This window comes from Cupriavidus sp. GW821-FHT02F09 (genome assembly GCF_059421605.1).
On sequence record NZ_JBWKVH010000048.1, the window covers coordinates 1 to 54,385 of the forward strand.

Below are 54,385 nucleotides of genomic sequence, written 5' to 3' on the forward strand. Positions count from 1 at the left end.
ACCACCCCTGCCAACCCCGCAACCCTTGTCCCGTCTGCTTTGCAGCGGTGTTTCGTGTTGCGAGGGGGCGAATCATATGCGCCTCCCCGGACCTTGGCAATCGTTTTGTCACATGAGTATGCGATGCATGCCGAAGGCGCGGGAATAACCCATTGATCTATAAAGAAAATACAGCCCGCTTAACCCGTACCGGAAGGTGAATACCCGATGAAGTTACTCGGGTATTCACCTATCAAGTTTTAGCGATGCTTGAAATCGGGCGCCCTCTTCTCCACAAAAGCCGCCATCCCTTCCTTCTGGTCTTCCGTCGCAAAGGTGGAATGGAACAAACGGCGCTCCAGGTGCACGCCCTCGGAAAGGCTGGTCTCGTAAGCCGCGTTGATCGACTCCTTGATCATCATCACCACCGGCAGCGAGAAGCCGGCAATGGTCTCGGCGGCGGCCAGCGCATCGTCGAGCAGCTTGTCGGCGGCAACCACGCGCGACACGAGGCCGGCGCGTTCAGCTTCCGCCGCATCCATCATGCGCGAAGTCAGGCACAGGTCCATGGCTTTGGCCTTGGAGACCGCGCGCGGCAGGCGTTGGGTGCCGCCGGCGCCGGGCATCGTGCCCAGCTTGACTTCGGGCTGGCCGAAGCGGGCGGTATCGGCGGCAATGATGATGTCGCACATCATCGCCAGTTCGCAGCCGCCGCCGAGCGCGTAGCCCGCCACGGCCGCGATCACCGGCTTGCGGATGCGGCGAATCGTTTCCCAGTTGCGCGTAATGTAGTCGCCCTTGTACACATCCATATAGGAGTACTTAGCCATCATGCCGATATCGGCGCCTGCGGCAAAAGCGCGGTCGCTGCCGGTGATCACGATGCTGCCGATGGCTTCATCGGCGTCGAACGCGAGCAGCGCCGCGCCCAGCTCATCCATCAGCGCATCGTTGAGCGCGTTCAGGGCCTTGGGGCGATTCAGCGTCACCAGGCCAACGCGCCCGCGCGTTTCGACCAGAATGTTCTCGTACGGCATGTGTTCTCCTCTTGGAATGGGAAGTCGGAAAGCGGAAAGTGGATCGATTCGTTACCCTGCGAGACGATACTCGCGTGTGGAAATTAGTGCTACCATTTGCCGACCGACTGGTCGGTTAATTTAAGCGGCGATCCGGATCCCCTTATATATAGGAGTGACCGCGTGCCACCGGACATAGCCTCCACTGACATGGCAGGAGACGAAAGATGCCAGATACGCCCCCGCAAGCCAGCCTGACTTCCGGCCCGATACTGCTCGCCTGGCATGGCCAGGTTGCGGTCATCACGCTGAACCGCCCCGACAAGCTCAATAGCTTTACCCGCGAAATGCACGCCGTGCTGCAGCAGGCACTCGACCATGTGGAGGCCGGCGGCGCCCGCGCCCTGCTGCTGACCGGTGCCGGGCGCGGCTTCTGCGCGGGGCAGGACCTGGCCGACCTGGATTTCACGCCCGGCGCCATGACCGACCTGGGTGAGTTGATCGATGTGTGGTTCAACCGGCTGGTCCGGCGCCTGCAAAAGCTGCCGCTGCCGGTGATTGCCGCCGTCAACGGCACGGCGGCCGGCGCGGGAGCCAACCTGGCGCTGGCTTGCGACATGGTGCTGGCGGCGCGCTCGGCCAGCTTTATCCAGGCCTTCGTCAAGATCGGGCTGGTGCCGGATTCTGGCGGCACTTGGCTGCTGCCCAAGCGCATCGGCATGGCCCGCGCCATGGGCTTGGCCATGACGGGCGACAAGCTCAGCGCCGACGAGGCCGAGAAGTGGGGGCTGATCTGGGAGGCAATGGACGATCCGCTGTTGCCCGAGCAGGCGCTGGCGCTGGCCACGCACCTGGCGGCCCAGCCGACGCGCGCCCTGGCCGCCATCAAGCAAGCCATGTACGTCGGCGCGAGCCAGGGGCTCGATGCCCAGCTCGACCTGGAACGCGACCTGCAGCGTGAGCTGGGCGCGTCGCACGACTATGCCGAGGGCGTGAACGCCTTCCTGGAAAAACGCGCACCGCGCTTCACCGGGCGATAGGATCGCCAATACCGCAGCGCGGCGCAGCCAACAGCCCGAACAGGAGACCAGCTTGACCCACAATCCCCAGGCCCTCGCGGAAAGCGCCGCCGCCAGCATGTACGAAGCCGACACCTGCAGCCGCTGGCTGGGCATCATCGTCGAGGCCGTGCGGCCCGGCTACGCGCGCTTGTCCATGCCGGTGCGCCGGGAGTTCCTCAACGGCCACGGCATCTGCCACGGCGGCCTGATGTTCACGCTGGCCGACTCGGCCTTTGCCTTCGCCTGCAACAGCCACAATATCAATACGGTGGCGGCAGGCTGCAGCATCGAGTTCCTCAAACCCGTGCAAGGCGGCGACGTGCTGACGGCAGAAGCCACGGAGCAGGTCCTGTCGGGCCGGCATGGCATCTACGATATCCGGGTGACCAACCGCGCCGGCGAGCCGGTGGCGATGTTCCGCGGCAAGTCCGCGCAGATCAAAGGGCATGTGGTCACCCCGCCGGACGCGGCGCAGTGATGCCTGGCCCGGACACATACAAATACAAGCAAACATAAGCCCCGCGCAGGAGACACCATGACGCGCCTGACAGATCTGCCGCTCGAGCCGATCGAGACCGCCAGCCGCGACGCATTGCAGGCGTTGCAACTGGAACGCCTGCAATGGTCGCTCAACCACGCCTATCAGAACTCGCCGGTCTACCGTCGCAAGTTCGATGCCGCCGGCGTTCACCCGAACCAGATCCGCACGCTGGCCGACCTCACCCGCTTCCCGTTCACCACCAAGCAGGACTTGCGCGATAGCTACCCATTCGGGATGTTCGCCGTGCCGCAGGACCGCGTGGCACGCATCCATGCCTCGTCGGGCACAACCGGCAAGCCCACGGTGGTGGGCTACACCTTGAAGGACATCGACACCTGGGCCACGGTGGTGGCGCGCTCGATCCGCGCGGCCGGCGCGCGGCGCGGCGACAAGGTGCATATCAGCTACGGCTACGGGCTCTTTACAGGCGGACTGGGCGCGCACTATGGCGTGGAAAAGGCAGGGCTCACCGCGATCCCGTTCGGTGGCGGCCAGACGGAGCGGCAAGTGCAGCTGATCCAGGACTTCAAGCCGGAAGTGATCATGGTCACGCCCAGCTACATGCTGGCCATCGCCGACGAGTTCGAGCGCCAGGGCATCGACCCGACCTCCAGTTCCCTCAAGGTCGGCATCTTCGGCGCGGAACCGTGGACGCCCGAGATGCGCCTGGCCATCGAGAAGCGCATGGGCATCTCGGCGGTGGATATCTACGGGCTGTCGGAGGTCATGGGGCCGGGCGTGGCCAGCGAGTGCGCGGAGACCAAGGATGGCCCGACCATCTGGGAGGATCATTTCTACCCGGAGGTGATCGATCCCGTCACCGGCGAGGTGCTGCCCGACGGCGAATTCGGCGAGCTGGTCTTTACGTCGCTGTCCAAGGAGGCCCTGCCGATCGTCCGTTACCGGACCCGGGATCTCACCCGGCTGCTGCCCGGCAGCGCCCGCGGCGCCTTCCGCCGCATGGAGAAGGTGACCGGCCGCACCGACGACATGATGATCATCCGGGGCGTCAACGTGTTCCCCTCGCAGATCGAGGAGTTGATCCTCAAGCACGCCGAACTGGCGCCGCATTACCAGTGCGTGCTGACCAAGGATGGCCATCTCGATGTGCTGACCGTGCGTGTGGAATGCGCACATGGCGTAGACCCGGCGGCCACGCATCAGGCCAGTGCCCAGCTGACCTACGACATCAAGGCCTTTATCGGCGTGACCGTTGGCATCGAGATCCTGCCTAGCGGCGGCGTGGAGCGTTCGGTGGGCAAGGCGCGGCGCATCGTCGACCAGCGCCCGCGCTGAAGCTTTGAAGTAGAGAGGTAGCAGCAAGGGCCGGCCAAGAAATGGCCGGCCCTTGCTTTCATGCCCTAGCTACGCGGCATCAGCACCCACATGCGCCCGCCCTGCTTCATCCGTCCGGCGGTCTCGCCAGCTGCATCGCCAGCCCCCCAGAAGAAGTCAGCCCGCACCCCGCCCTTGATGGCGGAGCCCGTATCCTGCGCAAACATCAGGCGCTGGATCGGCTCGGACGACAGCGGCCGCGTGGTCGAGAGGAAGACCGGCACGCCCAGCGGGATGGTGGCGGGATCGACCGCGATGGAGCGCTCGGCTGTCAGCGGCACGCCCAGCGCGCCGACCGGGCCATCGTTATTAGGCGGCAGCTCGCGGAAGAACACGAAGCGCGGGTTCACGTTGAGCATTTCATCCACGCGCCCCGGGTTGGCCCGCGCCCAGGCCTTGATGCCTTGCATGGTGGCCTGCGCCGGCGTGATCTCGCCGCGGTCGAGCAGCCACTTGCCAAAGGAACGGAACGGCTGGTCGTTGGTGCCGCCGAAGCCCACCCGCATGACGCTGCCGTCCTGCAGGCGGATCCGGCCAGAGCCCTGGATCTGCAGGAACGCGGCTTCCACGGGATCATCCACCCAGACCAGTTCCTGGCCGCGCAGGGCCGGGTTCTGCAGCAGTTCGCCGCGCGCCGGCAGCGCCCGGTTGCCCCATTGGGGCGGCTTGCGATACAGCGGGACCTGGTACTGTCCCTGGCGCGTGCGTGCGCCGTGCAGGATCGGCTCGTAGTAGCCGGTGATCAGCCCGCTATCGGTGCCATCGCCGTTGACCACGCGAAAGGGCTGGAAGTTGGACTCGAAGTAGGCGCGCATCGCGCCCAGGTCGCCGGCGTCGACCATCAGGCCGAGCGCGCAGACGCGGTTCCACTCGGCGCGCTTCTTCAGGGCCTGGCAACTGGCCTGCAGCGCCGGCCAGGCGGCGCGCATGTCGTCCTGGCTCCAGCCGCCGATCTCGCCCCAGCTGGCGGCTTGCAGCACGCCCTTCTGGGTGGAACCGGTCGGCGGCGCCACGGGCCGGGTGCCCGGGCCTTCGATGCGCGGCGGCGGGCCGCTCATGCAGCCGGCCAGCAGCGTGGCGGCGGCCGCAAGCCCGAGCCAGCCGAGCCGGCGGCTGCGGGCAGCGGTATCTGCCTGTCCCGACGAGATGCGGGGACACGAAAAAGGAAGTCGGAAAAGGGAATGCAGGGAATGCAGGTATGCCATCTTGATTGGGTGAAAACTCAGCGTATCGCGGCCGGACGCATCTGCCGATGGCCTACAATGCCCACCGTCGCCTCCACGTAGCCCTGTCATGAGCAAGTTCTTTGAAGCCCATCCCATGCTGCTCTTCGCCCTCGAGGCCGGACTGGCGCTCTTCCTGCTGATCTTCATCGTGGTCTGGACCATGGGCACGGCCAAGAAGAACCCGCGCCCCAGCCGCGCGCCGGACGATCATCCGTCGCGTGCGGGCCATGGAGGAAATGCGGGACAAGGCACGGCGCGTACCCAACAGGATCAGGACAGCGCTTCGGGCCAATAGGTTCCGCCGCGTTCAGTACAACGTCTCAGTGCAACATGCGCGGCAGGACCAGCGCAAACTCGGGGATCGGCACCTCGAAGCGATGGCCATCCTCGGCCACGCAGAAATACTCTCCCTTCATCGAGCCCACCGGGGTCGAGATGGTGGCCCAGCTGGTGTACTCGAAATGCTCGCCCGGCTTGAGCAGGGGCTGGTGCCCGACCACGCCAAGGCCAGCCACTTCCTGGGTGCCGTTGTCGCTATCGGTGATGACCCAGTGCCGGGAGATCAGCTGCGCAGCCACCTCGCCGGTATTGTGGATCGTGATGGTGTAGGCGAAGGCATGGCGCCCGCGCTCAGGGTCGGACTGGTCGGCCAGGTACTGGGTACGTACGGCCACGGAAAACGCGTATTCGCTCATTGTCGACACATAAGAGGCGGGATCAGGGTAGCCGCATTGTGCGGCATGGCTCCGGGGGCGGCAAGCTAAGCCGCCGCAAGCTGCCTGTCCGGTGGCAGCGGCGCCCCGCGCGGGGAGGGTAAAATACCGGCTTCCCCCTTGAAGCACCCTCCTTTCGAGCCCCGCCATGAGCACGCCCACCTACCGCATCGCCCCGTCCATCCTGTCCGCCGACTTTGCCCGCCTGGGCGAGGAAGTGCGGCGCGTGACCGCGGACGGCGCCGACTGGATCCATTTCGACGTGATGGACAACCATTACGTGCCGAACCTGACCGTGGGCCCGCTGGTGTGCGAGGCGATCCGCCCCCACGTGAGCGCCCCGATCGACGTGCACCTGATGGTGCGCCCGGTGGACCGCATCATTCCGGATTTCGCCAAGGCAGGCGCCAATATCATCACCTTCCACCCGGAAGCCAGCGAGCATATCGACCGCTCCCTGGCGCTGATCCGCGAACACGGCTGCCAGGCCGGCCTGGTGTTCAACCCGGCCACGCCGCTGCACCACCTGGACCACGTGATGGACCGCATCGACGTGATCCTGCTGATGTCGGTCAACCCCGGCTTCGGCGGCCAGTCCTTCATTCCCGAGACGCTCAACAAGCTGCGCGCAGCCCGCAAGCGCATCGACGCGTACGCCGAGCGCACCGGACGCCGCATCCTGCTGGAAGTGGACGGCGGCGTGAAGATCGACAACATCGCCGAGATCGCCGCGGCGGGAGCCGACACCTTTGTCGCCGGTTCCGCCGTGTTCAGCAAGCCGGACGCCGACGGCGGCTACAAGGGCGTGCTGTCGGCCATGCGCAGCGAGCTGGCCAAGGTCGGCAAGGCAGGCCAATGAGCTCGGTGCAGATGAAGCGCACCGACTGGCGCGGCATCCGCGGCGTCATCGTGGACCTGGACGGCACCATGGTGGACACCGCCGGCGACTTCCACGCGGCGGTCAATGCCATGCTGAAGGCGCTGGTCCACCTGCATCCGCAGCTTGGCAACGCCGCGCCGATGAGCAAGGAAGAGATCGTCAGCTTCGTCGGCAAGGGCTCGGAGAACCTGATCCGGCGCGTGCTGGATGCGCGCTTCTCGCCAGCCCACGCCAACGGCATGTTTGCCGATGCGCTGGCGCTGTACGACCGGGAATACCTGCGCATCAACGGTCAGTTCTCGCAGGTCTACCCCGGCGTCGCCGAAGGCCTGGCGGCCCTGAAGGCAGCTGGCCTTCGGATGGCCTGCGTGACCAACAAGCCACACAACTTCACCGAGCCGCTGCTGGCCAAGACCGGCCTGGGCCGGTTCTTCGAGCTGGTCTACGGCGGTGACGCCTTCGCCCTGCGCAAGCCGGATCCCCTGCCTCTCCTCAAGGTCGCCGAGGCATTCCGCCTGGAGCCGGCCGCAATGGCCGCGATCGGCGACTCGGAAAACGATGCGCAGGCGGCGCGCGCGGCGGGCATGGGAGTGCTGCTTGTGCCCTACGGCTACAACCACGGCAATCCTGTACAAGGCGTTGACGCCGATGGTATAGTCGATTCCATTGTTCGCGTTGCCGAGCTGTTGGCGGCACACCGGGCATGACCCCGGCGGCCGCAAGGCCGCCGAAGCCAAAGCACCACCCAACATCCAAACCATAAATCGCTGAACACGATTTCATGTTTCTGAACCGCAAACGCATCTCTTCTGGCAGTGATCGGCAGGCCTGGCCCTGGCGTCGCTGGCGCGCCTCCCAACAGGCGTAAAGTGCGTTCGCGAGTCTCCTGACCGCCCCTTTCCCGCATCCCCGCGATGCATTTGCACCAGGATGGGGCTGGCCAGACCGGCAGGTTGCCGGACCTTCTCTGATTTTCCAGCCGCCCGACATCCAGCCCTTGTGCCGGTGTCATCCGAACGCGCTGCACGCCCACCCCGGCCGTGCGTGGACACTCGTCCGCGCCATGGTCTCTCCGGGGCGGGTCTGACGACCTTCCAGCCCCAAGTTGCCGACATCGCGACGTGCGCCATACTGCAATGACAGGCGCCGCTGCACAAGAGGATCGACATGACCGAACTGGAATTCAAATCGCTGGCCGAGCAGGGCTACAACCGTATCCCCCTGATCGCCGAAGCCTTCGCCGACCTGGAAACGCCGCTGTCGTTGTACCTGAAGCTGGCGCAATCGCAAACGCGCGGGGTCAACACCTTCTTGCTGGAATCCGTGGTGGGCGGCGAGCGCTTTGGACGCTACTCGTTCATCGGCCTGCACGCCCGTACGCTGCTGCGCGCCTCGGGCATGCGCACCGAAGTGGTCACGGATGGCCGCGTGGTGGAAACCCACGAAGGCAACCCGCTCGACTTCATCGCCGACTTCGAGAAGCGCTTCAAGGTGGCGCTGCGCCCCGGCCTGCCGCGCTTTTGCGGCGGCCTGGCCGGCTACTTCGGCTACGACGCGGTGCGTTATATCGAGAAGAAGCTCGCCAACACGCAAAAGCCGGACGACCTGAACCTGCCCGACATCCAGCTGCTGCTGTGCGAAGAACTGGCCGTGATCGACAACCTGTCCGGCAAGCTCTACCTGATCGTCTACGCTGACCCGACCACGCCGGAAGCTTACGCCCGCGCCCGCCAGCGCCTGCGCGAGCTGCGCATGAAGCTGCGCCAGCCGGTGGACGTGCCCATCACCAGCCCCTCGGTGCAAACCGACGTCTACCGCGAATTCGACAAGGCCGACTACCTCGCCGCCGTGCACAAGGCCAAGGAATACATCATGGCTGGCGACATGATGCAGGTGCAGATCGGCCAGCGCCTGGTCAAGCCGTACCGCGACTCCCCGCTGACGCTGTACCGCGCGCTGCGCTCGCTGAACCCGTCGCCTTACATGTACTTCTACAACTTCGGCGACTTCCAGATCGTGGGCGCCTCGCCCGAGATCCTGGTGCGCCAGGAAACCCGCCGCGTGGGCAACAACGGCGACCAGCGCGAGGATCACATTGTCACCATCCGCCCGCTGGCCGGTACCCGTCCGCGCGGCAACACGCCGGAGAAGGACGCGCAACTGGCCACCGAGCTGCTCAACGACCCCAAGGAAATCGCCGAGCACGTGATGCTGATCGACCTGGCGCGCAACGACATCGGCCGCATCGCCGAGATCGGCTCGGTCAAGGTCACCGACCAGATGGTGATCGAGAAATACTCCCACGTGCAGCACATCGTCAGCTCGGTGGAAGGCACGCTCAAGCCCGGCATGAGCAACCTCGACGTGCTGCGCGCCACCTTCCCGGCCGGCACGCTGTCGGGCGCGCCCAAGGTGCACGCGATGGAGATCATCGACGAGCTGGAGCCGCGCAAGCGCGGCATCTACGGCGGCGCGGTGGGCTACCTGTCCTTCGGCGGCGAGATGGACCTGGCCATTGCGATCCGTACCGGCATCGTCAAGGACGGCAATCTCTATGTGCAGGCCGCCGCCGGCATCGTTGCGGACTCGGACCCCGAAGCCGAATGGAGGGAAACCGAAGCCAAGGCGCGTGCCGTGATCCGCGCCGCCGAGCAGGTCCAGGACGGCCTGGACTCGGATATCTAAGGTAAAGGGAACAGGGGAACCGCCATGCTGCTGATGATCGACAACTACGATTCGTTTACCTACAACATCGTGCAATATTTCGGCGAACTCGGCGCCGACGTGCGCACCTATCGCAACGACGAAATCACGCTGGAAGAGATCGAGGCGCTCAAGCCCGACCATATCTGCGTCTCGCCCGGCCCGTGCAGCCCGCGTGAAGCCGGCATTTCCGTGGCAGTGCTGCAGCACTTTGCCGGCCGCATCCCGATGCTGGGCGTGTGCCTGGGCCACCAGGCCATCGGCGAAGCCTTCGGCGGCAAGGTGATCCGCGCCAAACAGGTCATGCACGGCAAGGTCAGCCGCATCGAGACCACGCAGGAAGGCGTGTTCGCCGGCCTGCCCAAGCACTTCGACGTGACGCGCTATCATTCCCTGGCGATCGAGCGCGAGACCTTGCCGGATTGCCTGGAAGTGACGGCCTGGACACCGGATGGCGAAATCATGGGCGTGCGCCACAAGACGCTCGCCATCGAGGGGGTACAGTTCCACCCCGAGTCCATCCTGTCCGAGCATGGCCATGCCCTGCTGGCCAACTTCGTCAAGGCGCCCCGATGAGACTGCTCGATACGCCTGACGCGCCCGTCCCTGGCGCGGCCCACACCAACGCAAAGACCGAGACCGCCATGTCCATCACGCCCCAGGAAGCCCTCACCCGCTGCATCGAACACCGCGAGATCTTCCATGACGAGATGCTGCACCTGATGCGGCAGATCATGCAGGGCCAGATGTCGCCGGTGATGGCCGCGGCCATCCTGACCGGCCTGCGGGTCAAGAAGGAGACCATCGGCGAGATCTCGGCGGCGGCGCAGGTGATGCGCGAGTTCGCCAACAAGGTGCCCGTCAAGGACCGCGAGAACTTCGTCGACATCGTCGGCACCGGTGGCGACGGCTCGCACACTTTCAACATTTCCACCGCGTCGATGTTCGTGGCGTCCGCTGCCGGCGCGCGTATTGCCAAGCACGGCAACCGTGGCGTGAGCTCCAAGTCGGGTAGCGCCGACGTGCTGGAGGCGCTGGGCGTGAACATCATGCTGACACCGGAGCAGGTCGGGCACTGCATCGAGCAGACCGGCATCGGCTTCATGTTCGCCCCTACCCATCACCCGGCCATGAAGAACGTCGCCCCGATCCGCAAGGAAATGGGCGTGCGCACCATCTTCAATATCCTGGGCCCGCTGACCAACCCGGCCGACGCGCCCAATATCCTGATGGGCGTGTTCCACCCCGACCTGGTCGGCATCCAGGTACGCGTGATGCAGCGCCTGGGCGCGCGCCATGCGCTGGTGGTCTACGGCAAGGACGGCATGGATGAGGTCTCGCTGGGCGCCGCCACGCTGGTGGGCGAACTCAAGGACGGCGAAGTGCGCGAGTACGAAGTCCACCCCGAGGATTTCGGCCTGCAGATGATCTCTAACCGCGGCTTGAAGGTGGCCGATGCCACCGAGTCCAAGGAAATGCTGCTGGAAGCGCTCACCGATGTGCCCGGCACCCCGCGCGAAATCGTCACGCTCAACGCCGGCACGGCGCTGTACGCGGCCAATGTGGCCAGCTCGATCGAGGACGGTATCCAGCGCGCGCGCGAGGCCATCGCCAGCGGCGCGGCGCGCGAGAAGCTCGACCAGTTCGTGCGCGCCACGCAGCAGTTCAAGTAAGCCAGAGCCATCCAGCCCCGCGAGAGAATTACCGTATGTCCGATATCCTGCAGAAAATCCTGGCCGTGAAGGCCGATGAAGTGAACGCGGCGCGCAAGAAGCGCGACCTGCCCAGCCTGCGTGCCGAGGCCGAGAGCCTGCGCGCCGAGCCGGGCCTGGCGCCGCGTGGCTTCGAACGCGCGCTGCGCGAGAAGATCGCCGCCGGCAACGCCGGGGTGATCGCCGAGGTGAAGAAGGCCTCGCCCTCCAAGGGCGTGCTGCGCGCGAACTTCGTGCCGGAGGCCATTGCCGAGAGCTACGCCACGCATGGCGCGGCCTGCCTTTCCGTCCTGACGGACGTGAACTTCTTCCAGGGCCACGCCGAATTCCTCAAGCGCGCCCGCGGCGCCTGCCCGTTGCCGGCCTTGCGCAAGGACTTCATGATCGACCTGTACCAGGTCTATGAAGCGCGCTGCTGGGGCGCTGACGCCATCCTGCTGATCGTGTCCGCGCTGGACCCGGGCCTGATGGCCGAACTGGAAGCCTGCGCGCATGAGCTGGGCATGGACGTGCTGGTGGAAGTGCACGGCGGCGAAGAGCTCGACGCCGCGCTGCGCCTGAAAACGCCGCTGCTGGGTGTGAACAACCGCAACCTGCGGACCTTCGAGGTGTCGCTCGACAACACGCTGGACCTGCTGCCGCGCATTCCCGAGGACCGCCTGGTGGTGACCGAATCCGGCATCATCGGCCCTGACGACGTGCTCCGCATGCGTGACGCCAATGTGCACGCCTTCCTGGTGGGCGAGGCCTTCATGCGCGCGCCCGACCCGGGTGTCGAGCTGGCCCGCCTGTTCGCCTGAACGGAAACATAAAATCACAATGGCCCAGGAAATCGAACTCAAGCTGGCGGTGCCAGATGGTGCCATGCCGGCGCTGGCGGCCTGGCTGGATGCACAAGGACAGGCGCGCGGCGAGCATACGCTGCTCAACGTCTACCTTGACACGCCCGCGCGCGACCTCGCCAGCGCCCGTGCCGCCCTGCGGCTGCGCCGCCGCGGCGAGCAATGGCTGCAGACGCTGAAAACCGCCGGCAAGAGCGAAGCCGGGCTGGCCGCCCGCCACGAATGGGAAACCAAGGTGGCGGCAGAAGCCATCGAGCTGGACGCCTTCCCGCCCGAGGCCCGTGCCCTGCTGGCGCCACTGGCCGCCACCCTGGCGCCGGTGTTCCGCACCGATTTCTCCCGGCGCACCTGGCTGGTAGAACAAGACGGGGTGCGCATCGAGGCCGCGCTCGACGTCGGGACGATTTCAGCGCCGGGAAGCTCCGCACGCGAGGCGATCCAGGAACTGGAACTCGAGTGGCTGCCTGGCGCCGCCGGCCATCCCACGCAAACACAGGCGGAAGCCGCACTGCGTGCGCTGGCGCTGCGCCTGCAGCACGTTGCGCCCCTCAAGCCGTCCGACCAGAGCAAGGCCGCGCGCGGCTATCGGCTCGCCGCCGGTGCCGGCCGCGCCTGAGCTGGCGCGCCTGCGCCCTCTCGCCCCTCCAAAAAAACCAGGTACTCCTCCCGCATGACCAAGCACAACAGCGCACAGGCCGACCTGTTCACAGCCCCGGCCGCTGCCGCAGCCGAAATAGAAAACGCCACCGTGCCTGCCCCTGCCGCCGCCAGCCTGTCGGAGCAAGCCGCGGCGCTGCCAGCGGCCTGGCGCGCATTGCTGGCCCCCTGCATGAACACCGCAGGCTGGCAGGAGCTGGCCGCCTTCGTCGACGGCGAGCGCGCCAGCGGCAAGCCGGTCTTTCCGCATGACGTGTTCCACGCCTTGCACCTGACGCCGCCTGAGACCGTCAAGGTGGTCATCCTTGGTCAGGACCCGTATCACGGTACCGGCGTGGTCAACGGCAGCGAGATTCCGCAGGCGCATGGCCTGGCCTTCTCGGTGCCGGACGGCGTGCGCGTGCCGCCCAGCCTGCGCAACATCTTCAAGGAAATCGCCGCGGAGTATGAAGGCGGCGCCGTGCCAGCCTCCGGCAATCTCGAAGGCTGGGCGCGCCAGGGCGTGCTGCTGCTCAACACCGTGCTGACGGTGGAGCAAGGCCAGGCCGCCAGCCACGCCAAGCGCGGCTGGGAAGCGGTGACCGACTGCCTGATCCAGGCCTTGTCCGCCGCACGCCCCCACCTGGTCTTCCTGCTGTGGGGCAGCCACGCGCAAGCCAAGAAGCCCTTGCTGGCCGGCACGCACTGCGTGCTGGAAGCGCCGCATCCGTCACCGCTGTCGGCACACCGGGGGTTCCTGGGCTGCGGGCACTTCCGGCTGGCCAACGATTGGCTGCAACAGCACGGCGCCGCGTCGGTGGACTGGCGCGCCACCTGAGCCGGCGGGCAGCCGCCCGCCCGCCGGGCAAGTCTCAAGCGGTCGGCAGGCAGTCGAAATCCTCAAACTCACCTGCGCCGGGCAACGCCACTAGCGCGTTGACCTGCGCGTCCGGCGGCCCGCGCCGCATCCAGTTGCAAAGGGCCTCCAGCCGATCCGGCGGCCCATAGGCCATGACCTCGACCGAGCCATCGTGCCGGTTACGCACCCAGCCGTTGATGCCGAGCGCCCCGGCCTGCCCCGCGCAGGCCACGCGGTAGCCCACGCCCTGCACCCTCCCCTTGACCACGATGTGCCATGTTTCCATCTGGCTTCCCCTTGCCGCGCGCGAGCGCTGAAACATCCGTTGAAACGGTTACGACACGCATAACAGGTAAACTAGACCGCCATGCAAAGCGTTACCAGTAAGGGCAGGCCAACACAGGTAACGTCCGCAGCACAACGACGCGCAAAGCGCGCCCTGTCGACAACCCGAAGAGCCTGTTCACAACCTGAGCCAGCGCAGCGCAAGACGTCCACGCCCTGGCTGGCACCACCGATCCGATCCATCCAGGCCCCCGGAGCGCCCGGCCACATCCGGCCCATACGGCAACCGCAGCCAACGTTTCCACTGCCAAGATAATGCAGCAAGCCGAACACGACCAGGCCAGCTCGGTCACTTCCCGTGGCTACGCCAGCCAGCTGCTGACCGCGCCGCCGAACCGCTTCGACCTGGCGCTGCTGCCCATCATCCTGGCGGTGATCGTGCTGGTGGCCTTTGCCGCCCGTCAGATGAACGTGCCCTACCAGCCCGGCGAGCCGCTGGATGTGCACCTGGACATCGCCTACCTGCCCTACTACCTCATGCGCACCAGCATCCGCATGATGATTGCGCTGGGCGCCTCGCTGCTGTTCTCCTTTGCCTTCGCGGCGCTCGCCTCCAAGAACCGTACCGCCGAGAAAGTGATGGTGCCGGCGCTGGACATCCTGCAGTCGATCCCGGTGCTGGGCTTCCTGTCGATCACCGTGACTGGCTTCATCGCGCTGTTCCCCGGGAGCCTGGTCGGGGTGGAATGCGCTGCCATCTTCGCCATCTTCACCTCGCAGGCCTGGAACATGGCGTTCAGCCTGTACCAGTCGATCCGCACCATCCCGAGCGACCTGGTGGAAGCGGCAGCCATGTTCCGGCTCTCGCCGTGGCAGAAGTTCTGGCGCCTCGAAGTGCCTTTCGCCATGCCGGGCCTGCTGTGGAACATGATGATGTCGATGTCCGGCGGCTGGTTCTTCGTGGTGGCGTCGGAAGCCATCTCGGTGTCTGGCAACGACATCCGGCTGCCGGGTATCGGCTCCTACATCTCGCTGGCGATCCAGCAGCAGAACCTGGCGGCGATCGGCTGGGCCATCCTGGCCATGCTGATCGGCATCATCCTCTATGACCAGTTGCTGTTCCGGCCGTTGATTGCCTGGGCCGACCGCTTCCGCTTCGAGACCATGGCGCAGGAGACCGAGCCGCAATCGTGGCTGCTCAACCTGCTGCGCCGCTCGGAATGGGTACGCGTGCTGCTGGGCCGCACGGCGGCGTTGGCCGAGCGCACGCTGGCCTGGGGATCCGGGCGCAAGGCGGTGGCACCGAAGGCCAACGATGGCCGGCGCGCCATATGGATCGAGCGTGCCGGCAACGTCATCATCATCCTGATTGCCATGCTGGCGCTGTATCGCGTGATGCACTTCGTGCGCACCGAGGTGGGTTGGGCGGAGGTTGGCCATGTGCTGTGGCTGGGCACGCTGACCATGGTGCGGGTGATCGTGCTGATCGCGCTGGCCGCGGTGATCTGGGTACCGATTGGTATCCGCATCGGCCTGAACCCCAGCGTGGCGCGTATCGCCCAGCCGGTGGCGCAGTTCCTGGCTGCCTTCCCGGCCAACCTGATGTTCCCGCTGGTGGTGATGCTGATCGTGCGCTTCGGGCTGAACCCGGAGATCTGGCTCAGCCCGCTGATGATTTTCGGCACGCAGTGGTACATCCTGTTCAATGTGATTGCCGGCGCGTCCGGCATCCCCACCGAACTCAAGCTGGCCGCGCGCAACTTTGGCCTGCGCGGCTGGCTGCTGTGGAAGCGCTTTCTGGTCCCGGCGGTGTTTCCCAGCCTGCTGACCGGCCTGGTGACCGCGGCCGGCGGCTCGTGGAATGCGAGTATCGTGTCCGAGTACGTCACCTGGGGCGACCGCACGCTGGTCGCCACGGGTCTTGGCAGCTATATCGCGGAGATGACCTCCAAGGGCGACTTCCCCCGCATCGCGCTGGGCATCGGCGTGATGGCGATCTTCGTGGTGGGCTTCAACCGCCTGCTGTGGAACCGCCTCTACCTGCTGGCGCAGGAACGCACGCGTCTTTGAGCCGCCATACGCCGTCCCTTGCGGCCATGCGCACCCAATACGCCACCCATTTGAAGCCCTGAATCTGAACGGAACTCCATCATGGCAAGCCCCACCGCAGACGCAACCGAATCCGTAGTAGAGCTGCGCGGCGTCTCGAAAATCTTCCGCACCGCGGACCGCTCGGACCGCGCCGTGCTCGAAGGCGTGGACCTGACCCTCAAGCGCGGCGAGATCGTCGCCATGCTGGGCAAGTCCGGCTCTGGCAAGTCCACCCTGCTGCGCATCATGGCCGGGCTGGTCGGCGCCGATCGCGGCGAGGTGTGCTTTCGCGGCCAGCCGCTGCGCGGCACCGCCGAAGGCATCGCCATGGTGTTCCAGTCGTTCGCGCTGTTTCCCTGGCTCACCGTGCAGCAAAACGTGGAGCTCGGGCTGGAAGCCCAGGGCGTGCACAAGGAAGAACGCGCGCGCCGGGCCGAGGCCGCGATCGACATGATCGGCTTGTCGGGCTTCAACAGCGCGCTGCCGCGCGAGCTCTCCGGCGGCATGCGCCAGCGCGTGGGCATTGCCCGTGCGCTGGTGACCGAGCCCGACCTGCTGCTGATGGACGAGGCCTTCTCCGCGCTCGACGTGCTGACCGGCGAGACCCTGCGCGACGAAATGCTCGACCTGTGGGAAGACGGCCGCACCAATATCAAGTGCATCCTGATCGTCTCGCACAATATCGAAGAGGCGGTGATGATGGCCGACCGCATCGTGATCCTGTCGAGCGACCCGGGCCGTATCCGCGCCGAGGTGAAGATCCCGTTTCCGCGCCCGCGCAATCGCGACTCTTCCCAGGTACGCGGGCTGATCGACGAGGTCTACACACTGATGACGTCGCCCGCGGCGATGGGCCCGCGCGTCACCGCGCTGGCGGCTGCGCGCGATATCGGCTACCGCTTGCCGGATGCCGACATCAGCCAGATGGAGGCCATTCTCGACCTGCTGTGCGAAGCACCCTTTTTCGGCCGGGCCGACCTGCCGCACCTGGCCGAGGAAGCCGGGCTCACCGACGATGACCTGCTCCCGGCCTGCGAAGCGCTGCACCTGCTGCAACTGGCCACCATCGAGCGCGGCGACATCAGCGCCACCGGCCTGGGCCGCGCGTACTACGAGACGGAACCGCCCGAGCGCAAGGTGCTATTCGGCAAGCAATTATTGCAACACGTGGCACTGGCCGCGCAAATCCGCCGCGAGCTGGAGCAGTCCGAGGACGGCGAGATCCGCGAGGAACACGTGCTGCGCGAGCTCGAAGCCTTCCTCAAGCCGGACGAGGCCGAACGCGTGCTGACGCTGGCAATCGAATGGGGCCGCTATGGCGAGGTGTACGAATACAGCTACAACAGCGGCATGCTGACGCTGCCCCGCGAGGAGCAGCCGGCGCCAGGCACGGGCACGCAGACCTGATTGGCGCGGCCCGGATTTCTTGGTGTCTTGGCGGCCGATTCAGCATGAAGCGAAGCGGTTCCGGCCAGGCGCGCCAGCATCTTTCGGAAACGGCCTCTTCGGTTCCTAGCGCTCGCGCATGGCCCTGCCGATCGCGCCGGTGCGCAGGGCGATCTTGGCGGTGTCCTCGCGCAGCGCGCGCAGGCGGCGCTCCAGGATGGCATTGGCGGTGCGCCCGGTGGAGCTCGCCGTGCTGGCGAAGTTGCCGGCTTCGCTGGCAGCCCGGCTCAACTCGCCCGAGGCCGCGGCCTGCACCAGCACATCGGCGCGGCGGCGGTCGGCCGAATCAGCCAGGCGGGCGCGACGCTCGCTGGCGTCTTCAGCCGCGGGCGGCGCGGTGAGCGCTTCCGTGGCGATGGCCGCATCGGCGGCGCGCACAGCCCGGGCATCGGACACCGCCGCCACATCAGCACCACCGGCACCATCGGCAGCACCATCGACAGCACCATCGGCAACACCAACGGCGACCGCCACGTTGGCCCCAACGCGATCGTTCGCGAGCCCTGCCGTCTCCGTGGTTTTCACCGGCGCCTTCGCCTTCGCCGGGTCCTTCACCGTGCGGATGAAACCCGCGCCCCGCCCGCCGGCACGATCGTCCTCGGCCAGCCGTTCGCTGGCCAGCTGCAGGCTGTTGGCTGCGGCATCGGTGGCCTGGCGGATGGCGGCTTCGGCGGCCGGCAGGTCCAGCTCGCCGTAGTGCTCGCGCACCTGGATGCGCGCCGCGGCCACGTGCGCCGCCACCAGGTAGTTCTGCACGATGAAGCGGTTCAGGTTGTCCACCGCGCGATGCCGGCTTTTAGGCTCGTCGAGCATGCGCTGGAACGACCCGATCAGCGCGGACAGGCTGTCCATGAACTGCTTGCGCTGCACCCGGTAGGCAAAATCGTCCTTGGCCACGCGCAGCAGCAGGTCGCGCGTGGCGGCAATGTAGCGGCGGTTGGCCTGCAGCACGTTCTCCACCAGCGCGGGCAGCGCGCGGTATTCCCAGCTGGGCAGCACAAAGCTGAACACCGTGGCGATCACGCCGCCGATCACGGTATCGATCAGCCGCTCGCCCGCGACCGTGGAACTGCCCGGCACCAGCAGGTTGATCTGGATCAGCACCTGCACGCAGGCGGCAACAGCCGTGTAGCGGTACTTGATCGTGGAGAACGCCGTGCTGGCCACCAGCGCCAGGAACAGCACGCCCAGCAGGATCAGCGGCTGGTGCACGACCTTGAGCACGCCCACCGCAATCACGCAGCCGATCAGCGTGCCGATCAGGCGGTCGTTGTAGCGCTGCTTGGTCATGCTGAAATTGGGCTTCAGGATGACGATGATGGTCAGCAGGATCCAGTAGCTGTGCGACACATACGGCAGGTGCTCCGCAATCCACAGCCCCGCGCCCACCGCCATGGTGATACGCAGCGCAAAGCGGAACGCCGGCGACTTCCAGTTCAGGTTGTCGCGCAGCACCTTGAGCTCGTAGCGCTGGCGCGTCAGGAACGGTGTCATGTCCGGCCCGGGCAGCACCTTGCTAGGCTCCACCGGCGTGCGCGATGCCTCGTGCAACTGCTCCACCAGCACGATGGCGCCCTTGATCATGTCGAGCGTTTCTGCCGCCGCCGTCATCGCCGCCGGGTTGATGTGGTGGTAGCGCAATTGCGCGATCTCGTGCGCGACGGCGCGCAGCTCTTCCCGGTAATCCACGGAAGCGTAGGAGGGCCGGCCGCGGGTGATGTCGTAGGCGATCCCCTCCACATCCTTGCACATCAACTGCACCAGGCGGCGCAAGTGATCGAGTACCGGCGTGCTGCCAAAGGTCTGGCGCAGCAGCGGGTAATCGGTATTGGTGGAGAGGATGTACTCGTACAGGTCCAGCATGCGCATGTGGACCTGCACCAGCAGCCCGTCATGCGTAGTGCGGTTGCCGCGCAGCACCAGGTCGCGCGCGGCCTGCTGGCGCTCCGCCACCACGATCTGCTGGCGCACCAGCTGGTTGAACAGCACCTCGTAGTCGTTGCCTGCGTCGTAGAAACCCGCCTTGATCTCGAGGTACCCGGCCATCTCGTACAGCGACTCGGCCAGCACCTGCTGCTTGGTGCGCCGCTGCGTGGCCCAGCTCACCGCCATCGCGTACGCCATATAGGCCACCGCGCCGATGCCGAACAGCAAGGAATGCTCGAGCGCGCGCCGCACCACGAAGTCCTCGTTGATGGTGAGCGTCATGACGAACAAGGCCGAGAACTGCAATGGCAAGGTCTTGTTGCCATACACCGTCATCATGCCGGCCATGAAGGTCACCAGCACCAGCACCAGCGGCATCACGCGCGGGAACGGCGTGGCCATGGCCACCACCAATGTCACCGCCGTGCATAGCAGCACGCTGGCCAGCATCTCGTTGAACTTGTGGTTGAACGGGCTGGGCAGATCCATGAGGCTGGTGCACAGCGCGCCCATCGACACCACCATGGCGGTGGGCAGGTCCGCGAACTGCAAGGCGATCAGCGTGGCGCCGATCACCCCGGTCGCGGAGCGCAGCCCGCGATACACGTAATGCGAATAAACGAAGGTGCGGGCGTCGTGCGCGTATTGCATGTGGTGGCGATCGGCGGCGTTGGGGGCTATTCGGCCTACAGGCCCAGCCAGCGCGCACGCATGGCCTGGCGGCCGCCTTCGGCCGTCACGGTGTACTGCACCGCCGGCTCGCGCGCGAAGGTCAGCGGCAGCACATGCAGCTCATCGCGGCGGAACACATGGCACTCGGCGCTATCGCCGTCGCGATAGCGCGCCAGCAGCTTGTCGAGCTGGCCAGGGGCTACACGCAGGCCGTCCACCGCGGCCAGCAGGTCGCCCGCCGAGATCCCGGCCGCCTGGGCCGCGCCGCCGTCGAGCACCTGGGTCACGCGCACCCAGCCATCCTCGGTCTTGGTCTTGATGCCGAGCGCGGCGTTGCGCTCTGGCTTGGCCGGCACCGCCTTGATGCCGAAGGGCTTGAGGAGCGCGGCGAGTTGCAGCTCGCCGGTGCCTTCGGTGAGCGAGCGCAGCAGCGCGCCCAGGCGCAGGCCGCTGACCTCGTCGAACAAGGCGTGCACCTCGGCCTCGGTCACGCCGCGCTGCTGCGCGCCTGGCGCATAGAAGCCGCTGCCGTAGCGCTGCCACAGCGCGCGCATGATGTCGTCAAGCGAGCGGCGGTTGCGGGTCTTGGTGCGGATGGTGAGATCCAGCGCCAGGGCAACGAGCGAGCCCTTGGTGTAATAGCTGACGATGGCGTTGGGCGCGTTTTCGTCCTGGCGGTAGTACTTGGTCCAGGCATCGAACGAGCTATCGGCCACGCTCTGCTTGGTGCGGCCGTTGCCGCGCAGCACGCCGTTCCAGGTCTTGGCCAGCAGCTCCACGTACTGCTTCTCGGTGATGCGGCCGCTGCGCACCAGCATCAGGTCATCGTAATAGCTGGTGAAACCCTCGAACAGCCACAGCAGCGGCGTGTAGGTTTCCTCGCGCAGCCGGTAGGGCACGAACGCCGCGGGCTTGATGCGCTTGACGTTCCAGGTATGGAAATACTCATGGCTGCACAAGCCGAGGAAGGTGCGGTAGCCCTCGGTGGCGTCAGCCTTGCCGCGTGCCGGCAGGTCGGCGCGCGCGCACATCAGCGCGGTGCTGGCACGATGCTCCAGGCCGCCGTAGCCGTCCGTCGTGACCATGGTCATGAACACGTAGCGGCGGTTGCTGTCGAGGAACGGCGCGGCCTCTGTCCCGGGCTCGAACAGGCGGATCTGCGCTTCGCAGATCCGCTTCAGGTCGCGCAAGACGCGCTCGAGATCGAGCTGCGGCACGCGGCCCGTGAACACCACGTCGTGCTGGGCGCCGCAGGCGCGGAAGCTGCCCATGGTGAAGTTGCCCATCTCAACCGGGTGATCGACCAGTTCGTCGTAGTCGGCCACCTGGTAGCGGCCGAAGCCGTAGCGCTTGGCACCACCGCGGCCGGGCGCCTCGCGCATGGCCGTGGCGACCCGCCAGCCAGCATAAGCCTCGCCGGCGGGCGCATGGATATCGACCGTGCAGGGCTGGTCTTCCTGCCCTTCGGCGCAAAGGAAGACCGAGCTGCCGTTGAAGAAGCCGTGCGTGGCGTCCAGGTGCGCGGCGCGCACCGACAAGTCCCAGGCGTAGACCTCATAGCTGAGCGTAAGCGGCCCGTCCACCGGGGCCGCCTGCCAGCTCTGCTTGTCCATCTTGGTCAGCACCACCGGCTTGCCGCCGGCCTGAGCACGGATGCGCACGATATTGCGTGCGAAGTCACGGATCATGTAGCTGCCTGGAATCCACGCCGGCAGGTAGAACTGCTGGCCGGCGGGATTGGGGGCGTCTACCGTGACGGTGACGGCGAACAGGTGCGCTTCCGGTTGAAGCGGGGCAATGGCGTAATGGATCGGCTTCATGAGCGTGATTGTAGCGCCATGCCCGCCCCGGACTACGCGCCGGCTCAGGCGTTGACGTTCACCACCACGCGGCCGCGCATGCCACCGTCGACGATCTTGCGCCCGGCCTCGATCGCCTCCGACAAGCCGATCTCGCGGGTGATCGCGCGCAGGCGATCCGGTTCCAGGTCCCGCGACAGCCGCTGCCAGGCCTGCTCGCGCAAGGCCATCGGGGCCATCACGCTATCGATGCCATAGAGCGTGATGCCACGCAGGATGAAGGGCGCCACCGAAGCCGGGAAATCCAGCCCTTGCGCCAGCCCGCACGCGGTGACCGCGCCGCCGTAGCGCACCTGCGCGCAGGCATTGACCAGCGTGTGCGAGCCAACCGAATCCACCACCGCAGCCCAGCGCTCCTTCTGCATCGGCTTATTGGGCTTGCCCAGCTCCGTTCGGTCGATCACCTCGACCGCGCCCAGCGCCTTGAGGAAATCCGCTTCGGCCGTCTTGCCGGTGGAGGCCACCACGCGATAGCCCAGCTTCGACAGGATGGCGATGGCCACCGAGCCCACGCCACCCGAGGCGCCGGTCACCAGCACCTCGCCATCGCCCGGCTTGATGCCAGCGCGCTCCAGCGCCAGCACCGACAGCATGGCGGTATAACCGGCAGTGCCAATGGCCATGGCCTGCTGCGTGGTGAAGGCAGCCGGCAGCGCCACCAGCCAGTCGCCCTTGAGGCGGGCGCGCTGCGCCAGGCACCCCCAGTGCGTCTCGCCCACGCCATAGCCGTTGAGCACGACCTTGTCGCCGGCCTTCCAGCGTGCATGCGTGGATTCCAGCACCGTGCCGGCACCATCGATGCCCGCCACCATCGGCCACTTGCGCACCACCGGCGAGCGGCCGGTAATGGCCAGCCCGTCCTTGAAATTGATGGTGGAGTAGTCGATGGCCACCAGCACGTCGCCCTCGGCGGGCAGGCTGGATTCGTCGAGCGCGGTGACGGCGGCCTGGGTCGCGCCGTCGGCCTGGGTCAGCAGCAATGCCTGGAACGTCATGGAGCCTCCTTCCGGTTCTTGATTGTTAACCAAAGACGACCGGCCGGCTCCGGCGCGGCAGCGCCGGGAAGGCCGCCGGCGCGACGTGCTTACTTCTTGAGGCTGGCGAGCTTGCGCTCGAGCGTGGCGGCGTCGGCGGCGCCGGGAATGCGGGTGCCGTCCATGAAGAACACGGCCGGGGTGCCGGTGATGTTCAGGCTCTGGCCGAGCGCCAGGTTGTCATCCACAGGGGTTTTGCAGCTGCCGTTGCCGGTCAGCGCCACGTGGCTGATCATCCAGTCGCGCCACGCCTTGGTGCGGTCGGCCGCGCACCACACCTGCTTGGCCTTCACCGACGAATCCGGCGACAGCACCGGGTACAGGAAGGTGTAGACCGTGATGTTGTCCATCTGTTGGAACGTCTGCTCGATGCGCTTGCAGTAACCGCAGTTGGGGTCGGAGAACACCGCTACCTGGCGGCTGCCATCGCCCTTGCTCCACTTGATCGCGCGTGCCAGCGGCAGGTCCGACCACTTGATGCGGTTGATATCGGCCAGCCGCTCCTCGGTCAGGTTGGTGCCGGTCTTGGAGTCCACCATCTCGCCGTTGATGATGTAGCGGCCGGTGGCATCGGTGTAGACCACCTGACCACCGATGTTGACCTCGAACAGGCCGGGCACGGGAGTCTTGGCCACGCTCTTCACTTCAGCGCGCCCGCCCAGCATCTTTTGCACCGATTCCTTGATGCGGTCGGTGCCGGGCTCGCCCGCCGCCATGGCGTGCAGCGCGAAGCCGGCAGTCGCAATGCCGCCAACGATGGTGGCGGACAGGGCGGGACGGCGGCGCAGGAAATGCAACATGATGACTCCAGTAATTCGATGATTCGGTTCGCGCGAGCGAGCTCGGGATTCAGGGTTCAAGGGTCGGGCGCTCAGCCCAGCGCGCGGCCGATAAGAAAACGCTTGAGCAGCGACTGGCCGCCCACGACCCGCATGCCGGCATTGCGCACCGTGCGCGCCACGCCGCCAGGCAGGGAAAACAGCCGATGCAGGCCATCGGTAGCCGCCGTCAGCGACAACAAATCGGTGGCGCGCGCCCGCTCGTAGCGGCGCAGCAAGCGCAAGTCGCCTTCTGCGCGGAAAGACTCTTTGGCGGCCATCACGCGGCCAAGTTCCGCCACATCGCGCAAACCCAGGTTCATGCCCTGCCCCGCCAAGGGGTGCACCACGTGGGCGGCGTCGCCCACCAGCGCCACGTGCGGCTGCACAAACTGATCGGCGCGCTGCAGCACCAGGGGGAAGCCCTGCGCCGGCGTCACGCAGCGCAGCGCGCCAAACTGGCGTCCCACGGCGCCGCTGGCGGCCTGCATCACGGTATCGGCCAGCGCCTCGGGCGACAGCGCCAGCAGCTCACTTGCATGGGCATCGTCGGCCGACCACACCATCGACACGCGCCGGCCCGGCAACGGCAACAACGCCAGGATCTCGCCGTTAGCCGGCTCCTCGTCCGCCATCAGCTTGGGCGGCGTGCCCAGGAACCACTGCCAGGCCGTGTCCTGGTGCGGCAGCTCGCATTCAAAATTCGCCACGACGCCAAGCTGGCGATAGTGCCGCTTGGTGACCGGAATGTGGCATTGCTCGCGTACCCACGAGCGCGCGCCATCGGCGCCCACCACGCAAGCCGCGCGCACCTTGTCGCCACCGGCCAGGGTCAGCGTCACGCCATCATGGTCGCGCGCGAACGCCGCAGCGGTATCGTCATGCCAGTGCACCTGGGGCTGGAAGCGCAGCGCGGTATCGAGCACGCGTTCCACATGGCCGGATTCGATGATCCACGCCAGTTGCGCCACAGTGGCCGCGTAGGCCGAGAAATGGAGATCACCGGCAGCCGAGGCATTCGCCTGCGCCGCGCTCGCATCGCCGAACACGCGCATGTCGCACACCGGCTGCATCCGCGCCGGGTCCAGCGCCTCCCACACGCGCAACCGCTCAAGCAAGGCTTGCGAGCTCGCCGAGAAGGCGTAGATACGGCTGTCCCACTGGCCAGGATCCGGCGCGGCCGCGCCGGCAGGCAATCGCGGCGCGATCAGCGCCACCTGCATGCCCTGCTGGGCCAGCAACAACGCGCAAGCCTTGCCGACGATGCCGCCGCCAACCACGGCAACCTGGAAACGGGAGGGAGATGGACGAGTCATGCGTGGATTATAGCCACCCCGGCACGATGGCTTTGGTGCGCCCTCGCGCGCATGAAGCGGCGCCCAGGCGCCTGCGGCAAAGGGGCACACGCCCGCGAGGCGCACAAATTCAGCAGGCGGCAGGCGCGGCCGGCCGGTTCAGCGCAACGTCCGGCGAGGTTACAATAGCCATCTTTCTGATGGCACCCCAGCACAAAACCGGTGAGCAACGCCCCGCTTTGGCTGTGTTGTCTCGTGCTGAACCCTCCCCTCTGCGTCCCCATCGCTGCGCCATTCCATTGCGCCGGACGCACCCAGGGTGAACCGCAACCCATTGATTTTTAAAGGTTTACCATGAGCCTCAAATGCGGCATCGTCGGCCTGCCCAACGTCGGCAAGTCCACGCTGTTCAACGCCCTGACCAAGGCCGGCATCGCCGCCGAGAACTATCCGTTCTGCACCATCGAGCCCAATGTGGGCGTGGTGGAAGTGCCGGATACGAGGCTCGCCAAGCTGGCCGAGATCGTCAAGCCCGAGCGCATCCTGCCGGCCGTGGTGGAATTCGTCGACATCGCCGGCCTGGTGGCTGGCGCGTCCAAGGGTGAAGGCCTGGGCAACCAGTTCCTGGCCAACATCCGCGAAACCGACGCCATCACCCACGTGGTGCGCTGCTTCGAAGACGACAACGTGATCCACGTCGCCGGCCGGGTCGACCCGCTGTCCGACATCGAGGTGATCAACACCGAACTGGCGCTGGCCGACCTCTCCACCGTCGAAAAAGCCCACGCCCGCTACATCAAGCCCGCCCGCGCCGGCGACAAGGAAGCGCTGCGCCTGGTGGCCGTGCTGGAAAAAGCCCAGGCCGTGCTCAACGAGGCCAAGGCCGTGCGCACGCTCGACCTGTCCGACGAGGAATGGGCCGCCATCAAGCCGCTGTGCCTGATCACCGCCAAGCCCACCATGTACGTGGCCAACGTGCGTGAAGACGGCTTCGAGAACAACCCGCACCTGGACGCCGTGCGCGCCCACGCCGCCAAGACCAAGTCGCCGGTCGTGGCCGTCTGCGCCGCCATCGAAGCTGAAATCGCCGACCTCGACGACGAAGACAAGGCCGTGTTCCTGGCCGACCTCGGCATGGAAGAACCCGGCCTGGATCGCGTGATCCGCGCCGGCTTCACCCTGCTCGGCCTGCAGACCTACTTCACCGCCGGCGTGAAGGAAGTCCGCGCCTGGACCATCCACGTGGGCGACACCGCGCCGCAAGCGGCTGGCGTGATCCACACCGACTTCGAACGCGGCTTCATCCGCGCCCAGACCATCGCTTATGAGGATTTCATTGCCTACAAGGGTGAGCAAGGCGCGAAGGAAGCCGGCAAGATGCGCGCGGAAGGTAAGGAATATGTGGTGAAGGATGGCGACGTGATGAACTTCTTGTTCAACGTCTAAGCCGAGTATCGGACGTCGGCGAACTTCCTCCGACAACAAAAACCCCCGCCGCCCCTTGAGGTGGCGGGGGTTTTTTATTTTTGGCCGTGGCGTCGGTTAGTTATGCGTGAGCGTCGGGCACTGTTGTGAGCTTCACGCCGAGCGCGTGCAGGAGTTTCATAATGGTGTCGAAGCGAGGCTTTGCGCCCGGAGCGAGTGCTTTGTAAAGGCTCTCACGGCCAAGTCCAGAGTCGGCAGCCACTCTGGTCATACCACGTGCCTTGGCAATGTCCGCAATAGCGGCAAGCAGCACTGCAGTGTCGTCCTCTTCCAAAGCAGCATTGAGGTACTCAGAGATCATTTCTTCGCTGTCGAGATAGTCCGAGGCATCGAAGCGTGCCACTTCGATCTTGTTCATGATGACTCCTTCTTGATCGTTTTCCACATTTCCTTAGCTCGCTTGATGTCGGCTTTCTGAGTCGACTTATCGCCGCCTTAAATAAGCAAGTAAGCCACGGCACCTTCGCGGCCGTAATAGATGCGGTAGCCAGGGCCGAAGTCGATCCTCATCTCCGACAGGCCATCCCCAATTGGCTCCGAATCGCCAAAGTTGCCTTGTTCGGCTCGCTTGAGGCGCACCAGGATCTTTGCCCTTGCCGTCAGATCCCTGAGGGTCGAGATCCAGGCGCTGAATTCAGCGGTGCGGTTAAGTGTGGTCATAACCCGCATCGTATCCGAATGGATACATCTATCAAGGGCAACGTATGGCGCAGCGCGAAATCAGCGATGCAGGCGCCTGTATCCATCCAACCAGCATGAGCGAATACCAATACTACGAATTCGCGGCCATCGACCGGCCGCTCACCCGCGCCGAGATGGCGCAGCTGCGCGCCGTCTCCACGCGCGCCCAGATCAGCCCCGCGGGCTTCGTCAATCACTATGAGTGGGGCGATCTGAAGGCAGATCCGGCTGACTGGATGCGGCGATATTTCGACGTCTTCGTCTACACCGCCAACTGGTGCAGCAGCAGGCTGGCGCTACGCGTGCCGCTATCCACGTTTGGCAAAGCGGAACTGAAGCCTTTCGCCATCCGGCATGCCTCGACCATCGAGACACACGGAGAACACTGGATCATTGAGTGGTCACTCAACGAAGGCGAAGACTATGACCGCTACGGCATGCAAGACGGCAGCGGCTGGATGCGGCGCCTGGCCCCCCTGCGCGCCGAGCTGATGCGTGGCGACTTGCGCCCGCTTTACCTGGGCTGGCTGGCGGGATCCCATGACCTTTCGGACGACGCATTGGAGCCGGAGGTGCCCCCCGGCCTGGCGACACTGTCGCCGCCGCAGGAAGCGCTAGTCGAATTCCTGGAGATCGATCCCGACCTGCCGGCCGCCGCTGCGGCGGCGAGCCCCGACGTTCCGCCTGGCGATGCCGCGCAGGATGATCGCATCGATGCTTGGCTGCGCGAATTGCCACGCGAGGAAATGGCAGCGGTGCTGAAACTGCTAGCCCAAGGGCTGGTACATCAAGCGGAACGCCAGGTCCGGTTGCGACATGCCGCCTGGCTGAAAGCGCAGCACGTTTCAGCACCGCCTTCCACCGCGCGGCGCATCCTCGGACATCTGCGGGAACTCGCCGAAGCGGCCAGCATAGCGCGCCTGAAGCGCGAAGCAAAGGCACATGCCAGACAGGAGGCCGCACGCCGCCGAAAGCGCGAAACGCAACTAAGGCTGGTGATGAACGATGCAGACAAGCGCTGGGCAGCCATCGATGTGCAGGTACAGAGGGGCACGGCGTCGGCCTATGATGAGGCAACGAAGGCGCTGGCGGAGCTGGCGGACGGTTATGCGCTCACATCGAGCCGCGAAGCATTCGAGCGTGCGCGAGCTTTTTGCCCTGCCACATCCCTTTACCTCCCGCCGTTTCCAGACGGACGGCCGCACAATCTTCGCGTCGACCATACAAGAATCTGGTGAGACCGAACTGCTGGACTTGGTGAAAAGCCAGTACGCGTTTCAGAAGCTCATCGAGCCCTCTTTGTATCGTGGCATCGAATTTGGTGCTGACGATGCCGCCGCGCGCTGGTACCCGACGCTGCGCGGCAAGGCCGTGGTCTTAGATCCTGGAATCGCCTTCGGTAAGCCCATTGTCACCGATGGCGCCATCAGAACTTCAATCCTCGCCGAGGCATTCCAGGCCGAAGGCGACAAACAGCTTGTTGCCAGGTTGTATGAAGTGCCTGTTGCCTCGGTGGAGGCCGCAGTCGCCTTTGAAGAACGCCTGGTAGCGTGAAGTTCTCCGCTGACAACAATCTCTCTCCAGCGCTGGCAAAAGGCGCGGGCTTGCAACCAGCGCGCGCATTGCGTCGGGCCTCCGGCATCTGCGATGCGCCATCAAGCAGGCCATCACACAACACAGCAATGTGAATCGGCGCTGATGTTCCAGCCAATCCAATCATGGCTGGCGCACAGCGGCATGCCGACGGCAACCGCCCCCCCCTCTCACAGTGCCCCCAAATCCTCCCCCCGCAGCCCGACCAGCAGCGCCTGTCCATCCGGCCCCACGCGAAACTCCCCATAGCGCGCCTTCTCGAACCGCGCCCCCTGCCCTTCCTGGAAGAAGTACGCATCGGTGGACACCTGCGCCTGCGTGCCGCCCCAGCGGGCCGGCACGTTCTGGAAGCGCAGCAGTTGCTCGCCGCCGGCCAGTGCCTCGCCCGTGTACAGGCGCACGAAGGTGGCTTCGCCGCGTGCATCGCGGCGGATCACGGCAACTTGCTCGCGGGCGGGCTCGATGCCTTGCAGCTTGCCTGCCTGGCGGATGGACTCGGCGATGGCGAAGTTCAGCGCCATGTAGTCGCCTTGCATGAGCGAGCGCGGATCGACTGGCGCCAGGCGCAGGTAGACGGTGTCGCCATGCGCCAGCAGCCGTTCCTTGCCGGTGATGGCGAAGGCGGCCAGGCCGAGCGTGAGCACCCATGCCAATAGTATCCAGCGTTTCATGCTTGTCTCCTTGCGCCATCGCGACGCAGCGCCATGCGCAGCAGCAGCACGGCGATGCCGGCGCCGGCGAGCGTGGCGGACTTGATCAGCAACGTCCAGTGCAGCGCGCTGTAGTACCAGATGAAACCGCTGCCGAGCGTGGCGACGGCCAGGCCCAGCCAGGGCAGCGAGCCGCGGCGCAGCGCCAGGCCGAGCGCAAGGGCGGCGGCGACGACCGCCGGCGCACCAGCGAGCAAGGCGCCAAACAGCACCGCGCCGACAAGCGCAGTGCCCCGCACCGCCGGGCTTAGCTGCAGCCGGCCTGCTTCGGCAAGGACAAACGCGGCTAGCACCGCGCCAAACAGCGCGCCGGCCATCCAGTAGTTGCCGGCTTGGCGCCCGGTATCAGCATCGAACAGCAATGCCTGAGGCTGGCTGAGCCCGGTCACCACCAAGGCCGCGCCCAGTGCGAACAGCAGCGTGGCATCCGCGGCCGGCTCGATCCAGTTGTGCAGCCCGGCGGCGCAGAGGCGCCCTTGCGCCAGCACGAAGCCGGTGAGCAGCGTCATGGCGAAGGGCGCGAGCCAGCCTAGCGAGAAGCTCATGGCTTGCCAGACGTGGCGCAGGCCGGGCGTCATGGCCAGGTGGAGCGCCAGGGCCACGCCGGTCCATACGCCCAGCGCGGCCAGGAAGCGATGGAGCCGGTTGCTGACGAGCACATAGAGCACGGCCTCCAGCAGCGCGAGCGCGCCCCAGAAGGCGGCCGATTCGAGCAGGCGGCCGCCGCCGTAGGCCTGGCTCGCGCCGTACACGAGCAGGCCCTGGCCGCTGAGGCTGACGGCCAGCGCGAATTGCTCGAGCGCGGTGGCGCCCGCGCGGCGCCGGTACAGCACCGCGGCCAGCGCGATCATGGCGGCGCCGCAGAGCGCCATTGCCGTGGCGTTGTCGCGCGCGGCCACAAAGACCGAGCCGAGCAGGAAGGCGAGGAAGAACACCGCACCAAGCCAGCCCGCAAGTCCCATCAGCAGCCTGACGGCCCATGGCGTGCGCCCTTGTGCGGCTTGCGGCTGCCCTTGCACCAAGCCGCGCGCGGCCAAGTCCTGCCACAACCTTCGTACTACGTGATGGTCGCTGGTCATGCCGGCTCTCCGTTGGGCGCGCCGCTTTGGGCTTGCCCGTGGTGTCGATAGGCGCGCAGCAGCCAGGCCGCCGCCGCGGCGGACAGGCCAATGGTCAGCAGCCCGAGGATCAGGAAGGCGCCGAACGCGTCCCGGCTGCCCTCCAGCAGTAGCCGGGCAACCCCGGTCACCAGCAGCACGATGACCGAGAAGCTGGCCAGGCTGAGCGCCACCACATCGAATGCCCGCAGCCGGAACCAGGCCAGCAGCCCGCCCAGCGTGAGCATGGCCACGCCGAACATGGCGGGGTCGAAGCGGTTGTGCAGGATGCTGGCGAGGCCGAGCCAGCCAGCGTAGGCGCACGCCAGCGTCGCAAGGATGCGCGCGCCGGCCAGCCCGCGAAAGCCGTAGGCCGGCGCCACTGCGCGCAGCGCGAACCACAGCACCAGTTGCACCAGCGTGGCCGCCAGCAACGAGAGCGTGGTGGGCCGTTCGCCAGCCGCCCCAAACAGCAGGTCGAACATGCCACCCACGCCAAGACGCACGCTGAGATACCGCAGCAGCGCGACATTGGCCAGCACGATCACCACCCACCAGTGCGGCGCCGCGCGCGCGGCCAGCGCCCACGGGATCGCCAGCAGTCCCCAAAGGGCGAACAGCTGCCACGCGTCTGCGCCGGTCTGGTAGACCTGTCCGATCACGGCCAGCAGCACGCCGGCCACCACCTGGGCGCCGCAGAGCGCCGCCAGCCCCGCCATGTCGGCGGGCGGGCGCAGCCAGGCGAATCCCGCCAGCAGCGTCAGCGCGCCGGCCAGCAGGCCAAACTTGGCAAACTTGTGCAGGTCCTGCCAGTTGAAGGCGAAGAACACGATCACGCCGGCGCACAGCAGCGCGGCGCCCAGCATCAGCAACGTGCGATCGAGCCAGGTCCGCCACTGCGCCGCGTCGGGCTCGGTCCCTGGCCAGGCGGCGGCCACGCCGTCAGCGCCGAGCACGCCCTGCTCACGCCAGTCTGCCAGCGCCTGACGCGCTGCCCGCCGGTCTTGAAAGCCCTGCGTTGTGGTTGCCTGCATCGATGCCCCATGTGATGGATACGCCAGCGCACTGTAGCAAAGGCGCCGCCATCTGCGCAGCTTTCCTTGCGTGAGCGGGAGCATGCAACAGCGCTGCTTTGCCGCCTTGCCCCGGCCCGGTATGCTGTGCGTTTGTCCAACCCAGCCACGCCTCGCCATGACCCTTGGTATCCTCGCCGCCATCCACGATGAAGTCGACGGCCTGATCGCCGCCATGCGCCACGATGATGCCCGCGCCACCGTGCAGACGATCGGCATGCGCGACTATCACGTTGGCCATCTCTACGGCCAGCACTGCGTGCTGGTGCTCGCGCGCATGGGCAAGGTGGCGGCGGCAGCCACCACGGTCACCCTGGTGCGCGAGTTCGGCGTGGATGAGATCGTCTTCACCGGCCTGGCCGGCGGCATCGGGGCCGAGACGCGGGTCGGGGACGTGGTGGTGGCGGACCGCACGCTGCAGCACGACCTGGACGCGCGGCCGTTTTTTTCCCGCCATGAGGTCCCGTTGCTGGATCGCGCTGAATTCCCCACCGACCCGGCGCTTACCGCCGCGCTGCGCGATGCGGTGGCAGGCTACCTGCGGGATGATCTGCCGACCTCCGTCCCGGCCGGCGTGCTGGCGCGCTTCGGGGTCAGCGCGCCCAGGCTGCATGAGGGGATGATCGCCAGCGGCGACCAGTTCATCGGCTCACCCGCCGCCGCGGCCGAGTTGCGCGAGCGCTTGCCCGGCGTGCTGGCGGTGGAAATGGAAGGCGCCGCGGTGGCGCAGGTTTGCCATGAGTATGGCGTGCGGCATGCGGTGATGCGCACGCTCTCGGATCGGGCCGACGATACCGCGCACGTGGATTTTGCGGCGTTCCTGACCGACGTGGCCAGCCATTATTCGAGCGGGGTTTTGAGACGGTTTCTGGAGCAGCGCGGGTAACCAGACTAAAGCGGCGTGAATTCGGGATTCGAGATTGGATGGCATTCATTCAATCTCACCGCCCTCTGGCCACGCCCCCGACGCCAACCAGCACGGCCGCGCCCAGGATGGCCGCGAACCAGCCTGCCATCTGCCCGTCGACAAACCAGTGCAGCCCACGGCCGCCGTAAAACGCGGCCAGCGCGCCCAGTACGCCGAACACCACCGCCGCAAGCAGGCTGACCCGGCCCACGGGGTGCAGCCACCGCGCCGCCAGCCCAGCCAGCACCCCCACCACCAGCGTACCCAACATCACTTTCTCCCAAATTCCACCATATGGCGCGCTGCCCGGGGATTCCCGCCAGTCACCGCGCGTGGCCGCAACAATACGGTAAACCCGACCGCGCTCCGGCAAGATCCGCGCCGGGCGCTATAATGTAGCCCGGTTCGGCGGCGCTTTGCGCCGGAATCCGCGCTTGAATTCATGCCCGGATTGCACCTGACTCCCGCGCTGCAGCCTGCAAAGCCGCCGCCCGGAGCCCGGCCAGAGAGACATGCTCCCCACCATGCAACTGCTCGCGATCGGTATCAATCACACCACGGCGCCCGTCTCGCTGCGCGAGCGAGTGGCGTTTCCGCTTGAGCAGATCAAACCCGCCCTGGGCGCCTTGCGCACCCACCTGGCCGGCAAAAATGGCACCGAAGCCGCCATCCTTTCCACTTGCAACCGCACCGAGATTTATTGCGCCACCGATGTGCTGCTGTCGGGTTCGGAAGGCTTCGAGCACACGCTGCGCTGGCTGGCGCAGCACCATAACGTGCCGGCCGGCGAACTCGCTCCCCACCTGTACTCGTTGCCGCAGTCCGAAGCCGTGCGCCATGCCTTCCGCGTGGCGAGCGGGCTAGACTCGATGGTGCTGGGCGAAACCCAGATCCTGGGCCAGTTGAAGGATGCGGTGCGCACCGCCGGTGAAGCCGGCGCGCTGGGCACCTACCTGAACCAGTTGTTCCAGCGCACGTTCGCGGTGGCCAAGGAGGTCCGCGGCCAGACCGAGATCGGCGCGCATTCGGTATCCATGGCCGCTGCCGCGGTGCGCCTGGCCCAGCGGATTTTTGAAAGCGTCTCGACCCAGCGCGTGCTGTTCATCGGCGCGGGCGAGATGATCGAGCTGTGCGCCACGCACTTCGCGGCGCAAACGCCGCGCCAGATCGTGGTGGCCAACCGCACCGTGGAGCGTGGCGAGCGGCTGGCCGAGCAACTCGCCGGCCAGGGCCTGACCACCGAGGCCATCCGCCTGTCGGAGCTGGGCGCGCGCCTGCATGAGTTCGACATCGTGGTGTCGTGCACCGCCAGCTCCCTGCCCATCATCGGGCTGGGCGCGGTGGAACGCGCCGTCAAGCTGCGCCGCCACCGCCCCATCATGATGGTGGACCTGGCCGTGCCGCGCGACGTGGAGCCCGAAGTCGCGCGCCTGGACGACGTCTTCCTGTACACCGTGGACGACCTCGGCGCCATCGTGCGCGAGGGCAATGCCATGCGCCAGGCTGCCGTGGCCCAGGCGGAAGCCATCATCGAAAGCCGCGTGCAGAATTTCATGCACTGGCTGGAAACCCGCAGCGTAGTGCCGGTCATCCGCGAACTGCAGGTGCAGGGCGAGGCCATGCGCCAGGCCGAACTGGAGCGCGCGCGCCGCATGCTGGCGCGCGGCGACGACCCGCAAGCCGTGCTCGAAGCCCTGTCCGGCGCGCTCACCCGCAAATTCCTGCACGGCCCGACCCACGCCCTGAACCACACCCAGGGCGACGACCGCGAGACCTTGCTGCGCCTGGTGCCGGGCTTGTTCCGCCACAGCAGCCACTCCGAGCGCTAGCCGCGCTCGCCTCGGCCGTGCGTGTCCTGCGCGCGGCCAGCTTTGCGTTGCCTGCGGCCATTGGCCATTGGCCCGCACGCATCCCAGCAGCAACATCCGTCTCCACCCGTTTCACCGCGCCTCTTCGGACCCCCATGAAAGCCAGCATGCTTGCCAAGCTCGACCAATTGTCCGAGCGACTCGACGAAGTCAACGCCCTGCTTGCGCGCGAAGATGCCACCGCCAAGATCGACCAGTACCGCAAGCTCACGCGCGAACACGCCGAACTGACGCCGGTGGCCGAGCAATATGCGCAGTACTGCCAGGCACAGGAGGACCTGTCCACCGCGCAAGCGCTGCTGGACGATCCCGAGATGAAGGAGTTCGCGGCCGATGAGATCACCGCGGCCCGCGAGCGGCTGGAAACGCTGGAAGGCAGCCTGCAGACATTGCTGCTGCCCAAGGACCCCAACGACGACCGCAACCTGCTGCTGGAAATCCGCGCGGGTGCCGGCGGCGAGGAAAGCGCGCTGTTCGCCGCCAATTTGCTGCGGATGTACACACGCTACGCGGAGCGCCAGCGCTGGCAGGTGGAGGTGATGAGCGAATCGGCGTCCGACCTGGGCGGCTACAAGGAAGTGATCATCCGGATCGCCGGGGATGCGGCCTTTTCCCGGCTGAAGTTCGAATCCGGCGGCCATCGCGTGCAGCGTGTGCCAGCCACCGAGGCCCAGGGGCGCATCCACACTTCGGCCTGTACGGTGGCAGTCATGCCCGAGGCCGACGAGGTGACCGAGGTGGAAATCAATCCGTCGGACCTGCGTGTGGATACCTTCCGCGCCTCCGGCGCCGGCGGCCAGCACGTGAACAAGACCGACTCGGCCGTGCGCCTGACCCACCTGCCCACCGGCATCGTGGTGGAGTGCCAGGACGACCGCAGCCAGCACCGCAACAAGGACAAGGCCATGAAGGTCCTGGCGGCCCGGCTGATGGACGCGAAGCTGCGCGCGGCCCAGGCGAAAGAAGCCAGCACCCGGCGCAACCTGATCGGCACCGGCGATAGAAGTGATCGTATCCGCACCTACAATTTCCCGCAGGGGCGCGTGACGGATCACCGTATCAACCTGACCCTCTACAAGATCGACATGATCATGGACGGCGACCTCGACGAGCTCCTGTCCGCCTTGTCCGCGGAACACCAGGCGGATCAACTGGCGGCGCTGGGCGAAGCGCATTAATCGCTCGGCAATAGCAGGTTATTGCGACGAATTACCGGTCATTAAGGCAGATTTTTGGATCGCGCTGCATAAATCGCGATTTCTTTACGAAAACCTTTGTATCTGTTGTAAATGCTTGCAACAGCACTGGCGCACCATTTTTCGCTGTCTATAATCGATTCCGACTGAGCCGCCATACAGAGGTCGGCGTGTCGCCACTCGAAAACGGACAAAAGGACGAAATCATGAAGAAATTGCTCGCGCTGTTGATGATCACCGCCGCCATGGCTGCCTGCAGCAAGAAGGAAGAAGCCCCCGCCACGCCGAGCGCCGACAGCGCCATGCAAAGCGCCGCCGAATCCGCCAAGGCCGCCGCCAGCGACGCCGCATCCGCCGCCAGCAATGCCGCCGATGCTGCCAAGGCCGCTGCCAGCAGCGCTGCCTCCGACGTTTCCGCTGCCGCCGAGAAGGCCAAGGTCGATGCCGGCAATGCCATGGAAAAGGCCAAGGACGCCGCCAAGGATGCTGTCAACGCCAGCGCGGACAAGGCCAAGGACGCCGTCAACAAGTAATCCGCACGCCACGGCGGCAAGACACTGGCGCATCGCGCCCAGGCACCGCCGCCCGGGCAAGCGCGTTACACTGCAAACCCCGTCAGGGCACCTCCCGGCGGGGTTTTGTTTTTTTGCCTTCTCCATGCCCAGCACCACGTCCACCGCCACCTCCCCCAGCCCCAATGCCACCACGCCGGTCTCACTGCCTGAGACGGCCACGGTACGCGACGCCCTGGCCGTGGCTGCGGCGGCCGGCTTGCCAGCGCTGGAGGCGCGACTGCTGATCAGCCATGTCACCGGGCTCACCCGCACCCAGCTGATCACGCGCGACGACGAAACGCTTGCCCCGGCCCAGCGCGACAGCGTGGCCGCCTTGCTCGGGCGCCGCCTGGGCGGCGAGCCGGTGGCCTACTTGCTGGGGGAGCGGGAATTCTTCGGGCGCGCCTTCCGCGTGACCCCGGATGTGCTGATTCCGCGCCCGGACACCGAAATCGCCGTGGAAGCGGCCTTGAAGCTGCTGGCGCCACTGGTTGCGCCCCGGGTGCTCGACATGGGCACCGGATCCGGCGCGCTGGCCGTCACGCTGGCCTGCGAACGGCCCGACGCCGAGGTCTGGGCAACGGATATCTCGCCCGGCGCGCTGCAGGTGGCGCAAGACAACGCGCGCGCCCTGGGCGCCGGCAATGTGCGCTTCCTGGCCTCCGACTGGTACGCCGCGCTGCCCGCTGGCCTGCGCTTCGACCTGATCGTGAGCAATCCGCCCTATATCGCCGCCGCGGACCCGCACCTGGGCCAGGGCGACCTGCGCTTCGAGCCGATCGATGCGCTGACCGATCATGGCGATGGCTTGTCGGACCTGGGGGCAATCGTGGCCGGGGCCGCCGCGCGCCTGCATGCGGGCGGCTGGCTGCTGATGGAGCACGGCTACGACCAGGGCCAGGCTGCCCGCGACCTGCTGGCCGCCGCCGGCATGGCCGAGATCTTTACCGCGCGCGACCTGGCAGGCCATGAACGATGCAGCGCGGCTCGCCTGTCGGCGCAGGCCGGGGCGGCCGCCTGAAGCCGGCAGCCGATTCCGGTAAAATCAAATACTTGATTGCATCAAGGCGCACGCATCACGCGCGCCTTTCCGATTTCCCGATAGCGGTGCTGGCCAGTGCCTGCACCGCGAGCAACTGAAAAGAGACATCATGAGTGACGTGCAGCAAAAGATCGACCAGATCGTCAAGGGCAGCCCGGTGGTCCTGTTCATGAAGGGCACCGCCCAGTTCCCGATGTGCGGCTTCTCCGGCCGTGCGATCCAGATCCTGAAGGCCTGCGGCGTCGACGCGCCGACCACGGTCAATGTGCTGGAAGACGACGGCATCCGCCAAGGCATCAAGACTTACGCCAACTGGCCGACCATTCCGCAGCTCTACGTGAACGGCGAGTTCGTCGGCGGCTCGGACATCATGATGGAGATGTACCAGAACGGCGAACTGCAATCGCTGCTCAAGGCCTGAGCGCGACATGACCGCAGCGGGCGCAGCGGCGGGTGCAGCGGGTGAGGGCAAGCCGCGGCGCATCGTCGTCGCGATCACCGGCGCCACCGGCGCGGTCTATGGGGTCCGTCTGGTACAGATACTGGGCGCCGCGCCTGGCGTAGAGGCCCATCTGCTGATCTCGGCGGCGGGCGTGATGAACCTGCAGCACGAACTCGACATCAGCAAGGCCGAGGTGGAGGGCTTTGCCCAGGTGGTCCACAACGTGCGCGATATTGGCGCCACCATTGCCAGCGGCTCGTTTGCCGCCCATGCGATGGTGGTGGCGCCCTGCTCCATGCGCACGCTCGCGGCCGTGGCGCATGGCCTGTCCGACAATCTCATCACCCGCGCCGCGGATGTCACGCTCAAGGAGCGCCGCAAGCTGGTGCTGATGGTGCGCGAAACGCCGTTGAACCTCGCGCACCTGCGCAACATGACCGCCGTCACCGAGATGGGCGGCATCATCTTTCCCCCGGTACCCGGCTTCTACCAGAAGCCGCAGAGCGTGGCGGAACTGGTCGACCATACGGTTGGCCGCGTGCTGGACCTGATCGACGTGCCGCAGACGCTGGCGCCGAGCTGGGCCGGGCTCAACGGGCAGGCCTGACAGCCCGACAAACGCGTTTAACCTCGTTCTACCCCTGCTAGCCCGTACTACCGCTCTCGCTTCAATGCCAGTAGCGATAGCGGCGGCCGCCGTAGTAGCCGCCGCGATAGCCATAGTAGCCACCGTAAAACCCAGGGGCCACCACCACCGGCGGCGCCGCGTAGACCGGCGCCGGCGCCACTGCGACCTCGCCACCCCCATAGCCATAGCCGGGATAAGCCGGGTAGACCGCACAACCGCCAAGCATGGCGGCGCCAACCATCGCGAGTCCCATCATCAACGTTTTCATCTCATCGTCCTTGTGGCTTGTTTAGCCTTGGTCTAGCCATAAGAACGTTATACGGGGCGGTTTAGTAATACAGGGTCAACCTGCTGTAACCCTTGTTACGAATCGCAACGTTTGGGTGAACGTAAAGGACTCGGACCTCAGGCCTCAGGCCTCAGACATCAAACCGCACCCCCTGCGCCAACGGCAGCGCATCACCATAGTTCACGGTATTGGTAGCGCGCCGCATATACCCCTTCCAGGCGTCCGAGCCGGATTCACGCCCGCCGCCAGTCGCCTTCTCACCACCGAACGCACCGCCAATCTCCGCCCCGCTGGTGCCGATATTCACATTGGCAATGCCGCAATCGCTGCCGCTTGCCGACATGAAGCGCTCCGCCTCGCGCAGCGACTCGGTGAAGATGCAAGACGACAAACCATGCTCCGACGCATTGTTCAGCGCGATGGCTTCGTCCAGCGTGGTGTACGGCATCACGTAGAGAATCGGCGCGAAGGTTTCGCTCAGCATCATCTCGTGCTGGCGATCGGTCAGCACCAGCGCGGGCCGCACGTACTCGGCATTGGGGTACTTTTCGGCCAGTACGCGCTCGCCGCCGTGCACGGTATTGCCATGCTCGCGGCAGCGCAGCAGCGCGGCGGCCATGGCGGCGCCCGCGGCGCCATCGATCAGCGGACCGACCAGCGTTGTCTCGGCCAGCGGATCGCCCACCGGCAGGCGGCCGAACACCTGGATCAGGCGCGTGGTAACGGCCTCCAGCACGTCGACATGCACGAAGGCGCGGCGCAGCGACGTGCAGCGCTGCCCGGCCGTGCCCGCCGCCGAGAAGGTCATGGCGCGCACAGCGAGTTCGAGATCGGCCGAGGGCGCGATGATCGCGGCATTGTTGCCACCGAGTTCCAGGATGGCGCGCTTGAACCGCTCGGCGCAAGCGATGCCCACGGCGCGGCCCATGCGGGTGGAGCCGGTGGCGCTCACCAGCCGCACAGCGGCGTGTTCCACCAGATGCTGGCCTAGCGCCGGGCCACCCGAGAGCACGGTGGCGATGCCAACGTGCTGTGGCGCGGCAATCTCCAGCACGCCGTCAAGCAAGCTCTGCATGGCCAGCGCGGTGAGGGGCGTTTTTTCCGACGGTTTCCAGATCACGCCATTGCCGCACACCAGCGCCAGCGCCGCGTTCCAGGCCCAGACCGCCACGGGAAAGTTAAAGGCCGAGATCACGCCGCACAGGCCATAGGGATGCCAGGTCTCGCGCATCGCATGCCGTGGCCGCTCCGAGGCGATGGTAAGGCCATGCAACTGGCGCGACAGGCCGACGGCGAAGTCGCAGATGTCGATCATCTCCTGCACCTCGCCGAGCCCTTCCTGCAGGATCTTGCCGGCCTCCAGCGAAACCAGTTCACCAAGATGCTTCTTGTGTTCGCGCAGCACTTCGCCAAAGCGCCGCACCACCTCACCGCGCACTGGCGCGGGCACCAGCGCCCAGCTGGCTTGCGCCACGCGAGCGCGTTCGATGCGCGCATCGGCCTCGGCGTGGCTGCAGGCGGGCAGGTGCCCGAATGCCTCGCCGTCGATCGGCGAGTGCACCGGCAACGCGCCGGTGGGGCCTTCGCCGTCGCGCCACGGCGGCGTCAGCCCGATGGCCTGCCAACAGGCCGCGAATTCCTTTGCTTTCATACCGTTGCCTCTTGAAGCGGATGACGGGTGTAGTGTCGGCCAAAACGGTTGGCCAGGAAAACGTCCAGCGGCATCGCCTCTTGCGCAACGAAGCCGGCCTGTGGCAGCTCGCCATTGGCAACCAGGTCCAGCGCGGTGCAGATGCCGGCCGCCGTGGTGAGCTGGATCGCATTGACGTGGCCGGCAGCCGTTTGCGCGCCGCCAATGCGCACCGAGAACGACGCCTGTGTCAGCGGCCCGCGCCCGCCTTTGCCACCGCTGGCGGCATAGCCGGTGGCGTTGGCGAACACGATCACCACGTCCTGCTGCGTGGCGGGGATCGCGCTCTCGAAGATCTCGCGCATCCAGTCGCGGCGCTCGCGCAGGCGCAGGTCGTTGAGCAGCAGCTTCATCACCGCGCAGTGGCCCGGATAGCGGATCGACTTGTAGTCCACGTCGCGCGCCCGGCCCGCCAGCGTCTCGGGCAAGGTCCCAAGCCCTCCTGAAGTATTAAAGGCTTCGTACTCGATGCCGTCCAGCGCAAAGCTCTCCAGCCCTTCCAGCGCTGGCACTTCCACGCGGCGGCCATCGACGATGGCCTCGCACGGGTTGCAGTATTCGTTGATCAGGCCTTCGGTGCTCCAGGTCAGGTTGTACTTGAGCGCATTGCTCGGGTAGCGCGGCAGCGCGCCAACGCGCATCTTCAGGTCGAGCAGTTCGCCACCGCCGCGCAGGAAGCGCTGGGCGAGGTCATTGCCGACCACGCCGATAAAGCCGGGCGCCAGCCCGCATTGCGGCATCAGCACGGAGCGCGCACCCTCGGCCAGGCGGCGAATGGCGTGGGTGGCGGCAACGTCTTCGGTCAGGTCGAAGTAATGCACGCCAAGGCTGGCCGCTACCGTGGCCACGCCAACCGCGGCGTGGAATGGCAGTGCGTTGAGCACGGCCTGCGCGCCGCCGAGCAGCCGGGCGCAATCCTCGGTCTGGTCCGGGTCGCCGATGCGCACGGCGATGCCCTCTGGCACGCCCTCGAGATGGGTGGGCTCGCGGTCAACCAGGGTCACGCGGTAGTCGCCACTGTCATGCAGCATGATGGCGATGGTGCGGCCGATCTTGCCCGCGCCCAGCACGACCACGCGCATCGGCGTCTGCCTGGTTTGGGTGTTCTGTCCAGTTTGGTCCAGATGGCCGGTTGGCGTAATGCAGGTCATGATGTCCCTCATGGAAGTGATTCAGCGGAGCAAGCCCATAGCTGAAGTATGGTTGCGGGCACAGGCAGAATGAAGGAACAAGATTGACGAAAAGGCCTCACAATCGAACGATTCGGCAAGATCAACGGTCGAATCGACGAACCACGTGCTTTTGACCTGCCCGCCGCCCCTAGCCCGCCACTAGCCCGCCCATGACCGAACTCGACCAGACCGACCGCCACCTGCTCTCCCTGCTGCAGGCCAACGCGCGCGAGAATGCCGCCAATCTCGCGCGCAAGCTCGGCATTGCCCGCACCACCGTGGTGGCACGCATTGCGCGGCTGGAGCGCGATGGCGTGATCGCCGGCTACGGCGTGCGGCTGGGCAAGGAAATGGAAGACAACGCTATCCTGGCGTTCTGCGGCATGTCGGTGATGCCCAAGAGCGCGCCCGCGGTGGTGCGGGCGCTGCAGCGCTTTCCCGAAATCGAGGAGCTGAACTCGGTTAGCGGCCCGGTGGACTACATGGCGGTGATCCGCTGCGACACCCATGCCCGGCTGGACAAGCTGCTGGACGAAATCGGCGCGCTGGATGGTGTCAATCACACCACCACCTCGATCGTGCTGGCGCGCAAGATCGACCGGCGCCGCGCCGCGGGCTGAGCCAGCGCCGCGCGCGCGAAAGGCTTATGCTGCACAACCTGGCAGCCAGCCCGGCGCGGTTGGGCACCCCGGAAACCATCCAGATCAGGAGAGCAAGACGATGAGCAATCGCATTCGAGTCGCCGTAGGCGGCGTGACCGGCTGGGCCGGCGGCGAACTGGCGCGCGGCGTGGCGCACGCGCACGACATGACGCTGGTGGCCGGGCTGTCGCGCGGCGCGGCCGGCCAGGCCCTGGCGGCGCTGACCGCGCACAAGGGCACGCCGGGCGTGGCAGTGGCCAGCATCGACGAGCTGGCGCAAGGTGCCTTCGACGTTTATGTGGAATACACCAAGCCGGACATTGCCAAGCGCAACATCCTGCAGGCGCTGGCCAAGGACGCGCACGTGGTGGTGGGCACCTCCGGGCTATCCGACGAGGACTATGCCGAGATCGATGCCGCCGCGCGCCAGGCCGGGCGCGGCGTACTGGCCTGCGGCAACTTTGCCATCACCGTGGTGCTGCTGCAGAAGTTCGCCGAGATGGCCGCGCGCCACCTGGAGCACTGGGAAATCATCGACTACGCCAAGGCCGGCAAGATCGACGTGCCCTCCGGCACCGTGCGCGAGCTGGCATATCGGCTGGGACAGGTCCGTGAGGCCAGGCAGGTGGTGCCCATCGACCAGGTCAAGGGCCCGAAGGAAGCGCGTGGCGCGACGATGTCCGGCAGCCAGGTGCACGCCGTGCGCCTGCCGGGCTATCAGTTGGGCGTGGAGGTGATCTTCGGCGCCGACGGGCAGCGCCTGCACCTGAAGCATGAGTCCGGCGACGGCTCCAAGCCCTATGTCTCGGGCGCCCTGCTGGCGATCCGCAAGGTGCATACCTTGACCGGGCTGGTGCGCGGGCTGGACAAGGTGATGGAAGGACTTTGAGGGCCTTTGCGGCGCGCGGAGCGCCGCAAAGCCACAAACGCTACCAGCTGCCTTCCTTGCCCTTCTTCTCCGCGCCCTTGCCGCCGGGGGCCGCTTGCGGGGCGGACGCCGCCTTGGGGTTGAGCTGTTGCGCCATCGCGTTGTCCTGGTTGGCCATCAGCATGCGGGCCTGGGGCAGCAGCAGTTCGATGGTGCCGGTATTGGGATCCTCCGGAATGGCGTAGAGCTCCACGGTCAGCGGCTTTTTCATCCAGCCGGCGTGCACACTGGTGATGGGCTGGCCGGCCTTGTCCTTCATCTTCACCTGCTCGGAACGAAAGGGCTTGCCGTAGCGCGCGGTCAGGCTGTCCACCACGGCTTTCTCGGAGCGCACGCCGTCGGTCGGCACGATGACGCCGACCAGGGCGCTGCGGTCGACAAAGGCCACCACGTGGGGACCATCCATGAAGGCAGGTCGCTTGTCGCGCGGCACGCCAACCTGGCGCATCACGCCGTCGCCGCGCACTTCAACGCACAGGGCGGTCACGTCGCGGCCGTCAGGGGTGCGCTTGTCAGCGCAATCGGGCAGCGTGGGCAGCGGGCTGCCGATCTCCAGGCTATCCATCATCGGCGCCAGTTTGTCGGCGGCACCATCGTTGGAGGCAGCACCGGCCCAAGGCGAAATCAGCAGCAGGCTGGCGACAGCCAGCCCGGCGAGGGGGTATTTCATCCAGACTCCTGAGATAAGCTCCGGGTTGGAGCGCCCCCTACGCGCGTGGTTCCTGCCACCCGCCACAAGATGGCATGCAGGCACACTGCCGGGGGTTAATGCGTCATATTCATCACCGCGCTGGCCATCACCGCCAGCACCATCAGCAGCAAGCCCCACAGCAGCAGGCGCGGCACCCGGCTGGGCGGCAACTGCCGCCGCGGCGAGCGTGCCGATGACGGTAGCGGCGCGCGCTGGCGGGTATGGCCATGCAGGCCACGCGTGTGCCACACAGTGTCCGGCCCGAGGTCGCGTAAAGCCGTGCCTTCCTTGCCCTGCGGCTTGCGTGGGCTTTGCGACTGCGGCTGCGGGCGCGGTGCGCCGTTACTGCCCGGCGGTCGTTTTGTGGCCATCTGTGCTCCCCGGTTCGTCGTGCCGGCGCGGATCCTCATGTGCCGCCGGTACACAGCGCCGGGTACATGGCCCGGGCGCCGCTCATGGTAAGACAAAGCGGCAACGAGCACCATGGCCATGGCCTGCGCTTATGCGGCGGGAGCCACTTTCCGCGTGGCTGCAAGCGCCTCGCGCCGGAAAGCATGGCCCACTTGGTGATAGAACGGGTGCGGGCAGAACTGGCGTGCCAGGAACGAAGCCAGCAGCGACGAGGCCAGCAGGAACAAGGTGAGGTCCTGCGAGCGCGTCATCTCCATCACGATCACGCTGGCGGTGATGGGAGCCTGGGTGGCGGCGGCCAGGAAGGCGGCCATCGACACCAGCGCCAGCACGCGTGGCTCGGCCATGCCACCGAAGAGGTGGCCGACCCAGTCCGCCACATTGGCGCCGATGCCGGCACCGATGGCCAGCGACGGCGTAAAGATGCCACCGGGAATGCCGGCAAAATACGAGACCACGGTCGCCGCCAGCTTGGCCAGGCCGAACCACAGCGTGGCGTGCGGCTCGCCATTGATCAGGCCGGCAGCCTGCCCGTAGCCGGTGCCGAAGGTGGCGCCCCCTGTGGACCAGCCGATCGCCGCGGCCGCCAGGCCGCACAGGAACGCCACCTGCACGGGATGCTGCAATGGCCAGGCGCGCAGCCGTGCCGGCATCAGCGCGGGCACGCCGCCGGTCAGCAGCTTGGCAAACAGGCCGCCCAGCGCGCCGTTGACCAGGGCGCACAGCAGTACCGGCCCCCAGGCATCGTGCAGCGCGAGGATCGGCGTCTTGACGCTGAAATAGGGATTGTTGCCAAGCACCGCCAGCGAGAGAAAGCCGGCGGTCAGCACCCCTGACAGCACCAGCCGGTCCCAGCGCACGGCGGTGCCGCGGCCAAGCTCCTCAATGGCGAACACCACGCCCGCCAGTGGTGTATTGAAGGCGGCGGCAAGGCCCCCGGCAGCGCCGGCGGCGATCAGCGCGTTAGGATGAAAGCCGATGCGAAAGCGCAGCTTCTCGTGGCACCAGCGCCCCCAGGCGAGCATGGCCGCGGCGCCAACCTGCACCGATGGCCCTTCGCGGCCGATGGAGGCGCCCGCCAGCAGCCCGCCGGTGGTCAGCAGCACTTTCCACATGGACTGGCGGAACGACACCAGCAAGCTCTGCGCCGGCCCCGCCGGGGGCAGGCCGAACGCGGCGATCACCTGCGGGATGCCGCTGCCGCGCGCCTGCGGCGCCAGGCCGATGGTGAGCCAGCGCAGCGCGGCCAGCCCGAACGGCAGCAGCACAAAGGCCAGCCAGGGCGTGGCCGCTGTCAGGTGCGCGTTCCAGCGCAGTGCCACCTCGGCAATCCAGGCGAAGATCAGGGAGAACAGCGCCACGCAGCCGGCGCCGCACATGAAGACGGCGTAGCGTAGCGTGGTGCGGGAGATACGCCACATCTGGCGCGACTTGCGGCCCGCTGCCATGCGGGCGCGGCGGCGCAGCGCGCGCAGCCGGTTGTGGTCGGAGGCCCGCCCGGAAACGTCTTCAGGACCGGACGGCTCGGGATCTTGGCTGCGATTGGGTGTGACGTCGTTCATGGAGCGGCAGGCGTGGGCGAAGAAACGCCGTGACGAGCCCGAGGGCCGGATTCATCACGGCGTGATGGAACTATACGCCGATCGCCGCCGGGCATGCCGCGCACAAAGTGCGCGCCAGAGGCCCCTGGCTCAGTCCAGGCTGATGTTGTTGGCGCGAATGACCTTGCCCCAATGCTCGCGATCCGCCTCTACGTAGCGGTCGATCTCGGCCTGGGTGCGCGGCGGCTGAATCACCAGTCCCAGTGCGCTGAAGGTCGCCCGGAAATGCGGATCCTTGAGGACCTGCGCGGCCGCGGCCTGCAGCTTTTCCACCACGTCCGGCGGTGTCTGCGCCGGCACGGCGAGCCCGAACCAGGTTGCGGCCTGGAAGTTGGGATAGCCGCTCTCGGCCACGGTCGGCACGTTGGGCAGCACTTCCAGCCGGGTGCGGCCGGTCACCGCCAGCGCGCGCAGCTTGCCGCCCTTGATGTGGGGCAGCGAGGTGCTGACCACATCCACCATCAGTTGCACATCGTTGGCGAGCAGCGCCGAGAGCGCCGGCGCGCTGCCGTTGTATGGCACGTGGGTGACCGAGATCCCGAGTTCGGTCTTGAGCATTTCGGTAGCAAGCTGCAGCGCGTTGCCCAGGCCGACCGAGGCGTAGTTGAGCTTGCCGCCGCTGGCCTTGGCGTAGGCAGCGAACTCGCGGATATTGGTGGCCGGCACCTGGCTGTTGGTCACCACCACCAGCGGCGCCTCGGCGCCAACGGTGAAGATCCGGAAGTCGCGCGGCGGATCGTAGGCGATCTTCTTGTAGAGCATGGGATTGAGCACCATGCTGCCATTGGTGGCAAGCACCATGGTGTAGCCATCGGCGGGTGCGCGCGCCACGCTTTGCGTGCCGATCATGGTGGCGGCGCCGGGGCGGTTCTCCACCACCACCGTCTGCTTGAGCACGCGGCTCATGCCATCGGCCAGCCCGCGCCCGAACTGGTCGGTGGAGCCGCCCGGCGTGTAGGGCACCACCAGCTTGATGGGGCGGTCGGGATAGGCGGCAGCGGCCAGTTGCGAACAGGCGAAGACGGCGGCGCCGGCCCAGGCGCGCCATCCGGTTTTCCAGCTATGCATTGTGTAGTCTCCTTGACGTTTTTTGACGTCTGGTGTTCGGTACTCGGTACTCGGTACTTGGCATTCGGTGCCCGGTGCGGCTCAAACCCGCCGCGTGCGCCCTTCCCAGTACTTGTCGCGCAGGCGGCGCTTGGCCAGCTTGCCGCTATCGTCGCGCGGCAGCAACGCCTCCACCACGATGGTGCGCGGCACCTTGAAGCCGGACAGGCGCTGGCGCAGCCATTCGATGATGGCGCCCTCTTCCAGCGTGGCGCCCGCCACCGGTTGCACCATGGCCAGCAGCCGCTCGCCGTATTCGTCGTCGGGTACGCCGAACACCACGCAGTCGGCCACGCCGGGATAGCGCACCAGCTCGTGCTCGATCTCGGCCGGGTAGATGTTCACGCCGCCGGAGATCACCATGTCGGAGGCGCGGTCGCAGATAAAGAGGTAGCCATCGGCGTCCAGGTAGCCCATGTCGCCCAGGCTGACCAGGCCGTCGCGGTCGATGGCGCGGCGCGCTGCCTCGTTGTTGCGATAGGTGAAGTCCGGGTAGGCGGGCTGGCGCACATAGACCAGGCCGATCTCGCCGGTGGCGCAGGCAACGCCGTGCTCATCCAGGATGCGGACTTCGCCCTGGTCAACCGGGCGCCCCGCCGTGCCGGGCTTGGCCACGGCGTCGGCCGGCGTGGCCACGGTAATCATGCCGGCCTCGCTTGAAGCATAGGTTTCATGGATCACCGGGCCGAACCAGTCCAGCATGGCGCGCTTGACCTCGGGCGCGCACGGCGCTCCGGTCGAGGCGACAAAGCGCAGCGAGGACAAGTCATAACGGGCGCGCACGTCGGGCGGCACCTTGAGCATGCGCACATACATGATCGGCACCAGGTAGAGCACGTCGATGCGGTGCTTCTCCACCAGCGCCAGCACCTGCTCCGGATCGAAGCGCGCGCACAGCACCAGGCGCTCGCCAAGCTGCAGCGCGTTCTGGATGAACACGCCCGGCGCGCTGTGGTACAGCGGCGCGGCCATCAACGCGCGCGTGCCCTGCACGATGCCCATGGTCTGCGCCACCACCGAGCGCATGCGCGCGAGCTGCTCGTCCAGCATGGCCAGCGGCGGCGCGGCGCGCAGCACGCCCTTGGGGCGGCCGGTGGTGCCAGAGGTGTAGGCCATGTGGCCGCGCGGCGCCACGCGCGGGCCATCGTAGGGCTGCTGCTCTGCAAGCCAGCTTTCGTAGCCGGTGGTGCCAGCGGGGCTGTCCTGGCCCGGCGCCGCCACGGCCAGCACCTGCACGCCTGCGGGCACCACGGCGCGCACGCCGTCCAGCAGGTCGGCGCTGACGATCAAGGCCCGGGCGCCGCTGTCGGTCAGCAGGAAGCGGATTTCTTCCGCCGTGAAGTGCCAGTTGATCGGGCAATAGTAAGTGCCGGCCGTGCGGCAGGCATGCACGATATCGGCAAAGACCGGGTCGTTGCGCAGCAGCACCGCGACCACGTCGCCTTCGCCCAGGCCAAGCGCGCGCAGGCCGCCGGCCAGGCGCGCGCCGCGCTCGCTCAGTTCGGCGCCGGTACGGTGGATGTCTTCAAACAGGAGGTCAGCGGCCATCAGTTGTCTCCAGCCTGGCTAGGCTTGGTGGTAGAGCGGGTCGGGGTCGGTGCGTTGACGGTGCGCCCGGCACGATCGGCGGCGTTCGTGGCCGCGATGCGCTCGCGCGCGGCTTGCCATTCGGCATCGCCCCAATCCAGGTACTGCTTGAAATAAGCGCCGTTGGCAAGGTAGTCGCCGCCATCCAGCGCAATGGTCTGCCCGTTGATCCACGCGTTGTCGCGAGCCAGCAGGAAAGCGGCCAGGTTGCCGATATCCTGCGGCTGGCCGATGCGGCCCGTGGGGTTCTGGCCGCTCATCGCGTCTTGCTGCGCATCCTGCGGACGCAGGCGCGAGCCCGCGCCTTCGGTGGGGATCACGCCCGGCGCGATGGCGTTGCAGCGGATGCCGTGGCGGCCCCACTCCACGGCCAGCGACTTGGTCATGGCGTCCACGCCCGCCTTGGACATGGCGGACGGCACCACGAAAGGCGAGCCGGTCCAGACCCAGGTCACGACGATGGACAGGACCGAGCCGGGATGGCCGTCGCGGATCCAGCGCTTGCCCACGGCCTGCGTGGTGTAGAAGGTACCGCGGAAGACGATGTCCGAGATGGCGTGAAAGCCGTTGGGAGACAGATCCTCGGTGCGGCTGATGAAGTTGCCTGCGGCGTTGTTGACCAGGCAATCGAGCGGGCCGTGCCCGCTCCAGATGGTCTCGATCATGGCGTCGACGGCAGCCGCGTCGCGGATGTCCACCGCGTGCGTCACGACCTTGGTGCCGTGCTGGTGGCGCAGCACCTCAGCGGCCTCGTCCAGCACCGCCAGCCGGCGCCCGCACAGGTGCAGCTCCGCCCCCAGCCCCGCCAGGCGCTCGGCCATGATCAGGCCCAGCCCGGTGCCGCCACCGGTGATCAGCACGCGCTGGCCGGCGAAAAGATCGTTCTTGAACATGGTGTCTCCTGCTTGTTTCAGGGCGGTGTCGCGCCCGCCTGGCCCTGCCTTGGCGATCCCGCAGGGCATGGTCACTGTAGCCTCGGCTCCCCGTATCGACAATTCCCTCGCAGCGACTCACAATGTTGCGCCATACGCGACAATTCTCCATGGAATCCCGGATGGACCTCAACCTGATCCAGGCCTTCGTCGATATCGTCGAAGCCGGCAACTTGTCCGAGGCGGGGCGGCGGCGCGGCGTCACGCGCTCGCAGGTCAGCCGCCAGCTGCGCGAACTGGAGCACCAGGCCGGCGCGCAGTTGCTGCGCCGTACCACGCGCCGGCTAGAGCTGACCGAGGCGGGCCGCGCGCTTTACCAGCACGGGCTGCGCATCCTGCAGGAAGTGGCGTCCGCCCAGGCGGAGATCGACAGCCTTGGCACCACCCTGCGCGGCCACGTGCGCGTGAGCGTGCCGACCGGGCTGGGCGACACCTTCCTCGCGCCGCTGCTGCTGGAATTCACCGGGCAGCATCCCGGCATCTCGCTGCGCGTGTTTTTTGCCAACCGCGTGGTGGACCTGATCGCCGCGGAGATCGACGTGGCGCTCAAGGTGACTTCGCAGCCGCCGCTGGACCACGTAGCGCGAGACATCTGCGCCATCGACTGGCAGCTCTGCGCCTCGCCCGGCTACCTGGCCCGCCACGGCCCGCTGCAAACCCCGGCCGACCTGGCGCGCTGCCAATTCCTGTGCCCGCCCTATCCCGCCCGGCGCTTCGTGCTCACGCTCAACCGCGGCGAGCAGCGCGAAGAGGTGGAACTGAGCCCGCACCTGCAGTCCGAGCATTTCCCCTTCCTGATGCGCGCGGTACGCGACGGCCACGGCGTGGGCCTGCTGCCGGTCTACGCCGGCTGGGACGATGTGCGCGAAGGCCGGCTGGTGCCGGTGCTGACCGAATGGAAACCGGAAGGATTGGGCAGCCGGCTCTACATCATCACCACGCCCAACCTGCATCCGTCGATGGCCACGCGCACCTTGATCGACTTCCTGCGCGCGCGGATTCCGGCGCTGGATGTCTTCAGCGCCCCGGGCGGTACCGCTTTGTGCGCACCGTAGTCCCCGCACGCCGCTTGCAGCGCGCCAGCAAACTTTCAAATTGCAAGTTAAGATGCGCCGAAACCCTTGGCTTGCAAAACGAAAGTAAAAACCCGAGCCAACCCTGCAAGCCGCGCGAGAGGAGACCATGGGACATACCGACTTTGCCAGCATGCCTTGCCCGATTGCCCGCTCGATGGCGGTGCTGGGCGAGCGCTGGGCCATTCTTTTGCTGCGCGAGGCGTTCTACGGCAGCACCCGCTTTGATGAATTCCAGCGCCACCTGGGCATCGCGCCCAACATCCTCAGCGCACGCCTGAAGACGCTGGTGGAACACGGCATGCTGGAGCGCGTGCCGGCGCCCGACAGTGCACGGCATGCCTACCACCTCACAGAAAAAGGCCGCGACTTCTTCCCCGCCTTCGTGGCGCTGAAGGCCTGGGCCGACCGCTGGATGACCGACGAGCGCGGCCCGCTCACCTTGCTGCAGGACAAGCACACCGGCGCGGAGATCGCCACGCCGGCGCTGGCCCGCCCGGACGGCAGTCCGCTGACGCTGGACGACCTGCGCGTGGCGCCAGGCCCTGGCGCGGGCAGCTATCTGCGGCGGCGCTTTGGCGCCGCTGCCGGCCTGCAAACCGCGGACGAGCAACCGACAGACGAAACGGAGTCCAGCCATGAATGAGCCGCAAGCCAATCCCATGGCCGGAGCCGCGATGGCGCCAGCCGCAGCCGCATCCATTGCCACCCACGCACACCCGCTGATGCGCGAACTGATGCGCCGCATCCTGCTGCTGGCCGCGCCCACCAGCCTGATCGCCTTCCTGCAGGCAGGCGCGCAACTGATCGAGACCTGGCTGGCGGCGCGCCAGGGCACGGCGGCGCTGGCGGGCTGGGCGGTAGTGCTGCCGTTTGCCTTGCTGCTGCAGCAGATGTCCACCGGCGCCATGGGCGGTGGCGTGGTGGCGGCCATCGCCCGCGCGCTGGGCGCGAACAAGCGCGAGGAGGCCTCGTCGCTGGTGCTGCACGCACTCATCATCGCGGTCACGGCGGGGCTGGCGTTTGCCGTGGCGATGGCCGGCTTCCCGCGCGCCGTCCTGGGCGCGGTGGCGGGGCAGACCGCGGCGGACGCGGCCGCCACGTATGCCATCTGGCTGTTCGGCGCCGGCGCGGTGCCGGCCTGGCTGGCCAACACGCTGGCATCGGTGCTGCGCGGCGGTGGCCGCCATGCGCTGGCGGCGCGGGTGCTCTCGCTGATGTGGATCGTCTTCCCGGCGCTGGCCTGGACGCTGGCCGAGCCGGTGGGCATGGGCCTGGCCGGTATCGGCGCGTCACTGGCGGCGGTGTCGTGGGCGGCGGCGCTGGCCATGGCCTGGGTGGTGCTGCGGGGCGGCGCGGGGTTCGTGCCGATGCTGCGCATCCGTCCGTCACGCGCGCTGTTCACACGCATCCTGTCAGTGGGGCTGGTGGCCTGCGCGCTGGCCTCGGTGGCCAACCTGTCCACGATCCTTGTGACCACCCAGCTGCGCCACTATGGCACCGCCGCGGTGGCCGCATACGGCATCTCGGCGCGGCTGGAGTTCCTGATGATCCCGCTAGCGTTCGGCGTGGGCTCCGCGCTAACCGCGCTGGTGGGGCGAGCAGTCGGTGCCGGCGACTGGGCCACCGCACGCCGCACGGCCTGGGCCGGCGCGCTGATGGCGCTGGCGGTGGCCGGCGCGGTGGGTGCGGTGGTGGGACTGGCGCCGGATGCCTTTGCCGGGTTCTTCACCAAGGACGCCGAAGTGGCGAGCATCGCGGCGCGCGCGCTGTCCTGGGTCGCGCCGGCCTTCGGCGGCTTCGGGCTGGGCATGGCGCTGTATTTCGCGTCGATGGGCGCTGGCCGCATGGGCTGGCCGATCGCGGCCGGCATCTCGCGCATCGCGCTGGCCGCCGGCGGCGGCTGGCTGCTGGCGAACGTCGCGGGCATGGGCCTGGACGGGCACTTCCTGGGCGTGGCGCTGGGCATCACCGCTTATGGCGTGGTGACGGCGCTTGGCGTGCGTGGCGCTAACTGGTCGGCGCGCGGAGCCTGAGCGGGCGGCGCAAGCGGCCCACTCAGCGCATCACGGGGTGCGCGTTGCCGCTCAGCCCGGCATCCCTGACCTCGGCCGGCACCGCCGGCCATCCGCCGCCCAGCGACTTGTACAAGGCTGCCGTGCCATTCAACACATCGACCTGCCCCTGAATGGCGGCGAGCTGCGCATCGAACAGCTTCTCCTGCGCGGTGGTGACTTCGAGGTAGCTGGAGTTGCCGCCCTTGTAGCGCGCCCGCAACACGTCGGCCGCGGATATCCACCGCCTGACTGCTCTCCGTCTGTTCGACAAACTCGAAAGTGACCGGCGATTCCTGTGCCGCGGTCTTGATGATCTGCTCTGGCACCGCCCGCAGCGCCGCCGGCGGCACCTCGTGCTAGCCGCAGGTGGCCAGCAGCCACAGCAACGTGAGCGACAGCGCGCCGCCCCACAGCCAACCCGACGGGTTCATTTGCACCTGCGGCGGCTGCCGCAAGCATGCGCAACTGTTCATGCAAGTGGAACCACTGAGGTGGTGCAAGTAATTCAATCTGTCTTGCAAGCGACTTAAGTGCTTTCGGGCACAGCTCACGCCCCTTGAATCTGCGGGCCGGGGGCCTCACGTACACCATCGATGCGCAAAACGGAAAAGCGGCTCAGCGCCGACAATTCCAGGACGCCCGCCACACTGTCACAGCGTCGCGGCGTCGCCGAAATGCTCTAAAACAATATCAATGCTGGAAGCATCCGGCCCCGACTCCCACACCCTGGAGGTGGCATGCCCCCTCGCACCACCGTTTTCGTCGCCGCCCTCGTGGTTGGCCTGCTCCACGGCTATATCGGCTTGCGCCTGTTACCCGACATGCCGGTATCCTTTGCCATCAAGGCGCTGGCCGTAGCGTGGCTGGCGCTATCGTGGCCGCTGATTCCCGCAGGCCTGCTGGCGCGGCGCCTGGACCAGCCGTGGTCCGACGCGCTGACCTGGGTGGGCATGCTGGCCATGGGTTTCTTCTCTTCCTTGCTGATACTGACGCTGGCACGCGACGTCGTGCTGCTGTTGAGCGCGATGGCCGGCTGGCACCCGGCATGGCTGCTGCCCCGCTCCGCCGCCACGGTGCCGGTGCTGGCGCTGCTGGTCACCGTGATGGGATTTTTCAATGCGCGGCGGCTGGCGCAGGTGGTCGAGGTGGAAGTCCCCATCGCCGGCCTGCCTGACTCGCTGCACGACTTCACCATCGTGCAGATCAGCGACATCCACGTTGGCCCCACCATCAAGCGCGCCTACCTGGAGCGCATCGTCGCCCGCGTCAACGGGCTGGCCCCGGACGCCATCGCCATCACCGGCGACCTGGTCGACGGCACCGTGCGCGAGCTGTCCCGGCACACGGCCCCGCTAGGCAACCTGAAGGCCCGCCATGGCACCTACTTTGTCACCGGCAACCATGAGTATTACGCTGGCGCCGAGCCGTGGATCGCGGAGCTGCGCGGACTGGGCCTGCGCGTGCTGATGAACGAGCATGTGGTGATCGGGGAAGAGGAGGAAGCGCTGGTGCTGGCAGGCGTGACCGATTTTTCCGCCCACCGTTTCGACGAGAGCCACCGCAGCGACCCGGCGCGCGCGCTGCACGGCGCCCCGGCGGTGGTAGCCGCGCGCGTGCTGCTAGCGCACCAGCCGCGCACGGCGCCGGCTGCATCCACCGCGGGCTTCGACCTGCAGCTCTCCGGACATACGCATGGCGGCCAGTTCTGGCCCTGGAACCTGTTCGTGCCGATGCAGCAGCCTTATACCGCCGGGTTGAACCGGCATGAGGCGATGTGGGTGTATGTGAGCAGGGGGACCGGGTATTGGGGGCCTCCTAAGCGGTTTGGGGCGCCGTCGGAGATTACTAAGTTGAGGTTGGTGAGGAAGTGAGTTTATTGGGTGGAATCAAGGGCTTAACTGCAAATTCAGCTTCAACTTCAACCTCAACTGCAGTTTCACCACCCCTGCGGGGCGGCGACCTACTTTTTTGTCTTGCCAAAAAAGTAGGCAAAAAAGGCGC

General features: G+C 66.9%; 55 protein-coding genes. 30 read left to right on the plus strand and 25 right to left on the minus strand.

What is annotated here, in order from left to right:
* Positions 1 to 239: 239 nt before the first annotated feature.
* The gene (locus AC07XB_RS32960; protein ID WP_492831590.1) at positions 240 to 1,016 is read right to left on the minus strand and encodes an enoyl-CoA hydratase; all 777 of its coding nucleotides are present in this window, start codon (positions 1,014 to 1,016) and stop codon (positions 240 to 242) included.
* Positions 1,017 to 1,222: 206 nt separating this feature from the next.
* Between AC07XB_RS32960 and paaG the strand changes: the two genes are divergently transcribed.
* The 3 genes from paaG to paaK are packed head-to-tail and all read left to right on the plus strand — an operon-like array spanning position 1,223 to position 3,893.
* Positions 1,223 to 2,035 (plus strand): 2-(1,2-epoxy-1,2-dihydrophenyl)acetyl-CoA isomerase PaaG, encoded by an 813-nt coding sequence (gene paaG, locus AC07XB_RS32965; protein ID WP_477134854.1) that lies wholly within the window; start codon positions 1,223 to 1,225, stop codon positions 2,033 to 2,035.
* Positions 2,036 to 2,087: 52 nt separating this feature from the next.
* Entirely contained in the window at positions 2,088 to 2,534 is a 447-nt protein-coding gene (gene paaI, locus AC07XB_RS32970; RefSeq protein WP_416049769.1) for a hydroxyphenylacetyl-CoA thioesterase PaaI, read from the plus strand.
* 57 nt (positions 2,535 to 2,591) lie between these two features.
* Entirely contained in the window at positions 2,592 to 3,893 is a 1,302-nt protein-coding gene (gene paaK, locus AC07XB_RS32975) for a phenylacetate--CoA ligase PaaK (RefSeq protein WP_492831589.1), read from the plus strand.
* A gap of 65 nt (positions 3,894 to 3,958) precedes the next feature.
* Here the strand turns inward: paaK and mltA are convergent, their stop codons facing one another.
* Positions 3,959 to 5,137 (minus strand): murein transglycosylase A, encoded by a 1,179-nt coding sequence (gene mltA, locus AC07XB_RS32980; protein WP_492831588.1) that lies wholly within the window; start codon positions 5,135 to 5,137, stop codon positions 3,959 to 3,961.
* Between the two features lie 88 nt (positions 5,138 to 5,225).
* Between mltA and AC07XB_RS32985 the strand changes: the two genes are divergently transcribed.
* Entirely contained in the window at positions 5,226 to 5,453 is a 228-nt protein-coding gene (locus AC07XB_RS32985) for a hypothetical protein (RefSeq protein WP_043349921.1), read from the plus strand.
* Positions 5,454 to 5,478: 25 nt separating this feature from the next.
* On the opposite strand, the gene apaG is transcribed toward AC07XB_RS32985, so the two are convergent.
* The gene (apaG, locus tag AC07XB_RS32990) at positions 5,479 to 5,853 is read right to left on the minus strand and encodes a Co2+/Mg2+ efflux facilitator ApaG/CorD (protein WP_006162582.1); all 375 of its coding nucleotides are present in this window, start codon (positions 5,851 to 5,853) and stop codon (positions 5,479 to 5,481) included.
* 166 nt (positions 5,854 to 6,019) lie between these two features.
* Here apaG and rpe point away from each other — a divergent pair, with 166 nt between their 5' ends.
* The 8 genes from rpe to AC07XB_RS33030 all read left to right on the plus strand — a co-directional run bounded on the left by rpe (position 6,020) and on the right by AC07XB_RS33030 (position 13,482).
* Positions 6,020 to 6,730 carry a ribulose-phosphate 3-epimerase gene (gene rpe, locus AC07XB_RS32995; protein ID WP_492375959.1) on the plus strand — a complete coding sequence of 237 codons (711 nt, stop codon included), beginning with the start codon at positions 6,020 to 6,022 and terminating at the stop codon, positions 6,728 to 6,730.
* A complete protein-coding gene (gph, locus tag AC07XB_RS33000; protein ID WP_492831587.1) occupies positions 6,727 to 7,458 on the plus strand; it encodes a phosphoglycolate phosphatase in 732 nt (243 codons plus the stop codon). The genes rpe and gph overlap by 4 nt, the downstream gene beginning before the upstream one ends.
* 460 nt (positions 7,459 to 7,918) lie before the next feature.
* Complete coding sequence (gene trpE / locus AC07XB_RS33005; protein WP_492811674.1) at positions 7,919 to 9,436, plus strand: anthranilate synthase component I; 1,518 nt, start codon at positions 7,919 to 7,921, stop codon at positions 9,434 to 9,436.
* Positions 9,437 to 9,460: 24 nt separating this feature from the next.
* Positions 9,461 to 10,030, plus strand: coding sequence for an aminodeoxychorismate/anthranilate synthase component II (locus AC07XB_RS33010; RefSeq protein WP_006162587.1), 570 nt, complete (start codon positions 9,461 to 9,463; stop codon positions 10,028 to 10,030).
* Positions 10,031 to 10,098: 68 nt separating this feature from the next.
* Positions 10,099 to 11,127, plus strand: a complete 1,029-nt coding sequence (gene trpD / locus AC07XB_RS33015) for an anthranilate phosphoribosyltransferase (RefSeq protein WP_006162588.1) — start codon at positions 10,099 to 10,101, stop codon at positions 11,125 to 11,127.
* Between the two features lie 35 nt (positions 11,128 to 11,162).
* On the plus strand, positions 11,163 to 11,966 hold the full coding sequence (trpC, locus tag AC07XB_RS33020; RefSeq protein WP_492831586.1) for an indole-3-glycerol phosphate synthase TrpC: 804 nt from the start codon (positions 11,163 to 11,165) through the stop codon (positions 11,964 to 11,966).
* 19 nt (positions 11,967 to 11,985) lie between these two features.
* Positions 11,986 to 12,624 carry a CYTH domain-containing protein gene (locus tag AC07XB_RS33025; RefSeq protein ID WP_492831585.1) on the plus strand — a complete coding sequence of 213 codons (639 nt, stop codon included), beginning with the start codon at positions 11,986 to 11,988 and terminating at the stop codon, positions 12,622 to 12,624.
* Between the two features lie 54 nt (positions 12,625 to 12,678).
* Complete coding sequence (locus tag AC07XB_RS33030; protein WP_492831584.1) at positions 12,679 to 13,482, plus strand: uracil-DNA glycosylase; 804 nt, start codon at positions 12,679 to 12,681, stop codon at positions 13,480 to 13,482.
* Between the two features lie 34 nt (positions 13,483 to 13,516).
* On the opposite strand, the gene AC07XB_RS33035 is transcribed toward AC07XB_RS33030, so the two are convergent.
* The gene (locus AC07XB_RS33035) at positions 13,517 to 13,789 is read right to left on the minus strand and encodes an acylphosphatase (protein WP_174428369.1); all 273 of its coding nucleotides are present in this window, start codon (positions 13,787 to 13,789) and stop codon (positions 13,517 to 13,519) included.
* Positions 13,790 to 14,103: 314 nt separating this feature from the next.
* Between AC07XB_RS33035 and AC07XB_RS33040 the strand changes: the two genes are divergently transcribed.
* Entirely contained in the window at positions 14,104 to 15,858 is a 1,755-nt protein-coding gene (locus AC07XB_RS33040; RefSeq protein WP_492811667.1) for an ABC transporter permease, read from the plus strand.
* An 81-nt stretch (positions 15,859 to 15,939) separates the two neighbouring features.
* Positions 15,940 to 17,286: an ABC transporter ATP-binding protein gene (locus AC07XB_RS33045; RefSeq protein WP_492811665.1), complete on the plus strand. Its 1,347-nt coding sequence runs from the start codon at positions 15,940 to 15,942 to the stop codon at positions 17,284 to 17,286.
* 105 nt (positions 17,287 to 17,391) lie between these two features.
* On the opposite strand, the gene AC07XB_RS33050 is transcribed toward AC07XB_RS33045, so the two are convergent.
* The 5 genes from AC07XB_RS33050 to AC07XB_RS33070 form a co-directional block, all read right to left on the minus strand.
* Entirely contained in the window at positions 17,392 to 19,902 is a 2,511-nt protein-coding gene (locus AC07XB_RS33050; RefSeq protein WP_492831583.1) for an FUSC family protein, read from the minus strand.
* 35 nt (positions 19,903 to 19,937) lie between these two features.
* Complete coding sequence (locus AC07XB_RS33055) at positions 19,938 to 21,743, minus strand: M61 family metallopeptidase (RefSeq protein ID WP_492831582.1); 1,806 nt, start codon at positions 21,741 to 21,743, stop codon at positions 19,938 to 19,940.
* 44 nt (positions 21,744 to 21,787) lie between these two features.
* A complete protein-coding gene (acuI, locus tag AC07XB_RS33060; RefSeq protein ID WP_492811659.1) occupies positions 21,788 to 22,777 on the minus strand; it encodes an acrylyl-CoA reductase (NADPH) in 990 nt (329 codons plus the stop codon).
* Positions 22,778 to 22,866: 89 nt separating this feature from the next.
* Complete coding sequence (locus AC07XB_RS33065) at positions 22,867 to 23,616, minus strand: DsbC family protein (protein ID WP_492811658.1); 750 nt, start codon at positions 23,614 to 23,616, stop codon at positions 22,867 to 22,869.
* A 71-nt stretch (positions 23,617 to 23,687) separates the two neighbouring features.
* Entirely contained in the window at positions 23,688 to 24,950 is a 1,263-nt protein-coding gene (locus AC07XB_RS33070) for a UbiH/UbiF family hydroxylase (RefSeq protein ID WP_492831581.1), read from the minus strand.
* Between the two features lie 333 nt (positions 24,951 to 25,283).
* On the opposite strand from AC07XB_RS33070, the gene ychF reads away from it, so the two are divergent.
* Positions 25,284 to 26,375 carry a redox-regulated ATPase YchF gene (gene ychF / locus AC07XB_RS33075; protein ID WP_492375947.1) on the plus strand — a complete coding sequence of 364 codons (1,092 nt, stop codon included), beginning with the start codon at positions 25,284 to 25,286 and terminating at the stop codon, positions 26,373 to 26,375.
* A 100-nt stretch (positions 26,376 to 26,475) separates the two neighbouring features.
* On the opposite strand, the gene AC07XB_RS33080 is transcribed toward ychF, so the two are convergent.
* Together AC07XB_RS33080 and AC07XB_RS33085 are read right to left on the minus strand one after the other, a co-directional pair.
* Complete coding sequence (locus AC07XB_RS33080) at positions 26,476 to 26,772, minus strand: addiction module antidote protein (RefSeq protein WP_045238852.1); 297 nt, start codon at positions 26,770 to 26,772, stop codon at positions 26,476 to 26,478.
* 77 nt (positions 26,773 to 26,849) lie between these two features.
* Positions 26,850 to 27,074 (minus strand): type II toxin-antitoxin system RelE/ParE family toxin, encoded by a 225-nt coding sequence (locus AC07XB_RS33085; protein WP_492831580.1) that lies wholly within the window; start codon positions 27,072 to 27,074, stop codon positions 26,850 to 26,852.
* A gap of 44 nt (positions 27,075 to 27,118) precedes the next feature.
* Between AC07XB_RS33085 and AC07XB_RS33090 the strand changes: the two genes are divergently transcribed.
* Together AC07XB_RS33090 and AC07XB_RS33095 are read left to right on the plus strand one after the other, a co-directional pair.
* Entirely contained in the window at positions 27,119 to 28,333 is a 1,215-nt protein-coding gene (locus AC07XB_RS33090) for a hypothetical protein (RefSeq protein ID WP_492831579.1), read from the plus strand.
* A gap of 16 nt (positions 28,334 to 28,349) precedes the next feature.
* Positions 28,350 to 28,649, plus strand: coding sequence for a DUF433 domain-containing protein (locus tag AC07XB_RS33095; protein ID WP_492831578.1), 300 nt, complete (start codon positions 28,350 to 28,352; stop codon positions 28,647 to 28,649).
* Positions 28,650 to 28,858: 209 nt separating this feature from the next.
* Here the strand turns inward: AC07XB_RS33095 and AC07XB_RS33100 are convergent, their stop codons facing one another.
* The 3 genes from AC07XB_RS33100 to AC07XB_RS33110 are packed head-to-tail and all read right to left on the minus strand — an operon-like array spanning position 28,859 to position 31,529.
* Positions 28,859 to 29,359: a GDYXXLXY domain-containing protein gene (locus AC07XB_RS33100; RefSeq protein ID WP_492375878.1), complete on the minus strand. Its 501-nt coding sequence runs from the start codon at positions 29,357 to 29,359 to the stop codon at positions 28,859 to 28,861.
* Positions 29,356 to 30,477: a DUF4401 domain-containing protein gene (locus AC07XB_RS33105; protein ID WP_492811641.1), complete on the minus strand. Its 1,122-nt coding sequence runs from the start codon at positions 30,475 to 30,477 to the stop codon at positions 29,356 to 29,358. The genes AC07XB_RS33100 and AC07XB_RS33105 overlap by 4 nt, the downstream gene beginning before the upstream one ends.
* Positions 30,474 to 31,529 (minus strand): DUF2157 domain-containing protein, encoded by a 1,056-nt coding sequence (locus tag AC07XB_RS33110; protein ID WP_492831577.1) that lies wholly within the window; start codon positions 31,527 to 31,529, stop codon positions 30,474 to 30,476. Before AC07XB_RS33110 ends, AC07XB_RS33105 begins: the two co-directional genes overlap by 4 nt.
* A gap of 157 nt (positions 31,530 to 31,686) precedes the next feature.
* Between AC07XB_RS33110 and AC07XB_RS33115 the strand changes: the two genes are divergently transcribed.
* On the plus strand, positions 31,687 to 32,454 hold the full coding sequence (locus tag AC07XB_RS33115) for a 5'-methylthioadenosine/adenosylhomocysteine nucleosidase (RefSeq protein ID WP_492831576.1): 768 nt from the start codon (positions 31,687 to 31,689) through the stop codon (positions 32,452 to 32,454).
* A gap of 55 nt (positions 32,455 to 32,509) precedes the next feature.
* Here the strand turns inward: AC07XB_RS33115 and AC07XB_RS33120 are convergent, their stop codons facing one another.
* The gene (locus AC07XB_RS33120) at positions 32,510 to 32,746 is read right to left on the minus strand and encodes a hypothetical protein (RefSeq protein WP_309404124.1); all 237 of its coding nucleotides are present in this window, start codon (positions 32,744 to 32,746) and stop codon (positions 32,510 to 32,512) included.
* 253 nt (positions 32,747 to 32,999) lie between these two features.
* Between AC07XB_RS33120 and hemA the strand changes: the two genes are divergently transcribed.
* The 6 genes from hemA to AC07XB_RS33150 all read left to right on the plus strand — a co-directional run bounded on the left by hemA (position 33,000) and on the right by AC07XB_RS33150 (position 38,184).
* The gene (gene hemA, locus AC07XB_RS33125; RefSeq protein ID WP_174427671.1) at positions 33,000 to 34,304 is read left to right on the plus strand and encodes a glutamyl-tRNA reductase; all 1,305 of its coding nucleotides are present in this window, start codon (positions 33,000 to 33,002) and stop codon (positions 34,302 to 34,304) included.
* Positions 34,305 to 34,438: 134 nt separating this feature from the next.
* Positions 34,439 to 35,521: a peptide chain release factor 1 gene (prfA, locus tag AC07XB_RS33130; protein WP_492375873.1), complete on the plus strand. Its 1,083-nt coding sequence runs from the start codon at positions 34,439 to 34,441 to the stop codon at positions 35,519 to 35,521.
* A gap of 224 nt (positions 35,522 to 35,745) precedes the next feature.
* Positions 35,746 to 36,072, plus strand: coding sequence for a hypothetical protein (locus AC07XB_RS33135; protein WP_150985667.1), 327 nt, complete (start codon positions 35,746 to 35,748; stop codon positions 36,070 to 36,072).
* Between the two features lie 124 nt (positions 36,073 to 36,196).
* Complete coding sequence (gene prmC, locus AC07XB_RS33140; RefSeq protein WP_492375872.1) at positions 36,197 to 37,114, plus strand: peptide chain release factor N(5)-glutamine methyltransferase; 918 nt, start codon at positions 36,197 to 36,199, stop codon at positions 37,112 to 37,114.
* A gap of 130 nt (positions 37,115 to 37,244) precedes the next feature.
* The gene (grxD, locus tag AC07XB_RS33145) at positions 37,245 to 37,556 is read left to right on the plus strand and encodes a Grx4 family monothiol glutaredoxin (protein WP_150985669.1); all 312 of its coding nucleotides are present in this window, start codon (positions 37,245 to 37,247) and stop codon (positions 37,554 to 37,556) included.
* Positions 37,557 to 37,563: 7 nt separating this feature from the next.
* Complete coding sequence (locus AC07XB_RS33150; RefSeq protein ID WP_492375871.1) at positions 37,564 to 38,184, plus strand: UbiX family flavin prenyltransferase; 621 nt, start codon at positions 37,564 to 37,566, stop codon at positions 38,182 to 38,184.
* A 61-nt stretch (positions 38,185 to 38,245) separates the two neighbouring features.
* On the opposite strand, the gene AC07XB_RS33155 is transcribed toward AC07XB_RS33150, so the two are convergent.
* The 3 genes from AC07XB_RS33155 to AC07XB_RS33165 all read right to left on the minus strand — a co-directional run bounded on the left by AC07XB_RS33155 (position 38,246) and on the right by AC07XB_RS33165 (position 41,266).
* The gene (locus AC07XB_RS33155; protein WP_492375870.1) at positions 38,246 to 38,473 is read right to left on the minus strand and encodes a hypothetical protein; all 228 of its coding nucleotides are present in this window, start codon (positions 38,471 to 38,473) and stop codon (positions 38,246 to 38,248) included.
* A 151-nt stretch (positions 38,474 to 38,624) separates the two neighbouring features.
* Complete coding sequence (amaB, locus tag AC07XB_RS33160; protein WP_492831575.1) at positions 38,625 to 40,145, minus strand: L-piperidine-6-carboxylate dehydrogenase; 1,521 nt, start codon at positions 40,143 to 40,145, stop codon at positions 38,625 to 38,627.
* Complete coding sequence (locus AC07XB_RS33165) at positions 40,142 to 41,266, minus strand: saccharopine dehydrogenase family protein (RefSeq protein WP_492831592.1); 1,125 nt, start codon at positions 41,264 to 41,266, stop codon at positions 40,142 to 40,144. The genes amaB and AC07XB_RS33165 overlap by 4 nt, the downstream gene beginning before the upstream one ends.
* Before the next feature lie 260 nt (positions 41,267 to 41,526).
* Between AC07XB_RS33165 and AC07XB_RS33170 the strand changes: the two genes are divergently transcribed.
* Positions 41,527 to 41,976, plus strand: a complete 450-nt coding sequence (locus AC07XB_RS33170; RefSeq protein ID WP_174427647.1) for an Lrp/AsnC family transcriptional regulator — start codon at positions 41,527 to 41,529, stop codon at positions 41,974 to 41,976.
* Between the two features lie 100 nt (positions 41,977 to 42,076).
* Positions 42,077 to 42,886, plus strand: coding sequence for a 4-hydroxy-tetrahydrodipicolinate reductase (gene dapB, locus AC07XB_RS33175; RefSeq protein ID WP_492831574.1), 810 nt, complete (start codon positions 42,077 to 42,079; stop codon positions 42,884 to 42,886).
* A 40-nt stretch (positions 42,887 to 42,926) separates the two neighbouring features.
* Here the strand turns inward: dapB and AC07XB_RS33180 are convergent, their stop codons facing one another.
* From AC07XB_RS33180 to AC07XB_RS33205, 6 genes are all read right to left on the minus strand, one after another.
* Complete coding sequence (locus AC07XB_RS33180; RefSeq protein WP_492375867.1) at positions 42,927 to 43,595, minus strand: hypothetical protein; 669 nt, start codon at positions 43,593 to 43,595, stop codon at positions 42,927 to 42,929.
* Between the two features lie 95 nt (positions 43,596 to 43,690).
* Positions 43,691 to 43,987 (minus strand): hypothetical protein, encoded by a 297-nt coding sequence (locus tag AC07XB_RS33185; protein ID WP_492375866.1) that lies wholly within the window; start codon positions 43,985 to 43,987, stop codon positions 43,691 to 43,693.
* 129 nt (positions 43,988 to 44,116) lie between these two features.
* Complete coding sequence (locus AC07XB_RS33190; protein ID WP_492831573.1) at positions 44,117 to 45,589, minus strand: chloride channel protein; 1,473 nt, start codon at positions 45,587 to 45,589, stop codon at positions 44,117 to 44,119.
* Between the two features lie 129 nt (positions 45,590 to 45,718).
* Positions 45,719 to 46,696: a Bug family tripartite tricarboxylate transporter substrate binding protein gene (locus AC07XB_RS33195; protein WP_416049801.1), complete on the minus strand. Its 978-nt coding sequence runs from the start codon at positions 46,694 to 46,696 to the stop codon at positions 45,719 to 45,721.
* Between the two features lie 81 nt (positions 46,697 to 46,777).
* A complete protein-coding gene (locus tag AC07XB_RS33200; RefSeq protein ID WP_492831572.1) occupies positions 46,778 to 48,283 on the minus strand; it encodes an acyl-CoA synthetase in 1,506 nt (501 codons plus the stop codon).
* Positions 48,283 to 49,215: an SDR family oxidoreductase gene (locus AC07XB_RS33205; RefSeq protein WP_492375862.1), complete on the minus strand. Its 933-nt coding sequence runs from the start codon at positions 49,213 to 49,215 to the stop codon at positions 48,283 to 48,285. The genes AC07XB_RS33200 and AC07XB_RS33205 overlap by 1 nt, the downstream gene beginning before the upstream one ends.
* Positions 49,216 to 49,376: 161 nt before the next feature.
* Between AC07XB_RS33205 and AC07XB_RS33210 the strand changes: the two genes are divergently transcribed.
* From AC07XB_RS33210 to AC07XB_RS33220, 3 genes are all read left to right on the plus strand, one after another.
* On the plus strand, positions 49,377 to 50,309 hold the full coding sequence (locus tag AC07XB_RS33210) for a LysR family transcriptional regulator (RefSeq protein WP_174427655.1): 933 nt from the start codon (positions 49,377 to 49,379) through the stop codon (positions 50,307 to 50,309).
* Between the two features lie 127 nt (positions 50,310 to 50,436).
* Positions 50,437 to 50,973: a winged helix-turn-helix transcriptional regulator gene (locus tag AC07XB_RS33215; RefSeq protein ID WP_492375860.1), complete on the plus strand. Its 537-nt coding sequence runs from the start codon at positions 50,437 to 50,439 to the stop codon at positions 50,971 to 50,973.
* 79 nt (positions 50,974 to 51,052) lie between these two features.
* On the plus strand, positions 51,053 to 52,363 hold the full coding sequence (locus tag AC07XB_RS33220; RefSeq protein ID WP_492831591.1) for an MATE family efflux transporter: 1,311 nt from the start codon (positions 51,053 to 51,055) through the stop codon (positions 52,361 to 52,363).
* A gap of 22 nt (positions 52,364 to 52,385) precedes the next feature.
* Here the strand turns inward: AC07XB_RS33220 and AC07XB_RS33225 are convergent, their stop codons facing one another.
* Positions 52,386 to 52,607, minus strand: coding sequence for a hypothetical protein (locus AC07XB_RS33225; RefSeq protein ID WP_492831571.1), 222 nt, complete (start codon positions 52,605 to 52,607; stop codon positions 52,386 to 52,388).
* 514 nt (positions 52,608 to 53,121) lie between these two features.
* On the opposite strand from AC07XB_RS33225, the gene AC07XB_RS33230 reads away from it, so the two are divergent.
* Positions 53,122 to 54,255 carry a metallophosphoesterase gene (locus AC07XB_RS33230; RefSeq protein WP_492811625.1) on the plus strand — a complete coding sequence of 378 codons (1,134 nt, stop codon included), beginning with the start codon at positions 53,122 to 53,124 and terminating at the stop codon, positions 54,253 to 54,255.
* Positions 54,256 to 54,385 lie beyond the last annotated feature (130 nt).

Coding starts and splice junctions, on each gene's coding strand:
- AC07XB_RS32960 (WP_492831590.1), bottom strand. CDS start 1,016: ATGCCGTACGAGAACATTCTGGTCGAAACGCGCGGGCGCGTTGGCCTG.
- paaG (WP_477134854.1), top strand. CDS start 1,223: ATGCCAGATACGCCCCCGCAAGCCAGCCTGACTTCCGGCCCGATACTG.
- paaK (WP_492831589.1), top strand. CDS start 2,592: ATGACGCGCCTGACAGATCTGCCGCTCGAGCCGATCGAGACCGCCAGC.
- mltA (WP_492831588.1), bottom strand. CDS start 5,137: ATGGCATACCTGCATTCCCTGCATTCCCTTTTCCGACTTCCTTTTTCG.
- AC07XB_RS32985 (WP_043349921.1), top strand. CDS start 5,226: ATGAGCAAGTTCTTTGAAGCCCATCCCATGCTGCTCTTCGCCCTCGAG.
- apaG (WP_006162582.1), bottom strand. CDS start 5,853: ATGAGCGAATACGCGTTTTCCGTGGCCGTACGTACCCAGTACCTGGCC.
- rpe (WP_492375959.1), top strand. CDS start 6,020: ATGAGCACGCCCACCTACCGCATCGCCCCGTCCATCCTGTCCGCCGAC.
- gph (WP_492831587.1), top strand. CDS start 6,727: ATGAGCTCGGTGCAGATGAAGCGCACCGACTGGCGCGGCATCCGCGGC.
- trpE (WP_492811674.1), top strand. CDS start 7,919: ATGACCGAACTGGAATTCAAATCGCTGGCCGAGCAGGGCTACAACCGT.
- AC07XB_RS33010 (WP_006162587.1), top strand. CDS start 9,461: ATGCTGCTGATGATCGACAACTACGATTCGTTTACCTACAACATCGTG.
- trpD (WP_006162588.1), top strand. CDS start 10,099: ATGTCCATCACGCCCCAGGAAGCCCTCACCCGCTGCATCGAACACCGC.
- trpC (WP_492831586.1), top strand. CDS start 11,163: ATGTCCGATATCCTGCAGAAAATCCTGGCCGTGAAGGCCGATGAAGTG.
- AC07XB_RS33025 (WP_492831585.1), top strand. CDS start 11,986: ATGGCCCAGGAAATCGAACTCAAGCTGGCGGTGCCAGATGGTGCCATG.
- AC07XB_RS33030 (WP_492831584.1), top strand. CDS start 12,679: ATGACCAAGCACAACAGCGCACAGGCCGACCTGTTCACAGCCCCGGCC.
- AC07XB_RS33035 (WP_174428369.1), bottom strand. CDS start 13,789: ATGGAAACATGGCACATCGTGGTCAAGGGGAGGGTGCAGGGCGTGGGC.
- AC07XB_RS33040 (WP_492811667.1), top strand. CDS start 14,104: ATGCAGCAAGCCGAACACGACCAGGCCAGCTCGGTCACTTCCCGTGGC.
- AC07XB_RS33045 (WP_492811665.1), top strand. CDS start 15,940: ATGGCAAGCCCCACCGCAGACGCAACCGAATCCGTAGTAGAGCTGCGC.
- AC07XB_RS33050 (WP_492831583.1), bottom strand. CDS start 19,902: ATGCAATACGCGCACGACGCCCGCACCTTCGTTTATTCGCATTACGTG.
- AC07XB_RS33055 (WP_492831582.1), bottom strand. CDS start 21,743: ATGAAGCCGATCCATTACGCCATTGCCCCGCTTCAACCGGAAGCGCAC.
- acuI (WP_492811659.1), bottom strand. CDS start 22,777: ATGACGTTCCAGGCATTGCTGCTGACCCAGGCCGACGGCGCGACCCAG.
- AC07XB_RS33065 (WP_492811658.1), bottom strand. CDS start 23,616: ATGTTGCATTTCCTGCGCCGCCGTCCCGCCCTGTCCGCCACCATCGTT.
- AC07XB_RS33070 (WP_492831581.1), bottom strand. CDS start 24,950: ATGACTCGTCCATCTCCCTCCCGTTTCCAGGTTGCCGTGGTTGGCGGC.
- ychF (WP_492375947.1), top strand. CDS start 25,284: ATGAGCCTCAAATGCGGCATCGTCGGCCTGCCCAACGTCGGCAAGTCC.
- AC07XB_RS33080 (WP_045238852.1), bottom strand. CDS start 26,772: ATGAACAAGATCGAAGTGGCACGCTTCGATGCCTCGGACTATCTCGAC.
- AC07XB_RS33085 (WP_492831580.1), bottom strand. CDS start 27,074: ATGACCACACTTAACCGCACCGCTGAATTCAGCGCCTGGATCTCGACC.
- AC07XB_RS33090 (WP_492831579.1), top strand. CDS start 27,119: ATGGCGCAGCGCGAAATCAGCGATGCAGGCGCCTGTATCCATCCAACC.
- AC07XB_RS33100 (WP_492375878.1), bottom strand. CDS start 29,359: ATGAAACGCTGGATACTATTGGCATGGGTGCTCACGCTCGGCCTGGCC.
- AC07XB_RS33105 (WP_492811641.1), bottom strand. CDS start 30,477: ATGACCAGCGACCATCACGTAGTACGAAGGTTGTGGCAGGACTTGGCC.
- AC07XB_RS33110 (WP_492831577.1), bottom strand. CDS start 31,529: ATGCAGGCAACCACAACGCAGGGCTTTCAAGACCGGCGGGCAGCGCGT.
- AC07XB_RS33115 (WP_492831576.1), top strand. CDS start 31,687: ATGACCCTTGGTATCCTCGCCGCCATCCACGATGAAGTCGACGGCCTG.
- AC07XB_RS33120 (WP_309404124.1), bottom strand. CDS start 32,746: ATGTTGGGTACGCTGGTGGTGGGGGTGCTGGCTGGGCTGGCGGCGCGG.
- hemA (WP_174427671.1), top strand. CDS start 33,000: ATGCAACTGCTCGCGATCGGTATCAATCACACCACGGCGCCCGTCTCG.
- prfA (WP_492375873.1), top strand. CDS start 34,439: ATGAAAGCCAGCATGCTTGCCAAGCTCGACCAATTGTCCGAGCGACTC.
- AC07XB_RS33135 (WP_150985667.1), top strand. CDS start 35,746: ATGAAGAAATTGCTCGCGCTGTTGATGATCACCGCCGCCATGGCTGCC.
- prmC (WP_492375872.1), top strand. CDS start 36,197: ATGCCCAGCACCACGTCCACCGCCACCTCCCCCAGCCCCAATGCCACC.
- grxD (WP_150985669.1), top strand. CDS start 37,245: ATGAGTGACGTGCAGCAAAAGATCGACCAGATCGTCAAGGGCAGCCCG.
- AC07XB_RS33150 (WP_492375871.1), top strand. CDS start 37,564: ATGACCGCAGCGGGCGCAGCGGCGGGTGCAGCGGGTGAGGGCAAGCCG.
- AC07XB_RS33155 (WP_492375870.1), bottom strand. CDS start 38,473: ATGAAAACGTTGATGATGGGACTCGCGATGGTTGGCGCCGCCATGCTT.
- amaB (WP_492831575.1), bottom strand. CDS start 40,145: ATGAAAGCAAAGGAATTCGCGGCCTGTTGGCAGGCCATCGGGCTGACG.
- AC07XB_RS33165 (WP_492831592.1), bottom strand. CDS start 41,266: ATGCGCGTGGTCGTGCTGGGCGCGGGCAAGATCGGCCGCACCATCGCC.
- AC07XB_RS33170 (WP_174427647.1), top strand. CDS start 41,527: ATGACCGAACTCGACCAGACCGACCGCCACCTGCTCTCCCTGCTGCAG.
- dapB (WP_492831574.1), top strand. CDS start 42,077: ATGAGCAATCGCATTCGAGTCGCCGTAGGCGGCGTGACCGGCTGGGCC.
- AC07XB_RS33180 (WP_492375867.1), bottom strand. CDS start 43,595: ATGAAATACCCCCTCGCCGGGCTGGCTGTCGCCAGCCTGCTGCTGATT.
- AC07XB_RS33185 (WP_492375866.1), bottom strand. CDS start 43,987: ATGGCCACAAAACGACCGCCGGGCAGTAACGGCGCACCGCGCCCGCAG.
- AC07XB_RS33190 (WP_492831573.1), bottom strand. CDS start 45,589: ATGAACGACGTCACACCCAATCGCAGCCAAGATCCCGAGCCGTCCGGT.
- AC07XB_RS33195 (WP_416049801.1), bottom strand. CDS start 46,696: ATGCATAGCTGGAAAACCGGATGGCGCGCCTGGGCCGGCGCCGCCGTC.
- AC07XB_RS33200 (WP_492831572.1), bottom strand. CDS start 48,283: ATGGCCGCTGACCTCCTGTTTGAAGACATCCACCGTACCGGCGCCGAA.
- AC07XB_RS33205 (WP_492375862.1), bottom strand. CDS start 49,215: ATGTTCAAGAACGATCTTTTCGCCGGCCAGCGCGTGCTGATCACCGGT.
- AC07XB_RS33210 (WP_174427655.1), top strand. CDS start 49,377: ATGGACCTCAACCTGATCCAGGCCTTCGTCGATATCGTCGAAGCCGGC.
- AC07XB_RS33215 (WP_492375860.1), top strand. CDS start 50,437: ATGGGACATACCGACTTTGCCAGCATGCCTTGCCCGATTGCCCGCTCG.
- AC07XB_RS33220 (WP_492831591.1), top strand. CDS start 51,053: ATGCGCGAACTGATGCGCCGCATCCTGCTGCTGGCCGCGCCCACCAGC.
- AC07XB_RS33230 (WP_492811625.1), top strand. CDS start 53,122: ATGCCCCCTCGCACCACCGTTTTCGTCGCCGCCCTCGTGGTTGGCCTG.